General features: G+C 39.0%; 54 protein-coding genes and 3 pseudogenes (1 of these 57 only partly in view). 42 read left to right on the top strand and 15 right to left on the bottom strand.

What is annotated here, in order from left to right:
* The 28 genes from lpxK to pyrF all read left to right on the top strand — a co-directional run.
* Window positions 1-60: the final stretch of a tetraacyldisaccharide 4'-kinase gene (lpxK, locus tag F967_RS07845; protein ID WP_004682236.1), read on the top strand. Its footprint begins 948 nt before the window's first position; only the last 60 of its 1,008 coding nucleotides appear in the window; the start codon falls outside the window, past its left edge; the stop codon is at window positions 58-60.
* Window positions 61-69: 9 nt separating this feature from the next.
* Entirely contained in the window at window positions 70-831 is a 762-nt protein-coding gene (kdsB, locus tag F967_RS07840) for a 3-deoxy-manno-octulosonate cytidylyltransferase (RefSeq protein ID WP_004799217.1), read from the top strand.
* A 338-nt stretch (window positions 832-1,169) separates the two neighbouring features.
* Window positions 1,170-2,141, top strand: a complete 972-nt coding sequence (locus F967_RS07835; protein ID WP_004799214.1) for a DNA polymerase III, delta' subunit — start codon at window positions 1,170-1,172, stop codon at window positions 2,139-2,141.
* Window positions 2,142-2,506: 365 nt separating this feature from the next.
* Complete coding sequence (locus F967_RS07830; protein WP_004682232.1) at window positions 2,507-2,851, top strand: PilZ domain-containing protein; 345 nt, start codon at window positions 2,507-2,509, stop codon at window positions 2,849-2,851.
* 22 nt (window positions 2,852-2,873) lie between these two features.
* On the top strand, window positions 2,874-3,647 hold the full coding sequence (locus tag F967_RS07825) for a TatD family hydrolase (RefSeq protein WP_004682231.1): 774 nt from the start codon (window positions 2,874-2,876) through the stop codon (window positions 3,645-3,647).
* A 37-nt stretch (window positions 3,648-3,684) separates the two neighbouring features.
* Window positions 3,685-4,296 carry a TetR/AcrR family transcriptional regulator gene (locus F967_RS07820; RefSeq protein WP_004679489.1) on the top strand — a complete coding sequence of 204 codons (612 nt, stop codon included), beginning with the start codon at window positions 3,685-3,687 and terminating at the stop codon, window positions 4,294-4,296.
* Window positions 4,297-4,308: 12 nt separating this feature from the next.
* Window positions 4,309-4,860, top strand: a complete 552-nt coding sequence (locus F967_RS07815) for a pilus assembly FimT family protein (RefSeq protein ID WP_004682228.1) — start codon at window positions 4,309-4,311, stop codon at window positions 4,858-4,860.
* Complete coding sequence (gene gspI / locus F967_RS07810) at window positions 4,847-5,236, top strand: type II secretion system minor pseudopilin GspI (protein WP_004799212.1); 390 nt, start codon at window positions 4,847-4,849, stop codon at window positions 5,234-5,236. The genes F967_RS07815 and gspI overlap by 14 nt, the downstream gene beginning before the upstream one ends.
* On the top strand, window positions 5,233-5,862 hold the full coding sequence (gene gspJ, locus F967_RS07805; protein ID WP_004799211.1) for a type II secretion system minor pseudopilin GspJ: 630 nt from the start codon (window positions 5,233-5,235) through the stop codon (window positions 5,860-5,862). Before gspI ends, gspJ begins: the two co-directional genes overlap by 4 nt.
* 5 nt (window positions 5,863-5,867) lie before the next feature.
* Window positions 5,868-6,824 (top strand): type II secretion system minor pseudopilin GspK, encoded by a 957-nt coding sequence (gene gspK, locus F967_RS07800; RefSeq protein WP_004799209.1) that lies wholly within the window; start codon window positions 5,868-5,870, stop codon window positions 6,822-6,824.
* Between the two features lie 323 nt (window positions 6,825-7,147).
* Window positions 7,148-7,687, top strand: coding sequence for a hypothetical protein (locus F967_RS07795; protein WP_004799206.1), 540 nt, complete (start codon window positions 7,148-7,150; stop codon window positions 7,685-7,687).
* A gap of 42 nt (window positions 7,688-7,729) precedes the next feature.
* On the top strand, window positions 7,730-12,673 hold the full coding sequence (locus tag F967_RS07790; RefSeq protein ID WP_004799204.1) for a hypothetical protein: 4,944 nt from the start codon (window positions 7,730-7,732) through the stop codon (window positions 12,671-12,673).
* 92 nt (window positions 12,674-12,765) lie between these two features.
* A complete protein-coding gene (locus tag F967_RS07785; protein WP_004799202.1) occupies window positions 12,766-13,551 on the top strand; it encodes a hypothetical protein in 786 nt (261 codons plus the stop codon).
* A gap of 1 nt (window position 13,552) precedes the next feature.
* On the top strand, window positions 13,553-15,070 hold the full coding sequence (locus F967_RS07780; RefSeq protein WP_004799201.1) for a hypothetical protein: 1,518 nt from the start codon (window positions 13,553-13,555) through the stop codon (window positions 15,068-15,070).
* 10 nt (window positions 15,071-15,080) lie between these two features.
* Window positions 15,081-16,973: an Hsp70 family protein gene (locus tag F967_RS07775; protein WP_004799199.1), complete on the top strand. Its 1,893-nt coding sequence runs from the start codon at window positions 15,081-15,083 to the stop codon at window positions 16,971-16,973.
* Between the two features lie 33 nt (window positions 16,974-17,006).
* Window positions 17,007-18,248 carry a hypothetical protein gene (locus F967_RS07770; RefSeq protein ID WP_004799197.1) on the top strand — a complete coding sequence of 414 codons (1,242 nt, stop codon included), beginning with the start codon at window positions 17,007-17,009 and terminating at the stop codon, window positions 18,246-18,248.
* A complete protein-coding gene (locus F967_RS07765; protein ID WP_004799195.1) occupies window positions 18,248-18,847 on the top strand; it encodes a hypothetical protein in 600 nt (199 codons plus the stop codon). The genes F967_RS07770 and F967_RS07765 overlap by 1 nt, the downstream gene beginning before the upstream one ends.
* Before the next feature lie 20 nt (window positions 18,848-18,867).
* On the top strand, window positions 18,868-19,173 hold the full coding sequence (locus tag F967_RS07760) for a hypothetical protein (RefSeq protein WP_004799192.1): 306 nt from the start codon (window positions 18,868-18,870) through the stop codon (window positions 19,171-19,173).
* Between the two features lie 186 nt (window positions 19,174-19,359).
* Window positions 19,360-19,956 carry a 6-pyruvoyl trahydropterin synthase family protein gene (locus F967_RS07755; protein ID WP_004799190.1) on the top strand — a complete coding sequence of 199 codons (597 nt, stop codon included), beginning with the start codon at window positions 19,360-19,362 and terminating at the stop codon, window positions 19,954-19,956.
* Window positions 19,957-20,002: 46 nt separating this feature from the next.
* Window positions 20,003-20,716 (top strand): uracil-DNA glycosylase, encoded by a 714-nt coding sequence (ung, locus tag F967_RS07750; protein WP_004799188.1) that lies wholly within the window; start codon window positions 20,003-20,005, stop codon window positions 20,714-20,716.
* Entirely contained in the window at window positions 20,713-21,837 is a 1,125-nt protein-coding gene (locus tag F967_RS07745) for an enoyl-CoA hydratase/isomerase family protein (protein ID WP_171062538.1), read from the top strand. Before ung ends, F967_RS07745 begins: the two co-directional genes overlap by 4 nt.
* A 6-nt stretch (window positions 21,838-21,843) precedes the next feature.
* On the top strand, window positions 21,844-22,356 hold the full coding sequence (gene tadA, locus F967_RS07740; RefSeq protein WP_004757940.1) for a tRNA adenosine(34) deaminase TadA: 513 nt from the start codon (window positions 21,844-21,846) through the stop codon (window positions 22,354-22,356).
* Window positions 22,357-22,420: 64 nt separating this feature from the next.
* Window positions 22,421-22,861, top strand: a complete 441-nt coding sequence (locus F967_RS07735) for an SRPBCC family protein (RefSeq protein ID WP_004799185.1) — start codon at window positions 22,421-22,423, stop codon at window positions 22,859-22,861.
* 9 nt (window positions 22,862-22,870) lie between these two features.
* The gene (gene cmk, locus F967_RS07730) at window positions 22,871-23,548 is read left to right on the top strand and encodes a (d)CMP kinase (RefSeq protein WP_004799183.1); all 678 of its coding nucleotides are present in this window, start codon (window positions 22,871-22,873) and stop codon (window positions 23,546-23,548) included.
* Window positions 23,549-23,666: 118 nt separating this feature from the next.
* Window positions 23,667-25,349 (top strand): 30S ribosomal protein S1, encoded by a 1,683-nt coding sequence (gene rpsA / locus F967_RS07725; protein WP_004679476.1) that lies wholly within the window; start codon window positions 23,667-23,669, stop codon window positions 25,347-25,349.
* Between the two features lie 157 nt (window positions 25,350-25,506).
* Window positions 25,507-25,809, top strand: a complete 303-nt coding sequence (locus tag F967_RS07720) for an integration host factor subunit beta (protein ID WP_004679473.1) — start codon at window positions 25,507-25,509, stop codon at window positions 25,807-25,809.
* A gap of 14 nt (window positions 25,810-25,823) precedes the next feature.
* The gene (locus F967_RS07715; protein WP_004679472.1) at window positions 25,824-26,183 is read left to right on the top strand and encodes a lipopolysaccharide assembly protein LapA domain-containing protein; all 360 of its coding nucleotides are present in this window, start codon (window positions 25,824-25,826) and stop codon (window positions 26,181-26,183) included.
* 33 nt (window positions 26,184-26,216) lie between these two features.
* Window positions 26,217-26,897: an orotidine-5'-phosphate decarboxylase gene (gene pyrF / locus F967_RS07710; protein ID WP_004757943.1), complete on the top strand. Its 681-nt coding sequence runs from the start codon at window positions 26,217-26,219 to the stop codon at window positions 26,895-26,897.
* 74 nt (window positions 26,898-26,971) lie between these two features.
* On the opposite strand, the pseudogene F967_RS13795 reads toward pyrF, so the two are convergent.
* A pseudogene (locus tag F967_RS13795) lies at window positions 26,972-27,110 on the bottom strand (LysO family transporter); the annotation flags it as partial.
* 95 nt (window positions 27,111-27,205) lie between these two features.
* On the opposite strand from F967_RS13795, the gene F967_RS07705 reads away from it, so the two are divergent.
* The gene (locus F967_RS07705; RefSeq protein ID WP_004761217.1) at window positions 27,206-27,973 is read left to right on the top strand and encodes an META domain-containing protein; all 768 of its coding nucleotides are present in this window, start codon (window positions 27,206-27,208) and stop codon (window positions 27,971-27,973) included.
* Between the two features lie 49 nt (window positions 27,974-28,022).
* On the opposite strand, the gene F967_RS07700 is transcribed toward F967_RS07705, so the two are convergent.
* On the bottom strand, window positions 28,023-29,540 hold the full coding sequence (locus F967_RS07700) for a flavin-containing monooxygenase (RefSeq protein ID WP_004761216.1): 1,518 nt from the start codon (window positions 29,538-29,540) through the stop codon (window positions 28,023-28,025).
* Between the two features lie 206 nt (window positions 29,541-29,746).
* Between F967_RS07700 and F967_RS07695 the strand changes: the two are divergent.
* From F967_RS07695 to F967_RS07685, 3 genes and pseudogenes are all read left to right on the top strand, one after another.
* Window positions 29,747-30,370, top strand: a pseudogene (locus F967_RS07695) (helix-turn-helix domain-containing protein); the annotation flags it as partial.
* A 118-nt stretch (window positions 30,371-30,488) separates the two neighbouring features.
* On the top strand, window positions 30,489-31,634 hold the full coding sequence (gene zapE / locus F967_RS07690; RefSeq protein WP_004799178.1) for a cell division protein ZapE: 1,146 nt from the start codon (window positions 30,489-30,491) through the stop codon (window positions 31,632-31,634).
* Window positions 31,635-31,926: 292 nt separating this feature from the next.
* On the top strand, window positions 31,927-34,089 hold the full coding sequence (locus F967_RS07685) for a malate synthase G (RefSeq protein WP_004799175.1): 2,163 nt from the start codon (window positions 31,927-31,929) through the stop codon (window positions 34,087-34,089).
* 292 nt (window positions 34,090-34,381) lie between these two features.
* Here the strand turns inward: F967_RS07685 and F967_RS07680 are convergent, their stop codons facing one another.
* Together F967_RS07680 and F967_RS07675 are read right to left on the bottom strand one after the other, a co-directional pair.
* A complete protein-coding gene (locus F967_RS07680) occupies window positions 34,382-35,296 on the bottom strand; it encodes a lyase family protein (protein ID WP_004799172.1) in 915 nt (304 codons plus the stop codon).
* The gene (locus F967_RS07675) at window positions 35,271-35,801 is read right to left on the bottom strand and encodes a TetR/AcrR family transcriptional regulator (protein WP_004799170.1); all 531 of its coding nucleotides are present in this window, start codon (window positions 35,799-35,801) and stop codon (window positions 35,271-35,273) included. Before F967_RS07675 ends, F967_RS07680 begins: the two co-directional genes overlap by 26 nt.
* Window positions 35,802-36,016: 215 nt before the next feature.
* On the opposite strand from F967_RS07675, the gene F967_RS07670 reads away from it, so the two are divergent.
* Complete coding sequence (locus F967_RS07670) at window positions 36,017-37,990, top strand: alkyl/aryl-sulfatase (RefSeq protein ID WP_004799168.1); 1,974 nt, start codon at window positions 36,017-36,019, stop codon at window positions 37,988-37,990.
* Between the two features lie 70 nt (window positions 37,991-38,060).
* Here F967_RS07670 and purB read toward each other — a convergent pair whose 3' ends face one another.
* From purB to F967_RS07650, 4 genes are read right to left on the bottom strand one after another with little or no spacing between them, the layout of a single operon-like run.
* Window positions 38,061-39,449: an adenylosuccinate lyase gene (purB, locus tag F967_RS07665; RefSeq protein ID WP_004799167.1), complete on the bottom strand. Its 1,389-nt coding sequence runs from the start codon at window positions 39,447-39,449 to the stop codon at window positions 38,061-38,063.
* Window positions 39,450-39,503: 54 nt separating this feature from the next.
* Window positions 39,504-40,235 (bottom strand): high frequency lysogenization protein HflD, encoded by a 732-nt coding sequence (hflD, locus tag F967_RS07660; protein ID WP_004761212.1) that lies wholly within the window; start codon window positions 40,233-40,235, stop codon window positions 39,504-39,506.
* A gap of 18 nt (window positions 40,236-40,253) precedes the next feature.
* Window positions 40,254-41,387 (bottom strand): tRNA 2-thiouridine(34) synthase MnmA, encoded by a 1,134-nt coding sequence (gene mnmA, locus F967_RS07655; RefSeq protein WP_004799166.1) that lies wholly within the window; start codon window positions 41,385-41,387, stop codon window positions 40,254-40,256.
* 4 nt (window positions 41,388-41,391) lie between these two features.
* The gene (locus F967_RS07650; protein WP_004799164.1) at window positions 41,392-41,880 is read right to left on the bottom strand and encodes an NUDIX hydrolase; all 489 of its coding nucleotides are present in this window, start codon (window positions 41,878-41,880) and stop codon (window positions 41,392-41,394) included.
* A gap of 607 nt (window positions 41,881-42,487) precedes the next feature.
* Here F967_RS07650 and F967_RS07645 point away from each other — a divergent pair.
* Window positions 42,488-42,970, top strand: coding sequence for a hypothetical protein (locus F967_RS07645; protein ID WP_004799161.1), 483 nt, complete (start codon window positions 42,488-42,490; stop codon window positions 42,968-42,970).
* A gap of 127 nt (window positions 42,971-43,097) precedes the next feature.
* Here the strand turns inward: F967_RS07645 and F967_RS07640 are convergent, their stop codons facing one another.
* The 4 genes from F967_RS07640 to F967_RS07625 all read right to left on the bottom strand — a co-directional run bounded on the left by F967_RS07640 (window position 43,098) and on the right by F967_RS07625 (window position 45,918).
* Entirely contained in the window at window positions 43,098-43,640 is a 543-nt protein-coding gene (locus F967_RS07640) for a gamma carbonic anhydrase family protein (RefSeq protein WP_004799159.1), read from the bottom strand.
* A 90-nt stretch (window positions 43,641-43,730) separates the two neighbouring features.
* Window positions 43,731-44,879 (bottom strand): D-alanyl-D-alanine carboxypeptidase PBP5/6, encoded by a 1,149-nt coding sequence (dacC, locus tag F967_RS07635; protein WP_004799157.1) that lies wholly within the window; start codon window positions 44,877-44,879, stop codon window positions 43,731-43,733.
* A 114-nt stretch (window positions 44,880-44,993) separates the two neighbouring features.
* Window positions 44,994-45,395, bottom strand: coding sequence for an MCR_0457 family protein (locus F967_RS07630; RefSeq protein WP_004682183.1), 402 nt, complete (start codon window positions 45,393-45,395; stop codon window positions 44,994-44,996).
* A gap of 151 nt (window positions 45,396-45,546) precedes the next feature.
* Window positions 45,547-45,918 carry an MCR_0457 family protein gene (locus F967_RS07625; protein WP_004761204.1) on the bottom strand — a complete coding sequence of 124 codons (372 nt, stop codon included), beginning with the start codon at window positions 45,916-45,918 and terminating at the stop codon, window positions 45,547-45,549.
* A gap of 103 nt (window positions 45,919-46,021) precedes the next feature.
* Here F967_RS07625 and surE point away from each other — a divergent pair, with 103 nt between their 5' ends.
* From surE to F967_RS14730, 3 genes and pseudogenes are all read left to right on the top strand, one after another.
* Window positions 46,022-46,798, top strand: coding sequence for a 5'/3'-nucleotidase SurE (gene surE, locus F967_RS07620; protein ID WP_004799154.1), 777 nt, complete (start codon window positions 46,022-46,024; stop codon window positions 46,796-46,798).
* A 110-nt stretch (window positions 46,799-46,908) separates the two neighbouring features.
* A complete protein-coding gene (locus tag F967_RS07615) occupies window positions 46,909-47,742 on the top strand; it encodes a peptidoglycan DD-metalloendopeptidase family protein (RefSeq protein WP_004682176.1) in 834 nt (277 codons plus the stop codon).
* Between the two features lie 129 nt (window positions 47,743-47,871).
* Window positions 47,872-48,439: pseudogene (locus F967_RS14730) on the top strand (LysR family transcriptional regulator).
* A gap of 55 nt (window positions 48,440-48,494) precedes the next feature.
* Here the strand turns inward: F967_RS14730 and F967_RS07605 are convergent.
* Window positions 48,495-51,122 (bottom strand): Lon protease family protein, encoded by a 2,628-nt coding sequence (locus F967_RS07605; RefSeq protein WP_004799151.1) that lies wholly within the window; start codon window positions 51,120-51,122, stop codon window positions 48,495-48,497.
* 196 nt (window positions 51,123-51,318) lie between these two features.
* Here F967_RS07605 and F967_RS07600 point away from each other — a divergent pair, with 196 nt between their 5' ends.
* From F967_RS07600 to F967_RS07590, 3 genes are all read left to right on the top strand, one after another.
* The gene (locus F967_RS07600; RefSeq protein ID WP_004761195.1) at window positions 51,319-53,493 is read left to right on the top strand and encodes an AmpG family muropeptide MFS transporter; all 2,175 of its coding nucleotides are present in this window, start codon (window positions 51,319-51,321) and stop codon (window positions 53,491-53,493) included.
* Window positions 53,494-53,495: 2 nt separating this feature from the next.
* Window positions 53,496-53,897, top strand: a complete 402-nt coding sequence (gene gloA, locus F967_RS07595; RefSeq protein WP_004799149.1) for a lactoylglutathione lyase — start codon at window positions 53,496-53,498, stop codon at window positions 53,895-53,897.
* A 229-nt stretch (window positions 53,898-54,126) separates the two neighbouring features.
* Window positions 54,127-55,185: an RNA-guided endonuclease InsQ/TnpB family protein gene (locus F967_RS07590; protein WP_034431099.1), complete on the top strand. Its 1,059-nt coding sequence runs from the start codon at window positions 54,127-54,129 to the stop codon at window positions 55,183-55,185.
* Between the two features lie 34 nt (window positions 55,186-55,219).
* Here the strand turns inward: F967_RS07590 and F967_RS07585 are convergent, their stop codons facing one another.
* A complete protein-coding gene (locus F967_RS07585) occupies window positions 55,220-55,516 on the bottom strand; it encodes a hypothetical protein (protein WP_004799147.1) in 297 nt (98 codons plus the stop codon).
* Between the two features lie 274 nt (window positions 55,517-55,790).
* On the opposite strand from F967_RS07585, the gene F967_RS07580 reads away from it, so the two are divergent.
* On the top strand, window positions 55,791-56,753 hold the full coding sequence (locus tag F967_RS07580) for an IS30 family transposase (RefSeq protein ID WP_004799146.1): 963 nt from the start codon (window positions 55,791-55,793) through the stop codon (window positions 56,751-56,753).
* Window positions 56,754-56,924: 171 nt separating this feature from the next.
* On the opposite strand, the gene F967_RS07575 is transcribed toward F967_RS07580, so the two are convergent.
* Window positions 56,925-57,158 (bottom strand): hypothetical protein, encoded by a 234-nt coding sequence (locus F967_RS07575; protein WP_004799145.1) that lies wholly within the window; start codon window positions 57,156-57,158, stop codon window positions 56,925-56,927.
* A gap of 67 nt (window positions 57,159-57,225) precedes the next feature.
* Here F967_RS07575 and F967_RS07570 point away from each other — a divergent pair.
* Window positions 57,226-57,671 (top strand): transposase (locus tag F967_RS07570; protein ID WP_171063096.1); only part of this gene is annotated, 446 nt, incomplete at its 3' end.

Below are 57,671 nucleotides of genomic sequence, written 5' to 3'. Positions count from 1 at the left end.
TCAGATTGTTATGACTTGCTGCGGCAACAGTTACAGCAAGTCGGGATTCAATTTTCTTAGAGGGCAACTATGAAACACATCGTTATTCCTGCGCGTTTTGCCAGTTCTCGTTTACCAGGCAAGCCTTTATTGCTTATTCATGGTCGCCCAATGATTTTGCGCGTAGTTGATCAAGCCAAAAAAGTACAGGACTTTGATGATTTGTGTGTGGCAACGGATGATGAGCGTATTGCCGAAGTGTGTCGAGCTGAGGGAGTGGATGTGGTCTTGACCCGTGCTGATCATCCATCAGGTACAGATCGGTTAAGTGAGGTGGCACGTCTAAAAGGCTGGTCTGCCGATGACATTATTGTCAATGTTCAGGGTGATGAGCCTTTGCTTCCAGCACAGTTGGTACAGCAGGTAACGCAACTTCTGGTTAAGCAACCACGATGTTCAATGTCTACTTTATGTGAGCCTATTCATCAGTTAGATGAGTTTCAACGTGACAGCATTGTGAAAGTGGTGATGAGCAATCGCAATGAAGCATTGTATTTTAGCCGTGCCACCATTCCGTATGATCGTGATGGGGCAAAACAGTCACAACCCACCTTGCATGATCAGGCATTCCGCCATCTGGGTTTATATGCTTATCGTGTCAAATTGCTACAAGAATATGTCACTTGGGAACAGGGAAATCTGGAAAAACTGGAAAGCCTGGAGCAATTGCGTGTATTGGAAAACGGCCACCGTATTGCGATTGCTGTTGCAGAAGCGAATTTACCTCCTGGGGTAGATACACAAACGGATTTAGACCGTTTAAATGCGATGCCTGTTAGTTTATCCGAATAGCCGTAAAACCTCGGGGTTTAGCCCGAGGATATAAGGCTGCAATCCGCTAGTCCCCCTTGTGGGGATTGGCTAGGATTGCTAAAAACATTTGAATCTAGTAATCCATGTGCTATGATAATTACGTTGTATATTTTTAGTCAGCAGACTGATACAACACGAAAAAAAACAGTTTTCCCCATTGTAATCCGTGCACTCTTTGCAATCCGAAAGGTAGGACTACATTGGAATAAGAAGCAGAGAACTATAGTATCTGTTTCGTGGCAGGACATTGCCATCTAGCAGTAGGAATCCCCGTCCTTTAGGTCGGGGAGGATGTCAATTGAGTAGTATTGAGTGATATGCAACAAACCATGATTTATCCCTGGCATGAGCAAACATGGTCTTTGCTCACCACGCGCTTTCCTGAGCTTGGTCATGGTTTGCTGTTTTATGGTAAACAAGGCTGCGCCAAGCAGGAGTTTGCCGAACGGTTTGTTGCATGGGTACTTTGTCTGAATAAACAGGCTGAGGCGGCATGTGGTGAGTGTTCTAGCTGCCAATGGCTGAAATCTGACACCCATCCCAATTATGTGCATATCACCACAGACGAAGACAATAAAAAGCAAAATGCAAAAATAAAGATTGAAAAAATCCGTGACTTATTACCTTTCGTGCAGCAGACAGGTGAAGGCTGGCGTGTGGTAATGATTGAGCCAGCGGAAGCACTTAATATTGCCTCTTCCAATGCATTGCTCAAGACCTTGGAAGAACCAGGTGAGCGTGTGGTACTGATTTTAGTTGCCGATCATTACTTGAAACTACCCGCAACCATCCGCAGTCGTCTACAACATTTCGCCTTGGATCGTCTAACCCCTCAAGAGTCACAGACTTTTGTGCAACAGCAAATTCCAGATTTAACAGCTAAGCAAACTTCCCTGTTGTTGAATCTTGGCAATGATATGCCGTTAAAGGCAATCGAGATTCAACAGAGTCACTGGCTAGAGAAACGGGCTACATTTTTAAATGACTGGTTGAAGCTGGTATCTGAAAAGAATATGCCTTTGTACTACGCCAACAAGTGGTCTAAGGAATTAAATTTTTCAGAATTTCTGATCATGTTTGAATATCTTTTAGCTGATGTCATTGCTTTAAAATTAAATCAGTCAATCAAGAATGATGATCTGGATTTTCAAAAACTTGGCCAATGCTATGATCTGGAAAGTTTGTTTGAAGTTTATTCAGATCTACAGCAGCAGAAATTGATGGTGGAGCAAAATGTTCAAACCCAACTGGTGCTTGATAAGCTGTTTATACAATTAATGAATGCTTAATTCTCGGTATTATATAGCTAAATTCTAAAAATACTAGCACAAGGAAATATCTGTAAAACCTCATTTCCTATGGTTTTAGGTGTGATGATAAATTAAGTATTCAGCTATAGATAAAAAATATAAAGAAGATTTCTTCTGTTTAAAGAACAAGCAAATTCCTTTGGTTTGAACGTTTTTATTAAACATTATTTGTTGTTTCCAGCAATGTTTCCTATAATCAAAAGTAACGATGTAAATGCTTTAACTCATTACTTATCTTTTATCTGCTAAGTCTGAGTTAGATTGATTTTTATAGATGGTTCAATTTGTTAGATTAATCAGCATGATATAAAAGTGTTCGGTTTTTATGTTAACAGGGGAATGTTATGCAACCACAAATGATGGGTGGAATTATACAGGTCAATATTCCTGATAAAGCAACGTTGCAATCAAGTTATATGCCTTTTGTTCAAGGCGGCGGTTTATTTGTTCCAACCAAGCAGGCGGTCAAGATGGGACAGGAGGTATTTGTTCTGGCAACCTTACCAGATCAGGCACAGAAGATTCCGTTGACAGGTAAAGTGATCTGGATTTCTTATAAACAAACACATTTTAAACCACAGGGTTTTGCAATCCAACTGATGGGTGAAAAAGGTGTGTATTATAAAAATGAGGCTGAAAAGTTGCTGGCAGGTTCAAAAGGCCTTGATCGCCCAAGTTACACCATGTAAGCGTTATAGATAGGAAAAAAGAGTGTTTGTTGATACGCATTGCCATTTAACCATGCTGGATTTGACACCTTATCAAGGAGATCTGGATCAGGCACTTGCACAGGCCAGACTCGCGGGTGTGTCAAAATTTATGGGAATTTCAGTTGATCTGGATGACCATATTCAATTGTCACAGATCGCGTCCAGACATGTGGATGTTGGCTATACGGTTGGTGTTCATCCATGTGAGGATGAGCAGACCATGGCACGCGCGACAACAGATTATTTGGTGGAGCTTGCCCAATCTGAAAAAGTCTGGGCTTTGGGTGAAACTGGTCTGGATTACTATCACAGCACTGATTTTATTGCAGCGCAAAAGCAGTGTTTTGCACGGCATATTCAGGCCTCAAAGATTATAAAGAAACCTGTGGTGGTACATACACGTTCGGCTAAGCATGACACGGTTGATATTATAAAGACTGAGCAGTCAACGCATGGAATATTGCATTGTTTTACCGAAGACTGGGAAACTGCGAAAGCTGTTCTGGACTGTGGCTACTACATTTCATTCTCTGGCATTATCTCATTTAAAAATGCACAGGATTTGCGAGATGTCGCTAAACAGGTTCCACTTGACCGTGTACTGATTGAAACAGATAGTCCTTATTTAGCACCTGTACCTTATCGTGGTAAAACCAACGAACCGAAATATGTGCCGTATGTAGCAAAAGCACTCAGTGATGTATATGATAAATCGGTTGAAGAAATTGGCATGATCACTGCCCAAAATTTTGAAAATCTTTTAAATTTGAAATAAACGGTTTTGTTGCGCTAGGAAAAGTTATCACGTGAAAATGGATCGCCAAGCTCAGTTTAGAGCACGAGAAGTCTTGATTTTTCAGATTGCTGAACAACTCTTATTGGAAAATGGTGAAGCAGGTATGACACTTGATGCGCTGGCTGCTGAGCTGGATCTTGCGAAAGGAACTTTATACAAACATTTTCAGAGTAAAGATGAATTGTATATGTTGCTGATTATTCGTAATGAGAAAATGTTGCTGGAAATGATTCAGGATACTGAAAAGACTTTTCCTGAACATCTGGCATTCTTTATGCTGCATCATCTCCATCATCCTGAACGTACCGCCTTATTTCACCAGATTGAAGAACGTCTCTCCACGACTGGGCAAGGGATTCAATTGCTATTCAGCGAATTGTATAGAATTCGCCGTCAACGTTTGCGGATTATTATCCGTATGACAGAAAGCTATCTGGTAGATATCCATAGCAGCATGACCACACGCGATTATTTGGCTTCCATCTGGTCTTTGACTTATGGCGCTGCGGTGATTCTCAACTCAAGTTTTTATCAGCGTTATTTGGGCTCTCGAGATACCTTGCGCGTTGCCTATATTGAGCAGGCTTTGGCGATGCCAAAACAACTTGAACAAGTGGCTGCTTCATAATTGGTCAGGCAAATGAGATCACCCCGCCGATTACAACAGGCATTCACCCTCATTGAAATTATGGTGGTGATTGTGATTATGACCATCATGGCATCCTTGGTAGTGTTAAATATTGGTGGTGTTGATCAGCGCCGTGCCATGCAGGCGAGAGAAATGTTTATTCTCGATTTGAAAAAAATCAATAAGGAAGCAACTGATCAAGCCAAGGTGCTGGCATTAAATACCCAAAATGCAACTGATGTTGCACCCTTTAGCTATAATTTATTTGAATATCATGATCAAAGCCTTGAGCAAATACAACAGGCTAATCGCACTTGGCAACCTTATCCTGAATTTAAACCACGCCAGTTACCTGATCAAGTGTCGTTTAGCATTCAAAGTTTAGATGGCGAGAATTATTCGAAAGCCAAAAATGAAGATTTATTAGGTGGTAAATCACCCCAGTTGATCTGGTTTGGCAATGGCGAGGCCAAACCTGTTCGTATTCAGTTTTATTATGAACAGCAACCCATTGGCCATGAGTTGGAACTCGATCACCTGGGTAAAATAAATGAACAAGATTAAAGCCTTTACCTTACTTGAAGTGATGGTGGCACTTGCTATCTTTGCTGTGGCAGCGATTGCATTAACTAAAATTGCCATGCAATACACGCAGTCAACCTCCAATGCGATTTTGCGGACCAAGGCACAATTTGTTGCCATGAATGAAGTGGCCATGATGGAAATGAATCAGGAATGGTTGGAAGGGACACAGTCCAAACAAGTCACCTCACAGGGAGAAACCTGGCAGATTGATAAAAATGCCCAGGCAACCATTAGTCCCAATATTCAGCGCATCGAATTGCAGGTGAGCCTGTTTAATAGCGAACAAGGTAAAGTTGAAGCAGGGGTCACCAACATGGTTTTTTTTAACTACCCAGCAAAAGCCAAGACATCATGAAATATAAACAGGCATTTACTTTAGTTGAATTGTTGGTTGCGATTGCAATTTTTGCGGTACTTTCAATGCTGGGCTGGAAAGTTTTTGATTATTTATTAAAAGTAAAAGACCGTAATGCGGAACATGAAACATACCTGTTTGAACTACAGGACGCTTATCAGCAAATTTTGAGGGATAGCCTACAAATCATTCCCTTAACGGCCAATGATGGCAGACAATTACAAGCGGCTTTATTGTTAAATGATCGAAGTTTTATGTTTAGTAAGGCTGGTGTCTCAGATCCATTAAAGCAGGGTGTGTCGCCTTATGAACGGATTGAATATCGCTATGATTCTGCACAGAAGAAAGTCTATCGTTTAAAATATGCAAATCTCAATATTCCTAATCGGGTGCAACCGATTTCCAGTACGCTGTTAGAACGGGTGGACCAGTTTAAAATTACCGTTCTCAACCCACAAGAATTGACCCAATGGCCTGAAAATATCAGTGATCCGAATAATGTAACTGAATTAAAAAAACTACCTTTAGGGTTTAAGGTACAGTTGACTGTTGCAGGCACAGATTATGAGTGGATTTATAGTCTACTGAATACCAATAAATTGTCAGAAAATAAAACAGGGCCATGATTGCTATGAAGGATGATTCATCTCAACGTGGTATCGCATTACTCACTATTTTAGTGATGGTGGCCTTAGCCACCATTCTGGCTGCAACCATTGCCAAACGACAGACCAATACCTCTGAAAATACAGGTTATTTGATGCGTCAGGATCAATCCCTGCTTTATGCTAAAAGTGCAGAGGCATTTTTCTCTGAATTGCTGATTCAGGACAGTGATAATGGTAGCAGCATTGATCATTTACAGGAAAACTGGGCGAAACCAATGCCAGCCTTTCCTGTAGAGGATGGTTTTATTTCAGGTCGTTTGCTGGATGAGTCTGGAAAATTCAATTTAAATAATTTGTTAAAAGCTGATGGCAGTGTGGATGACTCTGCAAGACGCTGGTTTGAAAAATTATTGCAACGCGTCGGGTTGCCTGCTGAATTGAGTCAGGCCGTAATTGACTGGCAAGATGCCGATGATGAAACTACGGGGGCGATGGGCGCAGAAAGTAATTATTATCAGGGTTTGGATCCATCCTATTTGGCTTCCAATACCAACTTTCATCAGGTAGAGGAGTTAAAGCTGGTCAGAGGGTTCGAGGGAAAAAATTATGACCTCATTGCTCCTTATGTCACCGCATTGCCAGAAGCCACAAAAATCAATATGAACACGGCGGCTCCCTTATTATTGGCAAGTATTGATCCCAAATTAGATGTAAAAACGCTAGAACAGGAATTGAAAGCCAAACAGGCAGAGTTGACTTATTTCAATAGTGTTGAGGATTTATGGAAACTGAATGCTTTTTCTGGAATAGAACCACAAAACAAGACCGATGCTGCGGCATGGTTAGACAGTAAATCAAATTATTTTACTGCTCAAATTGAAGTGGTTTTAAGTGAACGCAAACGACAGTTTAGCAGTGCTATGATGCGCAAAGACAAGCAGGTAACAGTCTATTCCAGAAGCCTTGCACCGTTTAAGTGATTGAATTTTTTGTAGCTAAAAATTTTAGATTGTAGTAATTTTACTGGAATAAATTTTCGTTTAAAAAGGGAGGAAGAATATAGTTATGAATAATAAGTTAATATATATTGATAAATATTTCCTGTCTATCATAAGCGCATCGCGTCATACTGATTCCTATAAAAAATTCTCTATTTTAGTCACCTTATTTCTCTTTTTTCTGTCGGCTGTATGTCGCCTACAACAGTATTTTGCCGATTTCGTACAATTTCTAAAAAGCAGTATGACTTTGTTCATTGCTGCTGATTCTACACGTCTTTACTATGCTCAAAATTAGGTTTTTTATGAATATCAATCATTTATTTAGTCGGGTAATTATTGCTTTAAGTTTATCCAGTATAACGATATTTAGTCATGCCAATGATGTAGAAATCTCAAATAATACCGTGAATTATATATTGTGGTTTGCTGTTGTATTGGGGATTGCAAGTGGTTTTGGGATGTATCACTGGTTATTTAAAAATTTTAAAACCTATGAAACATTAAAATCTTGGGCTGTGGCTGTTGTTGTAGCAATGGTGATCGCTAGTCTACCGCTCTGGTTTATAGGTGACTTTGCCAAAGTATGTATGCAAACCATTACCGATAGCAATGGATATGTACGTGAGGTTGTGACAGCAGCCGACCAATGTGTATTAAGCCGTGAGGAAGTCTCTGCATGGGGGATTTCCAGTATGATTGCAGGATTTAAAAGTGCCTTGGGATATAACGATAGTTTCTTATCTACAGGTCTAGTTTATTTCTTTTATTATTTTGCAGTTTTTTTCTGGACGAGTGTGATTTATTTGATTGCTCTTTTTACATGGAAAAAGTGGAAATCGTAACTTTTTAAAAATTGGATAAATGGAATAGATAGGATTATAGACATGGCAAGACATAGTTTGGTTGCGGTGGGTGGTAGTGGTCAAAGTGCAGCAATTGCATATTTAAGGTTAGCAACATTAAGTGGTATTCATCCAGGTGATTTACCCAATATTTATGTGGTTGATGCTGATATTAAAGACCGTACAGGTGCAGATGCCAAACCGAGTTTATATAATTCATTAAAAGATCTATTTGATAAACTGACACATGGTGCCGAAAATAAACCCGATTTTAAATTGATTTTTCCTTATGCTCATCAACATGGTGAAGTGCAGGGCGGGACGACATTTGCAGATTATGTTTTAGCTCAAGGAGGAGATAGACAAGAGACGCGTTATGTCATTGATAGTTTGTTTAGTAAAAAAACATCTTCAATGAAAAAACATGACCTGAGTGAGCAGGATGTTCCTTTGTCGAAAGGATTTATGGCTCGTCCCAATGTAGGGGCAACTACTTTTTTTGCCAAGTTACAGCAAGAACAACTAGAGCGTGATTTAGATACTTTAAAAAAGGATGTGACCAATGTCCATGGGCAGAACCATGTGATTGTGGTGATCGGTTCATCATTTGGTGGGACAGGTTCGGGCGCAGCGCCATCACTGGCACAGCAGTTGGTTGATTGGGCAAATGAAAAACAAATGACCCCGAAAGTCGGTTTGTTTATGACTTTGCCGTGGTTTAACCCCAATGCAGCACAAACCAACAGTAATGTCGCACCGACATATGGCAATAGTGAAATTCAGGAAAAAAATACCGCAGGCGGTTTACATTATTATGCAACCTCCGATAGTTTAAAAAAGATTGATGTTTTTATTGCCAATTATGCTGGGCATATTCACCGTCGTAATGATGATTCAAATTCGGAACAACCTGAATATGAGCATGTCTTTAATTTATTATTGGCTGCACAAATTCAGAATTATTTTATTAATAAAGCTCGAGGGGATGATAAGTTTAAGCAGGCTAGTACATATACTTTTTATTTACCACAAAATAGACTTATATTTAATGCGGCGGATAGTGCATTACTGGCTTTTTCGGTGAATGATGGTTTAAAGCAGGATTTAACTACATGGTTACATGAGGCACAAGCCTTACGTTTGGCGCTACGGTATAGTGCCAATTATATGACCAAGGAATTTAAACCAAGTCAGGCAGATAGGCGCAATCCGCCAAAAAGTTTAGTTGAACTTGCATTTAAAGTTGCCGAGCAAGATGGTCGTCCGCAAATGATCATTGAGAAAAAGAAAATGCTGGGATTTTCTTCTAAGAAGGAACCTAATCCTGAAATTTATAATAAAATTGCTGAACAACTACGTATTCGTGAGCAACAACTTGCAACCTCTATCGCATGGACGAATCGCCTAAAAGATAATAGCCCAGAATTGAATATTGATGATGCCAGTATTAATGAAAATAATGAGCGTTGGTTTGCTGAATATGCGGCTTTAAATCAATATCAAAAAGATGGTGTTGAAATTGCAAGTATTCGCTTATTTGAAGAAGCATTAAATGTAAATCCTAATCCTAATATTATTCAGGATTTTGAAACACGTACCAAAAATGGACAGGATGCATATACCGCAGCAGCTGTACAGATTGAAGCTGAACTACGTCGGGTTATCCGTTTACGTGGTGCAAATCCTCGTCGAGATGATGAAAATCCAGCCGCAGGTGCAGGGCAATCGGGAGATACTACAACGGTTTTTTTACCGCTCAATGTCAATGGTCAGTCGGTCAGTCGTTATTTACAACAAATTGATTTGGCTAAATTGGTTGGCGATGTCGGTAAGGATTGGCAAGGTAAAGATATTAAGGTTCAAGATAAAAATCACCCTGCTAGTTTAAGCAATTTAATCCATTCCAGCGTACCGAGTCCGTGGGGAACAGCTTTGCTGGAAGAATGGCAGCAAAAACTTGCCATGGACAGTAAGGATAAAATCCTGCTGGCACAAACAGCTCAACGTTTGGAAGCGATTTTATGGGGGATTTTTAGCAATCGTTTACGAGTGATTCGTATCCCTGCACGCCAAAATGAAAGCTTGCTGGATATGGCACTTAAAGTCCGTAGTTTTGAAGTAAAAGGCAAGGGAGTTGAAAAATATGACTGGTTTACCGTGGCAATTGACCCACAAACTCAGCAAGTCATTGCGGCAAACTATCCAACAGTGGGTTGGTTTACTGCACCAACATTAAGCAATATGGATTGGTGGGATGAACCAAATGAGTTTTTTAAAGGTCATTTTGTTTTACCAACAGAAAATGAACAAAACCTGATTGCTGAATATTATGATACCAAACTGATTAAATCATTTGGTGATTGGTTAAAATCACTCTTGAATATAGGTGATTATCGTTGTACATGGTACCCAGTCATTGAGGAAATTTGTAGAAAACTGGATGAAAAATTGCCAAACAATGCGGTTGCTTTGGCTGTTTCAAACATAGATCAGAATGAATGCTTTATTTTATTGACAACAAGTGGTTGTCAAAATATTGCAATCCAGCGTGTCGAAAAAACCAGTCAAGAGATTCTAAAAGATGCAGTAAGTGGTCATTTATTGGTCTTGGAAAATGAAATTGAAGAAGATGAAAATGGTAATAAATATCAATATCAATATCCAGATAGTCCGTTAAGCATTAAAAAACATGGTGCAACTGCAAAACGTATAGATGAAACACCATTATTATTTGCTGAAAAGCAGGACAAAATAAAATTACGTTATTTGATTACTTTAGATGGTCATCAGTTTATACAGGAAGAAATAGCAACGGTTGTACGTTTACAAGTACAAAATGTCATTTTTCCAAACTTTAAAGCAGAGGGCTGGAAACTATATTTTGCAGGGGCAACGCCAACAGAAAACTATGACCTTTATAATGTAAAATTTCCACAATATGCCTATCATTTGTATGAACATAATGGAAATAAATCGAGTCGAGTACAATATATTCAAAATGGTGAGAAGTTAGCTTTTGAAGAGCAGCAACCCTTACATTTTGATCATAATTATGAATTGTTCGGTCGTCCTGATAAATTGGTACTTTATCAGTATATCAATGGAAAATATCAGGAAGCAGGAATTTTTGATATTCAACTCAGAGATTTACCAAAAGAGTTAAATAGTTCATTTAAACTGGCATTAGATTTTGGAACATCACATTCTTGTGTATTGGCATGGGATGCCAGTAATGATGGAAGTACTGATCTCATTCGTCAAATTGATTTTACCCGTTTAAATGATGAAGATAATTTATTAAAAAAAGTCTTTACCACTGTAAAAGGTGATCAGGTTTTATTTGATGAATTTAACTTTATTGCACCATTTGCTGCAAAAACAAGTCAAGACAGCTTAGATAAAAGTGTTTTACCGACTGAGTTTCGTTATAAAAAACAATTTGAACATGAGCAGCCTGTTGAAAATATAGATCGTGGTATACGTTATCTCACTATTTTACCGATGCACTTTAAAGCTGAATCAGCGCTGAATGCGATTAAAGACAATGGGGCAATTGGTGATTTTAAATGGGGGATTCGAGCTGCAAAAAATATTCGGGAAAGAGTATATGCAGGTAGAGAAAATCTCTTGTCTGACCAGTATGTCAAACAAATACTGCGTATGGCATTGATCTTTTTAAGACATGCAGGTTATACCGACCTAAAAACCTTTAGAGCAACCTATCCAGAAGCTTTTAGCCAAGGCCAGATTCGACGTTTTGCCGAAAAACTAGAGGATATTTTCAAACAGCTTAAAGAAGAAACAGGTGTTTCGATAGGTAATGCTGAGGTGACAGAAGATGCCCTAATTATGATGAAAAATAAAATACAGGGCAAATCTACACCAGTTCGATTAACCCAACATAGTCATGGTTTAGTCAGTGAAGCAATTGCCGCTTTAGAAGCTGCTAAAGAAACGGAAAGCCATGCCTTGAAAGAAAAAGGCTTACAAATCGTTCTAGATATGGGTGGTGGTTCAACTGATGTGGCTGTCTTCCTGCAAAAAGAAAAAGCAGGATTAAGTCATGTTGATGCTGATTTACCTTGGAGAATTACTGATAGTTTACGTTATGCAGGGCATGATGTTTTACAGCTTTTAAGTACGCCAAATGTGATTGGGGAGCTAGATAAAAATAGCAATGACAGCTTGGCTTATCGTGTGGGGGTGTTAAAGCTTGCTATACGAGATAATAAAACTATTAATTCAAAATTGGTGGATGGTTTTATTGATAATAGATTTAAAGATGAAAAACAAGATGCGGAAGCATTTTTTGAAGGTTTATTTGAATATACTCGTCAATTAATTTTATCTTATCAAAATTTAGTTGCACAATATACCGAACAACCTTTGAGCGTAGGAATTGTCTTATTAGGTAATGGCTGGCGATTAGGGCGATTGATTTATACTGAAGCAGAGCAACGTAGTCCGATTGGGGCATTACGCAGCGTCATGCAAGATTATATTGTCAAAGGTCTTGATGGATTAGATGAAAAAAATATAGATATTTTATTTCCAGTGGATAAGAAAGTATCTGTTAAAGAATCTATTTGTCATGGTGCATTACATTATAATCCAAGAAATGATAATTATGTTAGTAATGCACACAATAAACGCTTTAGCTTTGTGGCAACGACACAATTGAGTTATACGCAGGATCATATTGCTGGTTTTCTGGAACAGCAGTCATCTGAGTTTCGAGATAAAAATCGAGATATAGAAATTGTGGAGTTTATAAAATTTCCTGAATATTCAAAATTTAATACTCGCCTAGAGAAAATAAAAGGTTGGGAAGGAAATATTCAGCAGTATATGAAGTCTACATTGAATGAAAGCTTTATGGATCAGTGGCGTAGTGATGAAGAAGATATATTGATTAATCCAATGCGAGATTTCTTGGAAGTGATTTGGAAAAAATATGTGCTGTTTGTAAACAGTGTAGATGAATAACTGAACATTATTGATCAATCCAGATAGCAGAGTTTTATTTTTGCTATCTGGATGTTATCTATTTTAATCAGAAAATTTCTGGAGGAAATCGAATGCTACCATCATTTGGAAATGATAAGTTAAATAAAGATCAGGAACGATATTTTGAATTGTTGAATAAACAAAATCAAATTCTTGAAGATAATGGGCGAAGTATTATTCAACTATTGACTACGCTTGTTCAAAAAATTGATAAAAAAGATCAACAGATAGATAGGTTGATACAAATGCTTGAGCAAACAAATCAGAATACTGAAAGGTTGCCATCTGCATCTCGTATAGATATAGGTCAAAAACCACAAAAAATTGTAGATAAAAATTTATCTAATCAGTCGCAATTAAAAGATGAATTTATTTTAGGGGATTTATCTCATTATGACGCTGATAATAAGAAAGAAAAACCTAAACTAAGTCGGGATGAGCTTGAAAAAGAATTACTAGATAATTTATCAGAATTTATGGGAAATAAATTAAATGATAAGGATTCAAAAAAATTTAGAGAAAGTTTTGATATATGGAATAATCAAGGCTATTTTTCACATATTTCATTACGTGATAGTCATATTGAAAAAGAAAGAGATGAGTATAGTACCGTATTACTATTTTTAAGTTCGGATTTGCAATATTTTAATAATGGAGCAAATGCTTTGCTCTATGTGCGTTCAAATATTCCATTAATAAGTAGTAAAGTAGTGAATTATTTTAGTGATGAAAATAATAACCCTATATTCCAAGATGCAAAAATTGAGCAAACGATTCAACCTGCATATTTAAAATATGAAAATAGTCAAGATATATTGATTAAAAAAGGTAAAGTAAAACTGCATCAAGGGAATTAATATGAATTTTAAACTAAGTTTAGCATTGGTCTTGGCAAGTTTAAGCGGTATCTCTTATGCTGAAAAACTTGCCATTGTCATTGATGATTCAGCAGGCATGTGTGGTTATTTGGATGCACCGATTGAAAGAAATGCCTATAAAAAATCGTTACAAGTGCTATTAAAAGCACGAGACAGTAGCCAGCTTGATGTACAAGCCTATTATTTGAGCAATCTAAATAAAACAATGTCATTGGGTACAACTTTAGATCAGATTATTCGTGCCGATAGTAAAAATTGCCCATTTACAGCGACTACTAGCCCTTTGCATCTTGGCTTAGATGAGAAAAAACTAGGTACAGATGCAATTATTATGGTAACTGATTTACTATTTGATGAGGGGACAACAGGCAGTTCAGATAGTCGTTCAGCTTTTATTAATCATTTTGATCGTCTTGCAACCCAGCAACAAAAAAATGCTCAAACTTGGTTTAATACATCGGCAGGCATTGTTGGGGTTAAATCTGATTTTAAAGGGACATATTATAGCATTCAGGGGCAAGGAAAAGTTGACTTTTCTAAACAGATGACCGAACGTCCATTTTATCTTGTATGGATGTCTAAAACCAATCAGTTTTTCCCTTATCTCAATCAAATGACGTATATATGGAAAACACCCAGTCAAGCAAATAAAAAATTAGCAGTTGAGAGTGTTGCGGCAATTCGTCTATTGCCTATTACGGAATTGGTTGCTGCAAAACAAGGTTTATTTTTAAAACCTATTCGTAATAGTTTGTTAGATAAAAGGTTAGCTACACCGAATATTTATTATGGGGCTAAAAATAATAATCCAAAGATTGAAGATAAAATTCAGTCTTTAGAACAAGGTAAATTAGATAACAGTGGAAAATATCCCATTCCATTAGAATGTTTTAAAACTACGGAACAGCCATTGCAGATTAACTTTAGTGCAAGTTGTGCCAAAGATGGTCGCAATCAATCGGCATTATTTAAGCATAAAAACTTCCCTGATTCAGTGATGTTATCTTACCCACTCGATGCTGTTCGAGGTGTAAAAAGAATATATAGTGTCACAACTTTAGGAAATGGCTTTGGTAATTCAGTCACTGCTTATTATCGTGATAAAAATATATCACAAGTATTTTCGCAGTATAAAGGTCAATATCCTGCTAGTCTGGTTTTACATATTGAGGATTTAAAAACACAGAAGTCTATTTTGTGGAATGCTAAAAATATTAAAGATAAAACTCTAAGTTTAAATGTTTTGGAAAAATATCAAGCCCATTCAACCAGTGAGGCATCTATTTTACCTGTAATTAAAAAGTATTGGTCAGATATTAAAGAACCTTGTTTAGAGAAAACAGCAGATTGTAAAAAGGCTGTATCGGCAACCTATCAATTTGAAGATTTAATTTCCAGTTTAAGAACACGTTTAAATGCGAATCAACGTGCAGCAACCTTATTGAATCAGGCAACACAACCTGTAAAGGTTAAAATTGTCTTAGATGAAAATAGGTAATTAAAACTGAATGAATTATTTTGCAATAGATCTGGGTAGTTATCAGGTCAGGTTGGCACATGACCAAATTTCACTGACAGAACCCATTGTTGTATCTCAACAGTTTTTAACATGGATCTGCTATTATCAACAACAATGGGTGATTGGTGATTGTGTTAAAGACTGTTTGAAAAGTTCTACATATATAGAAATATATTATGATTTTTTACGTGATTTAGAAGATAAAAAATCTGATTCTTTTATATCAAGCTATGAGCTTAATCAAAAAATATTTAAACATATTGTTGAAATCCAACCCTATATTAAAAAAGCAAAAATAATTATTGCGGTTGTTCCTGCCTATTTAACTGAATCAAAAAAACAAGCATTAAACTTGATTGCACAGGATACAGGCATCATTTTAGCTGGGATGATTTCATCTGCTTATGCAAAGGCGTTATATCTAGTTTCCAAAACTGATTTTAAAGTAGGTGATATTTTTGCTGTTTATGAATGGGGTACAAGTCAATTTGAGTTTGCTATTTTTACAGTCACTAAAATTGGGCACGATTGTAGAGTTAATTGTATTGCACAAACTTATTTTGATAGAGGAAGCTATCAATGGAATCAACATTTATGGAATATTGTTGCTAAAAAATATCAGGATAAACGAGGAAAAGCATTAAAAATAAATCAGTTACATATCTTGGACCCACAAATACAGGGGACAAGATTAAGGTTTAATGATTATGCTGACAGAGCAATACAGGTTTGGGGTGGTTTAGTATTTTCTGTGGCGAGAAAAGAATTTGAGCAAAGTATACAAGTTGATATAGATCGAAGTATACAATGCATTCAACAAGCATTGATCGCAGCAAATTTATCTAAACAGCAGATGAACAAGATTTATTTAACAGGTGCGAATAGTCAATCTTCTTTTGTACAAAAAGCACTACAAGCTTATTTTGAGCACCATCAAGTTGTTGCTCCATCTGAGACTGATCTTGCTGCAAAAGGTGCTGTCATTTATGCACAATATCCAGAAGTACAGAAAGAAGCTGTAAAATTAAAAGAAATTCATCAGAAAAATGAAGAAATAATTACAAAAGCAAATGATGGTATTCAAAAAACCAATACGGAAAAACCTAAAATTATTGAGAAATCATTGGTATTTATTGATGATTCCAAAAAATTTAAACCTTTAAAAATTGTTTTCTGGATTTTATGTCTTGCTATTGTCGTAGTGATAATAGGATATGGGCTGCTAAATATTAAAAATAAAAATAATCAAATTGTTTTTTTAGATCAATGTAACCATTTAGGAAATAGTACAGCATCTATTCTGATTGACCAGAATATTAACTTTTCTGCACAACAACGGAAGTATATTGTAGAGCATATATGGGGAGAAATTGATAATAATCAACCAGTAGGTGCGTTAATTGAAATTTATAAAATAAATGAAAATGTAAATCATTTAACGTCCATTAAAATTTGTAAACCTGCTCAAGATTCAATATATTATAAAAACTTTAAACAAAAAATAGAACAAGAAATAGATAAAGTTTTTATTACGCCTCAAACAGCAGAGCGAAATATTGCAGAAAATATTCAGACGATTATGAATAATCGGGAAGTGCAACGTTCGGCATATCGTACTTTAATGGTGTTTTCAGATTTAGCCCAACATTCCCAGTACGCATCTGTAAATGAATGTCAAAATCCTGAATCTACAATTCAGCAATTTAAAATGAATATACAGCGTAAAGCAGCCCGACCAAGATTGAATAATACTCGTATTGAGTTATATGTTACAGAAAATCAGGAAAAATCAATCCAGGAGCAACCTTGTTGGCATCAGTTTTGGCTTTGGTTTTTGGGTGATATTCATGGTGATTCCAAATTAGTGAAACGAAATTTTTAATATATGATTTAAATAAGTTTTTGAGGTTATGTTATGAGTAAACAAGGTTTACCAAAGATCTTTATCCCATTTTTAATTGTCGCGGCGATCATTGTCGTCTTTTGTATTAGTGGTAGTTATTATCTCAACTCCTTGCCTGAATGGATACAAAGTGCATGGTTGTTATTTGCAATCATGATTGGTTCACTTATTGGCTATTTTTTCTATGTAAAAAGCCTGCCTTCTCATGACCAAAATGCAGCCGATAGTGTGTATTATTTTGGTTTTAGTTTAACAATTATTACCTTGGCAACATCATCAATTATTCACTTTGGTGCAGGTTCAGATAATCTTGATAATTTAGGCCTGATATTTTCTCAATTTGGAATTGGCTTGATTGCAACCTGTATTGGTTTAATTTTACGTTTATGGTTAATTGCTGATTTGGAACAACAGGATGATTCATATGATGAAGATGCAGAAGAAAAAGCTCGTTATCAATTGGTTTCTGATTTAAGTAATTTTTCTGGGAAGCTTGAGCAACTTCATACAGATTTATATCAAGATTTACAACAGCAGCAAGCCCAATTTTATCAAAAAACTGTGGATGATTTAAAACGATTGGGTCAGGATGTTATACAAGAAATTCGGGATTGTAGTATTGAGTCAATGAAAATGATTCAGGACCATAAATTGCTCTTGGAGCAGGCACAAATTCATATTGTTGAAGAGGCACTGAATAATTTTAAAAATAGAATAAAAATCGCAGGACAAGAAATGGGAGAAATTCATCAACAGATGAGTCAGCTTGATTTTAAAGTCATTAGCCAAGATACCCAGCAATCTTTAGGCCAATTAAATCATTCAATCCATCAATTTTCGGCAAATACATTACAAAATACGCAAAGACTTGAGCAATCTATGCAGCATTTTGTGGCAGCTACGGATGGGTCAACGATATATTTAAATAAAACACAACAAGATTTTTCAGAGTTTTCACGAATGATGAATCAATATCGTGGTGAAGTCGATGTATTAACACAAGGACTAAAGTTAACTAATTCTGAACTGATTAATCATCATCAGTATTTAGAGCAACATATTCAAGATTTAAATCAGAATCTTAGTCAATATAGTGTTGTATATCAACAATACCATCAGGTATCAACAGACAGTATTCAAAAAGCTCAACAAGCGGTAGATAAAGTTGCACAGGCATTAACTGAAGTTGCTAATAAAGCAGTTGCGACAAAAACTGAAAATCCTAAATCTAAAATAGATAAAGGGATGATGTAATGAAAAAGAGAAAAAATCATAAACGTGAGGATGTTTTATATTTAACTTTAGTAGATTTTTTTCTACAAATGTTATTTTTAATTATGATTGCATTATTGTTTTATATTGCATTTTATAAAAAAGTCACAGCACCTTTACCTCGACCAATTGAAATCCCTGAAAATGCAACTCTCATTGATACAGCATTGAGAGATAAGGCTCTAGATGCACTTGATTTTATTCAAAAAATGGGAGGAAAAAAAGAAATTGAACTTGCTATCCAAAAAATGAAAAAAGGGCAGGGTTTACCCTCTTGTGCTTGGCAAAGTGATACCAATGGGGAACGTATTGCAAAATCAATTGCGACATTTACTGCAACTGATTCAACCATCACTTTACTGAGTTGGACGCCAGAACTTGCTGAATTGCATCGAAATTTAGGTAAAGGTGAACTGAAAGCCAATATGCAATGGAATCTGAAAGGTTTTGTTTGGGCGTGGAATGGTGTATTGGCAAAATACCCAAAATGCCGTTACACCGTGACCTTAATTGAGCGTACAGGTTTGGTTCGACCACGTGACCACGTACAGTCTGTGTTTTATGCACGAATTCGTCGTTGATTAAACTTTGGGGAATAAAGGTGAATTCATCAGAAAAGACTTGGCAGGCATTGGATAGTGCATTAGCCAATTATGAAAAGGTCAGTGTCCAACAAATTATGTTGCGTATTGAGGAAAAACGGGATTTAGATGCTGAAACATCCATGGCTATTGTTGCTGTAAATTCAGCTTTCGTTAAAAATGATGATATTGTTCCTCCATTGATCAAAGATGAAGAAAAAGGTACTCCATCTCCGTCCAAAGCTGGCAAAACAGGCTTAAGTCGGCAGATCATTTATGTGGTTTTAGGTTTGCTACTCTGTTTGATGCCCATCATGTCCAGATAATGTCGTTGATCAACTTTGTCTGATGGGTACTTATTGATTGACATCTTAACCAATGATTCGATGCTATGTAAGTTTTTTGAACAGGATTTATTTTAGCTGGCATGACAAATTTTAAGATCCTCTCACAATGCTTGGTTTTTTGCTTTATAATAAAATCCGTTTTGCAGAATAAGATCAGCTTGGTGCATGTTAATTCGTAAATTATTTAAGTTTGAAAATGCTCATATTGTGCGTAACTGTACATCGGACCGTTGTAAGCGTTCGATTCATGGGCACAGCTATAAAGTTGAATTACTGTTAAAAGCCTCAAAGCTGGATCATGGACAAATGGTTTATGATTTTGGGTTGTTAAAAGGTATGATTAAGGAGCTTTTTGACAGTTTTGATCATGCCATTTGCTATTGGCAAAAAGATGACCCTGAATATATCGCCGCATGTCAAACATTTAGTGCGCGGTGGATTGCGTTACCTGTTTCGCCATCTGCTGAGCAATTTTCACGGATTTTCTTTTATCTGGCACAGCAGGTGCTTCATTCAACCACTACCCAAAATGGTGAGGGTGATGTAGAGGTTTATTCGGTGATTGTGCATGAAACGGATACAGGTTATGCACAAAGTTTCATAGAAGATATTGAAAACGAACAAATGGGTATCTTAAATTTAGACCAGATTATTTTTTCAGAACAGGTACAGGCGGAATGGAGTGATCCTCAAATGTATGAGAATCTGAAAAAAGGAATAAGATTCCAGAATCCAAACGTAGAACTACAAGTCAATATTTGAGTGGTCTGTTACTTTACAACAAATAAATTTATTGCAGGGAATGTTGATGCAATTTACTGAACAACAGCAGGAAAAACTTAATAAAGTTCAGTTGGATGAGTCATGGAAAATCTCTTTGTCAGAATTTCTACTCAGTCAGAAGATGGATCATTTAAGAGAGTTTCTACAGCAACAGATCCTTGCTCAGAAAACAATTTATCCGCCTAGCAAGCAAATTTTCAATGCATTAAATACAACCCCGTTACAGGATGTAAAGGTCGTGATATTGGGTCAAGATCCATATCATGGCCCAAATCAAGCCAATGGTCTAAGCTTTTCTGTACAAAGAGGGGTTGCATTACCTCCATCTTTGCGTAATATTTTTCATGAATTACATACTGATCTCACAGTGCCGATTTCCCGTCATGGGGATTTAAGTAAATGGGCTGCTCAAGGGGTATTGCTATTAAACAGTGTACTTACCGTCGCGGCAGGGCAACCGACATCGCACCAGAAACAGGGATGGGAAGAGTTTACCGATGCTGTCATTGATGTGTTGAATGAACAGCGGGAGCATGTGGTCTTTATTTTGTGGGGTGCGTATGCACAACGTAAAGGACAGCGCATTGATCGAAATAAACATCTAGTGTTAACAGCTGCACATCCCTCACCTTTGTCTGCAAACCGAGGTGGTTTTTTTGGCTGTAAAGTATTTTCTAAAACAAATCATTATTTGAAACAACATGGCATTGAGCCAATAGACTGGCAACTGGACGCATAATGACTTCTCCCGATTTAAATAGTTATCACCCAGATTTAATTATCGAAAACGCTAAAAATGGTTGGCGTATTGTTCGTTTAAACCGACCAAAATCTTTACATGCACTTGATGAGTCAATTGTGAGTGCTTTATTGAAAGTATTTGAATATTTTCATGAAGATGACAGTGTTAAAGCAATCTGGTTTGATTCAACCACACCAAAAGCCTTTTGCGCGGGTGGTGATGTTCGTAAACTCCGTCAACTTGTCATTAATAATGAAGTAGATACGGCAAATAAATTTTTTGAACAAGAATATGCGCTTGATTTATTGCTTCATAACTATGCTAAGCCAATCGTAGTTTGGGGTGAAGGTTATGTCATGGGTGGTGGTTTAGGACTATTCATGGCCGCGCCTTTCCGTCTAGTCACACCTTATTCACGTCTTGCAATGCCTGAAATCAATATTGGTCTCTATCCTGATGTAGGGGGAAGTCGTTTTCTTGCAGATCGTGGTCAAATTGGGCTGTTTACAGGTTTAACGGGTTCAATTATGACTGCAGCTGGTGCTTTTAGCATTGGTTGGGCAACTCATATTTGTGAAGCACAGCGAGATAATGTTCTTCAAAAAGTTTTGAATGTGGATTGGAATCACTATCCTGCGGGTGCTTTCCGTGCCATTGATGATACTTTAAATAGTCTACATCGTCCTGTAGCGGCAGGTCCTCTGCAAAACTCAATCGATGTGATTCATAGTGTTTGCCGTGGTCAAAGTTTTGAGTATGACTATCAAGCGATTATTGGTCTGAGTGATGCAAGTAGTGACTGGTTACGTCAGGCAAGTGAGAATCTGCAAAAAGGTTCTCCAAGTACTGCTGCGATTACATGGTTGCTATGGCAATGGGGCAAGCAAGGGCATGCCTGGGATGAAGTTTTTGCATTAGAATCACAAATCTCTGACTGGAAAATTCGGCATCCCGATTTTGTCGAGGGTGTCCGTGCACGTTTAGTTGATAAGGACTTATCACCAGAATGGAAAGCAGCCGAGAAAATCACATTACAAGATATTTTATCTCACTGCCCTCCAGTGACCACGATTGATAGCTGGAATACATTATTAAGACAATATGGTGTGATTGTTTAACCCTATATGAGTTCAACTGAAACGAATGATGAATACTGGATGCAGTTTGCTTATGAGCAGGCTAACCTAGCCGCATCACAGGACGAAATTCCAGTTGGGGCTGTAATTGTAAGCCAGAATAAGGTGATTGGTTCGGGTTATAATGCACCAATCAAGCTTTCTGATCCAACTGCACATGCTGAAATCCAGGCACTTCGTTCCGCCTGTCAGGCTATAGATAATTACCGTTTGCCAGATGATGCCACACTTTATGTGACGCTTGAACCTTGTACGATGTGTGTTGGTGCACTCATTCATGCCCGTATCAAAAAAGTAGTGTTTGCTACAACAGAGCCTAAAGCTGGTTCGTTGGTCAGTGCAAGACAGCTACTTGAAAGCGGCTATTACAATCATAAATTTACTTTTGAACAGGGATGCATGCAGGCACAGTGTTCATCCCAGTTAAGTGAGTTTTTTAAGCGTAGACGTGATGAAAAGAGAAAAATCCATTCGTCAAAAACGTCCTTAAATGATTCATAATGCTCTTGTAGTTGTGGCAAACTAGGCCCTCCCATGATTTTGGTTAGATCAAAAAGGCGAAGCTATGCGTAATGCAATCACCATACAAAAAGAATTCAATGCACCCATCTCTGATGTTTTTGATTTATTGTCAAAACATGCAACCTACAACAAGGCGTTTGCACCTTTACAGGTGGTGCGGGTAAAGGATTCTGCTGACCCTCAACGTCCTGATGGCATCGGCTCAATTCGTCGTATGGGTTTTGGACCAGTGAAGCCTCTTCAAGAAGAAATTACTTTGTTGGAAGAGAATAAGCGTATTGAATACAAGTTAATTAATAATCCACTAGTAAAACATCATTTGGGACAAATTGATTTTAGGGAAATTACACCCTACATCACTTTGGTGACCTATAAGATCGAATTTACCGCAAAAGCACCTTTTGTAAGTAAATTAGTTCTTGCACAACTCAAGGCAGCGATTACACTAGGTTTTTCAAAATTAGCAAAATCAGTTGCTTCATAAGAGACAGGAATGACAGTTCAAATTATTACGATTGATGGTCCAAGCGGATCTGGTAAGGGAACATTAGCCGCGAAAATAGCGGCTCATTATCATTTTAATTTATTGGATTCTGGTGCGCTTTATCGTTTACTTGGGCTGTCATTGTTTCAAAAGGGCTTGTTGAACCAAATTGAAGCAAAGCTAGATCAATGCATTGATTATGCAATTCATTTGGATATTGAATTTAAATCAAATGAGACCGCTACGCAGGTGTTGCTTGAGGGGAGAGATGTCACCAATACCATTCGAACAGAGCAGGTCGGTGAGTATGCTTCTAAAGTGGCAACTGTGCCAGAATTAAGAAAGGCATTATTTGAACGTCAACGTGCATTTATCCAGCATCCAGGACTGGTTGCTGATGGTCGTGACATGGCAACCTCCATTTTTCCTGAAGCGCAAGCCAAGTTATACCTTACAGCATCAGCTGAATCGCGTGCTGAGCGACGTGTAAAACAGTTGCAGGGTATGGGGCTTGATGCTAAAATAAGCGACATTTTATCTAACATACAGGCTAGAGATAAAAGAGATATGGAGCGTGAAGTCGCTCCGCTCAAGCCAGCGGAAGACGCCTATATCATTGATAGCTCTACAATAGGCATTGATGAGGTCTTTAAGCTCATGGTTGATTATATCGATAGTCGTATATAAATAGATATTCAATGAATTTTCAGTTGAAGCATGGTCTGGTCAGATTTTTATGGCTATGTAACAACTTAACTAAACCGATCTTGTCTGATCCAAGACCGTTGAATTTTTTAGGTATATCATGACCGAATCTTTTGCAGCCCTCTTTGAAGAAAGCGAATCAACCCTTAATATTGACAAAGGTGCCGTAATTAAAGGTATCGTTGTTAGTATCGACTCTGACTGGGTAACTGTTGACACTGGCCTTAAATCTGAAGGTGTTGTTGACCGTGCTGAGTTTTTAAATGAACAACGTGAACTTGAAGTTCAGGTTGGTGATGAAGTTGATGTTGTTGTTGAAGCGCTTGACAACGGTATGGGTCAAACAGTTTTATCACGTGAAAAAGCGAAACGTGCTGAAACCTGGACTAAACTTGAAAAAATCTTTGAAGATGGCGAAATCGTTACTGGTGTTATCTCTGGTAAGGTTAAAGGTGGTTTCACTGTTGACATCGGTCCTGTACGTGCATTCCTGCCAGGTTCTTTGGTTGACACTCGTCCGATTCGCGACACAACTCACCTTGAAGGTAAAGAGTTGGAGTTCAAGGTTATCAAGCTTGATGCCAAACGCAATAACGTTGTGGTTTCTCGTCGTGCCGTAATGGAAGCTGAATCTTCAGCTGACCGTGAAGCATTGCTTGCTCAGCTTGAAGAAGGTCAAACTGTTACTGGTACAATCAAGAACCTTACAGATTACGGTGCATTCGTTGATCTTGGTGGTATTGATGGTCTTCTGCATATCACAGATATGGCTTGGAAACGTATCAAGCATCCATCAGAAGTGGTTGAAGTGGGTCAGGAAGTTACTGTTAAAGTACTTAAGTTTGACAAAGAGCGTAACCGCGTATCTTTAGGTCTTAAGCAATTAGGCGAAGATCCATGGTTGGCGATCATGAACCGTTATCCTAAAGGTTCTATCGTTAAAGCTCGCGTAACGAACTTAACTGACTACGGCTGTTTCGCAGAAATCGCTGAAGGCGTTGAAGGTTTAGTACACGTTTCTGAAATGGACCACACTAACAAAAACATCCACCCATCTAAAGTTGTTCAGATTGGTGATGAAGTTGACGTTATGGTTCTTGAAGTTGACGAAGAGCGTCGTCGTATTTCTCTTGGTATCAAACAAACTCGTGCTAACCCATGGGAAGAGTTTGCTAAGAACCACGACAAAGGTGAAAAAGTTTCAGGTACAATTAAGTCAATCACTGACTTCGGTATCTTCATCGGTTTACCAGGCGGTATCGATGGTCTAGTTCACTTGTCTGACATTTCTTGGAACGAGCAAGGCGAAGAAGCAATTCGTCGTTACAAGAAAGGTGACACAGTTGAAGCGGTTATCTTGTCTGTTGACGCTGAAGGCAACCGTATCAGCCTTGGTATCAAGCAATTGAACAGCGACCCATTCAATGACTTCTTGGCTGCGAATGAGCGCGGTGCCTTGGTTAAAGGTACTGTAACTGCTGTTGATGCGAAAGGTGCTACAGTTAAATTGGCTGATGACATCGAAGCAACACTTAAAGCTTCTGAAATCAACCGTGACCGCGTTGAAGATGCAACCAAGTTCCTAGAAGTTGGTCAGGAAGTTGAAGCGAAGATCATCAACGTTGATCGCAAGTCTCGTTCAATCAACTTGTCTATCAAAGCGAAAGACGAAGCTGAAGAGAAAGAAGCTGTAAACAATGCTCGTCAAGCTGCTGCTACACAAGTTGCTGACAGCAATGGTCCTAAGACTATTGGTGACTTAATTAAAGCTCAAATGAAGTAATTTGTTAAAAAGTACGTTTCTTGTAACAGAGAAGTACTTTTTTATACAAAAATACTGTAAACGGTAGCGTAGTATTGATGTACTGCGCTACCGTTTTGTATTTAAACAGGTTATTATTAAAAACATTAAAAAGTAGCAATAATTAAAGAGGTCATCAATGACTACTGAAGCACTTAATAAATCTGATTTGATTGAACGGATTGCACTTAAAAACCCACACTTGGCTGAACCTTTAGTTGAAGATGCAGTTAAGATCATGATTGACCAAATGATTGAAGCGCTTTCAAATGGTGATCGTATCGAAATTCGTGGTTTTGGCAGTTTTGCATTGCATCATCGTGAACCACGTTTAGGACGTAACCCTAAAACAGGTAAGGCTGTTGATGTTGCGGCGAAAGCCGTTCCTCACTTTAAACCAGGTAAAGCACTTCGTGATGCGGTAAACGAATCTGCTGAATAATATTCGAGGTGTGTATGCGTTATATATTAATTGCATTACTTATTGCTATATTTGGTTATTCGCTTGCCTTGGTTTTGCAGAACCCAGCAGAGTTGGAGGTAAACTTATTGTTTACCCAAGTCCCTGCGATGCGTTTAGGTCTATTGCTTCTATTAACATTGGCATTAGGCATTGTTGTTGGTCTACTTCTTGGTGTCCAGGTATTTAGGGTTTTCCAAACCAATTGGGAAATTAAACGTTTACGTAAAGACATTGATCATCTGAGAAAAGAACAAATTCAGGTGGCTCAACAAGCTGCTGCTCAGGCTGCTGCAAGTACAAGACATGAAAAAACTGTGCTGGATATTCACACAGAAAATAAAAGCCCATTATAATATGGGCTTTATTTTTATTGGGAAGAAAAGCTCTTGAGTATCATTGTTGCCTTGGATGCAAAAAGCGAATACGACGCTCTGACAATTGTGGAACAACTTGATCCTACTCTATGTCGTGTCAAAGTAGGCAAAGAGCTTTTTACTCATGAAGGTCCATCTGTTGTTAAAAACTTAAAGAACAAGGGTTTTGAAGTTTTTTTGGATTTAAAATTCCATGATATTCCGAATACCACCGCTCAGGCGGTTTGTGCGGCGGCTGATCTAGGTGTTTGGATGGTCAATGTACATGCATCTGGTGGTCGCAAGATGATGGAAACCTGTGTTGAGCGTTTGCAAGCAGGAAATTATCAAACACAATTGATTGCAGTGACTGTTTTAACGTCAATGGGACGTGAAGATTTGCGTGATATTGGTTTGGATATCGAACCTGTAGAGCAAGTTAAACGCTTGGCCAAGCTCACTCAAGAGAGTGGCCTGGATGGTGTAGTATGTTCGGCACAGGAAGCAAAAATTCTTCGTGAAATGTTAGGGGCAGATTTTGCATTGGTAACACCTGGTATTCGTCCTGAGGGTTCGAATGCAGATGACCAGAAACGTATTGTGACACCTAAACAGGCAATGCAAGATGGTTCAACCCATTTGGTCATTGGCCGTCCAATTACCAAGGCAGAAAACCCAACTGAGATGCTCAAGTCTATTTTAGCTTCGATTTGAATCAATAGATCTTCATGTAAGGGCGAACTTGTGTTTGCCTTTTATATTGATTTGATCAATTCAACTGACATTCATTAGAATTTCAGATTTAAAAACAGAGTTATCAATAGGGGGGAGTAGCGAAAGAATTAATCCGCTCATCATGGCATGAGGTACATAATACGTACCACATGATTGCTTCACCATTGCCAGGGTAACATCCATTGAAGTTGCTTAATTTTTTATTTTATCCCAGTATATGATTCATCCATTATGCCCAGAAAAGTGCTATACAAAATATCAGCAGATAGATATGGAGGAGGGACTAAATGCAAGTTAAATCTATATTTTTCTTTTTATGCTGTAGTGTGGGTTCACTTGCTTGTACCCCAGTTGTACAGGAGCCAAAAAAGATTTCAGTAGATCCAGAGAAAATATTAACTTCATATTTTTGGCAATATCAACCCCCGAATGAGAATCCTCCAATTAAATTAAACTTTGAAAATAATAGTGTTGGGGTGAATACAGGGTGTAATGCTGGTGGTGCGCCTTATAAAATTCAGGGGAAAAAATTAATTGCGACAGAAAGTTTTGTGCTAACCGCTAGGGGATGTCCTGATGAATTAGCAAAACAAGAAGTATTAGCGACAAATTTATTTGATCAAGACAAGCAGGCTATATTTACCTTGGATTCAACCAATATTGCTCAACCAACCTTAACATTTAAAATGTTAGATAGTCAGCAGTATTCATTTGTAGGAAAAATGACACCTGAAACAAAATATCAGTCTAAACCTGAAATTTTAACATTTGAGGTTTTTCCTCATTTCGTATCTTGTGAAAATAACAGTGCAGCTTCCGAACGACCACAATGCTTAAAGATTCGTGAAATTAAAGAGGTCGGATTATGGGAGAATCGGGAAAAAGGACAGTGGCAAATTATTAAACAAGATCAAATTGAAGATTATCAGCATATTGAAAATACGTATGCCATGATTTTAGTGAAACGTTTTCCACTAAAAGATCACAAGCGTCCGTATGTGGATGTTTATTACACCACACCAATGTCAGGTAATGGCGATTATTACGAACCTTAAAACAATAAACGAGAGGATCATAAATTATCCTCTCGTTTATCATTACAATTTAAGCGACTTGTTTTTTTGATTGCTTAGCGTCATTACTCATAAAATTATAATCAGCAACATTCGCTTTACGCGTTTCTAACCAGTATTTCCAGGTATAAGTTGGCCATAGAGAGAAGTTCTTGCCATCAGCCGCCTGATACCAACTGCTACAGCCACCTGCTTGCCATACCGTACCTTTAAGCTGTTCCTGTACACGTTCGTTGAACTGATCTTGTGCATCATGCTTGATTTCAATCGCCTGAGTAGCTGTTTTATCCACGGTCTGGATCAACTGTAGAATATAGTTCACTTGTGATTCAATCATGAAAATCACAGAGTTATGCCCTAAGATTGTGTTAGGACCAAGTAGCTGGAACAGGTTCGGGAAGTTCTTGGTGACAATGCCATAATAACTCTCAGCGCCATCTTTCCATGCCTGTTTCAGCTCAATGCCATTACGACCGACACAATCAAAATGCTTTAAGTAGATACGTGGATCGGTAATAAAACCTGTACCATAAATCAGGCAGTCAATCTGACGTTCTTTACCATCTTTGGTGATGATGCCATTTGCAGTAATTTCCTGAATAGCATCTGTAACCAGTTCAACGTTTTTACGGTTAAAGGTTGGAAAGTATTTGTTGGAAATCAAAATACGCTTACAACCCATGACGAAATCAGGAGTTAGTTTCTTGGCGAGTTCTTTATCTTTCACCTGAAAACGAATAAAGGCTTCTGCAAGCTTTTGACCATATTTCATGATCTGAGGTTGTACAATCGGCACGACACGAGACTCATTGGTCCAGTACAAGCGGGTACGATGGATTTGGCGATAAATATTCGATGCCTTGAACAAAGTCTTGCTGAGTTGTGAATATTTACGTTCATCACGTGGGATGACCCATGCTGCAGTACGCTGAAACACATAAAGCTGTTTTACTTCGGGTGCAATTTCAGGAATATACTGAATGGCACTGCCACCTGTACCAATAGAGGCAACAGATTTACCACTTAAATCATAATCGTGTTCCCATTTTGAAGAATGGAAGACTTTGCCTTTGAATTTCTCAATCCCTTTAATGTGTGGAATTTGGGGAACATGCAGTGGACCAGAAGCAAAAATAACAAATTGTGCTTCAAGTGTTGGCTGGTCTTTAAATTCTACAGTCCAGACATTGCGGTTTTCATCAAACTGAGCATGAGTCACTTCATGATTAAATTTACAATAATCTTTTAATTTATATTGTTCAGTAATGTCCTGAATATAAGTAAAAATTTCATCTGCTTCTGCGTAACGTTTGGACCAGTCGGTTTTAGGTGCAAATGAAAGGGAATACATATGCGATTGAACGTCACATGCTGCGCCTGGATACTGGTTTTCTCGCCATGTGCCACCCACATCATTGGTCTTTTCCAAAATCACAAAATCATTGATTTGACTTTGTAATAGTCGAATAGCCATTGCCAAACCACCAAAACCTGCACCAATAATGGCAACTTTGGTTTTTTGAATTGCATCCTTGTTCGCATTACGCATAGCCCATCCCCTACACAGCTAAATTTTGTGCAAGTTTAAAGGTTTTATCGAGATTAAATATGATTGTATAGACGCAGAACTTGATCATTTCGGCAATTCATTTACATGCTTTTTTATAGTACAACATTAAAGTCTTGAGAATTGCATTTGGAATTATGAAGAGATCTATCCTCGGATTAATGTATTTGATTCAAGGCATGCGTCATCTCCGAGCACAATGTGAAATCTCAGGTACCTATAAGTTTTTACAAGATATTTTTAAAATGATGGGGCTGGAAATTCCTCACATTCAAATTGAATTACCATTTAAAAGGCCAAAAGACTTGGCATTGATGGCTGCCTATCAGGACTATTATGGGCAGGATGTCAAATTTGATTGTGATCAGGCGGCATTCATTCTGGACGATATTCAAATCCTGCAAATTAAAGTCCCCTCCGCAGATACATTGATCTATCGGGTGTATGAGGAAAAATGCCTACAGGATTTAGCAAAGCTGGAGAAGAATGAAAGCCTCAAGCTGACCGTTGTCGAATATGTTGAAGATTATCTGGAACTGCAGAATGGCGTGATTCCAACCATGACGGAAACAGCCTGTGCATTGAACATGCCTGAACGAACTTTAAGGCACCAATTACAGCAAATGCAGACCAGCTATAAGGAAATTCGGGAAAGGCTCATCAAGCAAAAGACATTAAAATTCATTGAAAACAGTTCGTATTCGATTGAGCAAGTGGCCGAAATGTTGGGATATTCTGAACCTGCAGCATTTAATCATGCCTTTAAAAGATGGTTTGGACAAAGCCCTAGACAATATCATCGAAATAGCTAAATAATTAAAAATGGTAGATTATGATGTTTAAACAGCATGATAATTAAGCCTAAAATCTAATGCCTTTGAACTCAATGTTCGATATAATTTTCACCAATTAAAATTGCAATAAGTCCTTATGTCAAATTCTAAACCAGACTCACATAGCACTGCATTTATTCCTACATCACCTGCCGAGCGTTATAGTCAAGCACTTGAGTCAGGTCAGTTTATGCCTGATGAAGCTCAGGCTCAGGCAGTGCAAGAGTTAGATCGAGTATGGAAAGAATTACTCACGCGTTATAAAGCTTCCAAGAAAGCATTTCGACGTTTCCGTCGTCAGACCTATCCAAAAGGGGTTTATATGTGGGGCGGTGTAGGCCGTGGCAAGACTTGGTTAATGGACCAGTTTTATGATGCTGTCCCGTTCCGCCGCAAGACCCGTATGCATTTTCATCACTTTATGCAGCACGTCCATAAAGAATTAAACAAGCTTTCAGGCCAGCGTAATCCTCTGGATGCAGTGGCCGATCAAATTTATAAAAATGCAGTTGTGATTTGTTTTGACGAGTTCTTTGTGTCGAACGTGACAGATGCAATGATTCTTAGTGATTTATTCCAGAAACTATTTGAGCGTGGCATTACCCTGATTGCAACATCAAACATTGCGCCAGAGGGTTTATATAAAAACGGGATTCACCGTGACCGTTTTATGCCCACGATTACACTGGTACAGAAAAACTGTGTGGTTTTAAATGTTGATGCAGGCATTGATTACCGTTTACGAGTTTTGAAACAGGCACAGTTGTTTAAATATCCATTAAGCAGTGATGCCCAGTCATGGATGCTTGAACGTTTCCAATCGCTTACACATACTCAAACCAAGTCGAATACACCCATCATGATTAACAATCGTGTGGTAGAGACGCTGGGGCATACCGAAGATGTATTGTGGTGTGAATTCTCTGAATTATGCTTTAAGCCACGTAGTCCAGCAGACTTTATTGAAATTGCCAATATTTACAATACTGTATTGGTCAGCAATATTCCGAATTTGACCGATTTCCTGTCAGAAGGAACCCGACGTTTTATTTATCTGGTCGATGAGTTCTATGACCGTGGTGTCAAGCTGTTGCTGACTTCTGAAGACTCGATTATTGAGCTGTATGAAGGTCAGAAACTGGCATTTGAAATTGAACGGACACGTTCACGCTTGCTGGAAATGCAGTCGGATGACTATCTGCATTCCGAACATCGACAGATACAGGTTGCAAAAACCTCATAAATTTACAAAGGCATTCTTCGGAATGTCTTTTTTATAAATTTAGAGGGAGAAAGCTTTATTCTTGTTTGAATTTTGCTATAAATAAAGTCGTTTAAAAATGTGAGGACATTGCAGGCCTAAACTGTAAGTACCCAGGAATTTGATTTTTTGATAAAGAGATAAAATTGCGCTTGTCAATACGTCTTATAGAGAAAATGCTTACTATTTAGGAATGTGATATTACTATTCAGGCTGGTATAAATCGGTATACTAGGAATCTTGTTATAAAAAGTTAGCACCATCAGGAAAGACAATGACTGTACGTATTCAACAAGGCAAGCTAGCGATTGCTAAAGAACTTTACGATTTCATCGAAAATGAAGCTTTACCAGGATCTGGTTTAGATAGTGAAACTTACTGGAAAAACTTCGAGCAAGTCGTTGTCGATCTTAGCCCAAAAAACAAGGCATTATTGGCTAAGCGTGATGAACTACAAGCCAAGATTGATGAATGGCACCGCAATAATAAATTTGAATTGAATGCCTATAAAGCATTCCTGACTGAAATTGGTTATCTGGAACCAGAAGTTGCTGACTTTAAAGTTACAACTGAAAATGTAGATGAAGAAATTGCTTTATTGGCAGGTCCACAGCTAGTTGTACCAGTACGTAATGCACGTTATTGCTTAAACGCAGCCAATGCACGTTGGGGTTCTTTGTACGATGCACTGTATGGTACAGATGTAATTTCTGAAGAAAATGGTGCGGAAAAAGGTAAAGGCTATAACCCAGTTCGTGGTGACAAGGTTATTGCATTCGCTAAAGATTTCTTAAACCAGACTTTCCCGTTGGCACAAGGCTCACACGCTGATGCAACTCAATATGCGGTTGATCACAATCGTTTAGTTGTAACTTTAAAAGATGGTTCAACAACCTCTTTGGCTCATGAAGCTCAATTTGTTGGCTTTAATGGTGAAGCTGCAAACCCAACTGAAATCGTTTTATTAAATAACGGTCTGCACGTTATCATTGATATTGATGCAAATAGCCCAATTGGTCAAACCGATGCTGCTGGTGTAAAAGATTTAACGCTTGAAGCGGCAATCACAACCATTCAGGATTTGGAAGATTCTGTTGCGGCTGTTGACGCAGAAGAGAAAGTTGAAGGCTACCGTAACTGGTTAGGTTTAATGAAAGGTGATTTGCAGGAGTCAATCGAGAAAAATGGTAAAACCATTACTCGTTCTCTAAACAAAGATCGTACAATTCAGAACTTAATCGGTGGTACTACAACGTTACATGGTCGTTCATTGATGCTTCTTCGTAATGTTGGTCATTTGATGACTAACCCAGCGATCCTTGTAGAAGGTGAAGAAGTATTTGAAGGTATTATGGATGCATTAGTTACTCCATTACTTACAATTTCAGATATTCGTGGCGAAAACGAAAATAAGAACTCTCGTAAAGGTTCTATGTATATCGTTAAACCAAAAATGCATGGTCCAGAAGAAGTTGCATTTGCAGTTGAATTATTTGAACGTGCAGAACAGGCACTTGGCTTACCTGCGAAAACACTCAAAATCGGTATCATGGATGAAGAACGTCGTACTTCAGTTAATTTGAAAAACTGTATTGCTGCTGCAAAAGACCGTACGATTTTCATTAACACTGGTTTTATGGATCGTACGGGTGATGAAATCCATACCTCTATGGAAGCAGCGCCAATGGTCCGTAAAGAAGCGGTTAAAGCTCAGAAATGGATTGCTTCTTACGAAAATCGTAACGTTGCGATTGGTTTGGCATGTGGCCTAAAAGGTAAGGCACAAATTGGTAAAGGCATGTGGCCAAAACCAGACAGCATGAAAGATATGTTGGCGACTAAAACTGCACATCCAAATGCAGGTGCATCTTGTGCATGGGTTCCATCTCCAACAGGTGCGGTACTTCATGCATTGCATTACCATCAAATCAACGTGAAAGCACGTCAGGATGAGTTGGCTAATGAAGATATGTTGTCTCTGGATGACTTGTTAACACCTCCTTTTGCTCCAGAAACCAACTGGACTGCTGAAGAAATTAACAACGAACTTGAAAATAACTGTCAAGGTATTCTGGGTTATGTCGTTCGTTGGGTTGATCTAGGTGTAGGTTGTTCTAAGGTTCCAGACATCAACAACGTTGGTTTGATGGAAGACCGTGCAACATTACGTATTTCCTCTCAACATGTTGCGAACTGGTTACGTCACGGGATTGTAACACGCGAACAGGTTGAAGAAGTGTTGAAGCGCATGGCAGTGATTGTTGATCAGCAAAATGCCAATGATCCACTTTATACACCAATGGCACCTAAGTTTGATGGTATTGCATTCCAGGCAGCTTCTGACCTGATCTTCAAAGGCGCTGAGCAACCATCGGGTTATACAGAGCCATTGTTACATGCTGCACGTTTAAAACTTAAAGGTTATACAGGTGATTAATTTCTTCTAAACTGAAAAGCCTCCTCGGAGGCTTTTTTTATAACCTCGTTTTCTTAAAATATGTAAAATATTGCTTATCACAGTATTGTTAGTCATTTTATGTGCGTGAATTTCAAAATTTAATAAATGTTCTATCATTGAAGCTAAAAAACGTGATTTGCAATTTTTGAGTAAGCTAAATTAAACAGATTGTTGGTTTATTTTTTCAAAAATATCAATTAAAAAATATAGAAATTAAGATGTTAGCGCATAAAAAAGCAAAGCCGAGGCTTTGCTTTTTTATCAACAAAACTTAGATTTTGCTAATTAGATCATTAATTTGTTTCGCTTGTTCAGCTGCATTACCTGTATATGTAGCAGGTGTAAGCTCTGCTAAACGAGCACGTTCATCAGCTGGAACTTGAAGAAGTTCATCACCATTAACGAAGTTCACCATCATTTCACGTGTCATTGCTTGACCACGAGTCAATGCTTTTAGTTTTTCGTAAGGTTTTTCAACATTGTAACGGCGCATTACTGTTTGGATCGGTTCTGCAAGAACCTCTTGTGCTTGGTCTAAATCTTCATTTAAACGGTTCGCATTCAACTCAAGTTTACCAATACCTTTTAAGCAAGCATCAAAAGCAATCAAGCTTTGTGCAAAACCAACCCCCATGTTACGAAGAACAGTTGAGTCAGTTAAGTCTCGCTGCCAACGAGAAACAGGAAGTTTTTCACCAAGATGACCCAATACCGCATTTGCGATACCTAAGTTACCTTCAGAATTTTCGAAGTCAATTGGGTTTACTTTATGAGGCATGGGACGTAATGCATCGAACAATTCAGCCATATAGTCATGTGGCTCAATTTGTGTGGTGTATGGGTTAAATGCTAAACCTAAAGATTCAACAAATGCTTGAGCATGTGCAGCCCAGTCAATTTCTGGGTAAGCAGAAAGGTGAGCATTGTAGTTACCTACAGCACCATTGATTTTGCCAAGTAATTCGACATTTTCAAATTGCTTGATTTGGCGCGCTAAACGATAAGCAACGTTTGCCATCTCTTTACCCAAAGTAGTCGGGCTTGCAGTTTGACCATGTGTACGAGACAACATTGGTTGTTCAGCATGTGTGATTGCTGCCCAAGTAGAAGGATAATCTTTTTCAGATTCAATCAATAATTGAACCGCTCTTTCTCTGATTTCAGGGGTATATTTTAATTTTGTCATCGGGATAGTCTCTCAGAATATTGACTCTCCGACAAACCCGGTACGGTTCATCAATGGCATCTTTACTGGCTTCCGGAAATGCCTGAGACAGAAGTTGAGTTGCCTTTTTTGCAATAGGTGATAATTCTTTTGCAATCATTTTCCGTCCTTCTTCTCCAGTACTAATCATTCGAGAAAAAAACTTGAGATATTGAAGCCCGTTGTCCTGCAATAAAATATCCACCATTGGCCTGTACATAGCTTTTACAATGCTGTTAGGTTCAATATGGTCTTCTGAAATTTTATTAAGTTCCTCTAAGCTTTGTTTGGCATAGGGTGTCAATACATAGCTCAATGCTGCTTCTAACAGTCCCCATTTAGATTTAAAGTGATAATACAATGCAGATTTATTTGAAACTCCTGCTAAATCATTGATTTGTTGAACGGAAAGACGAGTTGCATCATTCTGTGAAAAGAGAAGAATGGCCGCTTCCATCAGTTTTAGTTGGGTTTCGCTATGTTGCATTTCTGATTACACTTCAGATCTAAAGTCTGTTGACAACATTAATCTAATTGGATTAATGTTGTCAACAGATCAGAATGACTTGGATTCAAAGCCAAAATTTTAATGATTTTTTTATTTTGATAATCATCACATAAGTGTTAAAAAATTATTTTTTAATTGTGAGGATGCTTGTCTTAAATATATAGATGTACTTAAATTCAACGGATGAAAAATAAATGCAAATAAAAAATTTTAATTTAAATCATAAATCGTTAGTGATTTCGATTTTATTTTCTATGTATGCACCTGTATCTTTCTCCGGCAGTATTCCTGTTGAACAGACTACTCTGAATTATCAGAAAAACTTCACACAAGCCTATGATTTAAATAATACCCAAGAAATAAAAAATGCAATGAAAGGATTTATTGCCAAACCTTCGGGAAAAATTAGTGATGATCAGGGGAATATTGTCTGGGATTTTGACAGTTTTGATTTTGTGCAAGGAAATGCACCAGATACAGTTAACCCAAGTTTATGGAAGCAGGCAATTTTAAATAACCAAATTGGGTTATTTAAAGTCAGTGATGGAATTTGGCAGCTTCGTGGTTTTGATTTAGCCAATATTACATTAATTCAGGGGAAAACAGGCTGGATTGTGGTGGATACGTTGACTTCTAAAGAAACAGCAACTGCAGCTATGCAGTTTGCTCGTCAATATTTGGGTAATCAGCCAGTATCTGCCATTATATTTACTCATAGTCATGTTGATCATTTTGGTGGAGCGCTCGGTGTTTTATCTGAACAAGAGGTTAAATCAAAAAACATTCCTGTGATTGCACCTGTGGGTTTTATGGAAGAAGCAACCAGTGAGAATTTAATGGTTGGCCCTGCAATGGGGCGCCGCGCAAACTATATGTATGGTCGTTCACTTCCTCGAAATGAAATGGGTCTAGTTGATAATGGTTTAGGAAAAGCTGTGTCATTTGGTCATATTGGTATTCTTGAACCAACTGTATTGATCACTCAGCCACGTCAACCGATGACTGTCGATGGGGTTGATTTCATTTTTTATAATGTTCCAAATTCTGAAGCACCAGCAGAATTAACGTTTTATTTACCGCAGCAAAAAGCCTATGGTGGCGCTGAAATCCTCTCACATACTTTGCATAATTTGTATACTTTAAGAGGGGCAAAAGTTCGGGATACATTAAAATGGGTGAGCTATCTCGATCAAGCACTTGATCATGCAAAAGACGCAGATGTATTCTTTGCCCAGCATCATTGGCCTGTTTGGGGAAATGATAATATCAAACAATTTATTACTGTACAGCGAGATAGTTACAAATACATCCATGATCAAACTGTACGTATGATTAATGCGGGTATGACTGGAAGTGAAATATCCGACAATATTAAATTACCACCTCAACTCGATCAGTATTTAAATGTGCACGGTTATTATGGAACGGTTAAACATAATGCACGAGCAGTGTATCAATACTACATGGGCTGGTTTGATGCTAACCCAGCAAATCTGGATAATTTACCCGTTAAGCAAGCTGCACAAGGCTATGTGGATTTGGCGGGTGGCGAAGCTAAGATGATTGCAACGGCACAACAAGCATATGATCAAGGTAATTATCGTTGGGGGGCTGAACTGCTAAAACATGTTATATATGCGAATCCAAATAATCAGCAGGCTAAGGACTTGCAGATCAAAACATTTAGCCAATTGGGCTATATGTCAGAAGCATCTACATGGCGAAATTTCTATTTAACAGGCGCTCAGGAACTAAAAAATGGTACTCCAAAAACAGGAGTGACGCCGGTTATATTATTGGATATGTTGCAACATACGCCAGTTGAGCGTTTTTTGGAGTCGATGGCAGCTAGCTTAAATGCAAATCGTGCTGAAAATGTAAATTTGACATTAAATTTAGTTTTCTCTGATTTAAATCAAATATATGAAATTAAAGTCAATAATGCGGTTATGAATTTTAACGAAGTTAAGCAACCTACAGCAGATGCTGCTGTAACTCTCACGCTGACCAAACCCTTCTTTTTGAATATGATGACAGGGCAGAGTGGCGCACTAGATCTTATGTTTTCCAAAGATACTCAAATACAAGGAAGCCGCATGAGTTTAAGAAAGTTTTTTTCTTTGTTTGATAAAGCAAATGGTACATTTCCCATTGTAACTCGAAACTAATCTTTTAATAGTACGCATTAAAAAAGCGGAATCATTCAAAATGATTCCGCTTCACTTTAATTAATATTACTTACAGCTTATTAATTAAATCATTGATTTGTTTGGCTTGCTCTGCTGCATTACCTATATATGTTGCAGGCGTAAGTTCAGCAAGACGTGACCGTTCATCAGCTGGAACTTGTGCAAGTTCATCACCATTTACGAAGTTCACCATCATGTCACGAGTCATGGCTTGTCCACGAGTCAATGCTTTTAATTTTTCGTATGGTTGTTCAACATTATAACGACGCATCACTGTTTGAATTGGTTCGGCCAGAACTTCTTGAGCTTGATTTAAATCTTCATTTAATCGATTAGCATTCAGTTCAAGTTTACCTACACCTTTTAAACAAGCATCAAAAGCAATTAAGCTTTGTGCAAAACCAACACCCATGTTACGAAGAACAGTTGAGTCAGTTAAGTCACGCTGCCAGCGAGAAACAGGAAGTTTTTCACCAAGATGACCCAATACCGCATTTGCGATACCTAAGTTACCTTCAGAATTTTCGAAGTCAATTGGGTTTACTTTATGAGGCATGGTTGACGAACCAACTTCACCGTCTTTTAATTTTTGCTTGAAGTAACCAAGAGAGATATAACCCCAAACATCACGGTTAAAGTCAATCAGGATGGTGTTGTAACGACGTAATGCATCAAACAATTCAGCCATATAGTCATGTGGCTCAATTTGTGTGGTGTATGGGTTAAATGCTAAACCTAAAGATTCTACAAATGCCTGTGCATGTGCAGCCCAGTCAATTTCTGGGTAAGCAGATAGGTGAGCATTGTAGTTACCGACAGCACCATTGATTTTGCCAAGTAATTCGACATTTTCAAATTGCTTGATTTGGCGCGCTAAACGATAAGCAACGTTCGCCATCTCTTTACCCAATGTAGTCGGGCTTGCAGTTTGACCATGTGTACGAGACAACATTGGTTGTTCAGCATGTGTGATAGCCAAAGCAGAAATCGCATTCAGAATTTGTTTCATACTTGAAACTAAAACTTCACGACCATTTTTAAGCATTAATGCATGAGACAAGTTGTTGATGTCCTCAGAGGTACATGCAAAGTGGATAAATTCGCCCGCATTTTGTAGCTCATCAATATTCGCAATTTTTTCTTTAAGGAAATATTCAACTGCTTTTACATCGTGGTTTGTCGTACGTTCAATTTCTTTAATACGATTCGCATCTTCTTCAGAAAAATTGGTTACGATTGCATCCAATGCTGCATTGGTTTCAGCAGAAAAAGCAGGAACTTCAATAATTTCTGCACGATTTGCAAGTGCTTGTAACCAACGCACTTCAACCGTAACACGAGCGTGGATTAAACCAAACTCAGACAAAAAAGGGCGTAACGCATCGCATTTGCTTGCATAACGTCCATCAAGTGGTGAGAGTGCGGTTAAAGCATTCATACAGATTCCTTAATTTTGGAATAAACATAAAAATAAATTCGTCTTAGCATCGGTTTATACCACCTGATACTGCAAACGAGCGAGAGCTTGAATATCTTGTAAAAGCTTACGTTTACTAAAGATCATACTCCATGAGCTACCGCCCAGTTGTCGCCACAAATGCGCAAGCTGTAGACCTGTAAAAAGGCAAGCACGGATTCGATTTGTATGATTCATATCTTTAAACGCGTCAGCATTACCACGGACAAGGATACGTGGATTAATTTGCCCAGCAGTTTCAACGTAGGTCTGAGCTAAATTGGCAATAATACTTGGATGCAAATAATTGTTATCGAAAAATGAAAGCTGTTTTAATATTTTTTGCTGAGCTGCTTCGATAATTTTGACGTATTCAGGATTGCTATACACTTTCTTTTCCAACTGCAATAATGCCATAGCATACGACATTGGAAGTTTAGCTGTCGAAAGTTTAGGGACTCTGGATTTTGGTGCAGTATTAAAGGGTTGAGTAATACAACCTTCTAATGTTTTTAAACCTAGTGAAATATCAGCCAGTTGATTAAAGAAATCTAAAGTTTGAGTGGCATTATTGGTGGCTGGACGAATATTTAAACTGGCTTTGATCAGTAGTTCAAAATAAAAATTACCACTATCTCCAATACTCTGCTGTCCCGCCATCGCAGTCATATGGGTCAGCTGAGTTGCTTGAAACACAGCAGCCAATGCTAAAGCACGGTTTTGTCTTACATTCAACGCTTGGGTGTGCTGAAAGGGTAACTCCGCCATGCTTCGATTCCAATATCCTTAAATAAAATCTGGTTGAGGGGCATCAGTATGGTGAATGACACCACCACCTAAGCACAGCTCACCCGCATAAAACACCACACTTTGACCCGGTGTCACCGCACGTTGTGGTTCGTCAAATTCAACTCGAATACCATGTTCGCTGTGTTCATTGCGATAAATTGTACACGCTTGGTCAGGCTGACGATAACGAGTTTTTGCTGTGCATCGGAAACCCGTAGGTGGGATCTCTTGTTCACCTGCAACCCAATCAATCGCTTCACTCCAAAGCTGTTTACTTTGCATAAGCGGATGATCATGCCCCTGTCCAATGACTAATCGGTTATTGGCAACATCCTTATGCAATACGAACCATGCACCTTCTTGCGCACCTTTCATACCACCAATACCGATCCCACCGCGTTGACCGAGCGTATAGTACATTAAGCCGTGATGTTCACCAACTTGTTTGCCATTATCCAAGACAATTTTTCCAGCCTGAGCAGGAAGATACTGTTTTAAGAAATCGCTAAAACGGCGTTCCCCGATAAAACAGATTCCTGTGGAGTCCTTTTTCTTAGCCGTTGCTAAATCAAGCTCTTCTGCGATTTTACGCACCTGCGGTTTTTCAATTTCACCGACAGGGAACAAAGTCTTGTTAATTTCACGACCATGAACTGCATGTAAGAAATAAGTTTGGTCTTTATTGTTGTCAACACCACGTAATAAAGGTGCGTAGGTTTCACCACGTGAGTTTTGTGTACTCGCACCACGACGTGCATAGTGGCCTGTGGCAATAAAGTCTGCACCCAAAGTCATCGCATGATCGAGGAAGGCGCGGAATTTAATTTCTTTATTGCACAGAATATCTGGGTTTGGTGTGCGACCCGCAGCGTATTCAGCCAGAAAGTGCTCAAAGACACGATCCCAATATTCCATTGCAAAGTTCGCAGTGTGCAGCTTGATACCAATTTTATCTGCAACGGCTTGCGCATCAGCTAAGTCTTCAAGTGCTGTGCAGTATTCCGTACCATCATCTTCTTCCCAGTTTTTCATGAAAAGACCTTCAACTTGATATCCTTGTTGAAGTAATAATGCGGCAGAAACAGAGGAGTCTACACCACCAGACATACCGACGATGACACGTTGTTGCATCTAATTAAGCGTCCAAATGAGAAGTGAATGAGGGAGAGAAAGGGTGCTCATAAATGAGCGATAAGGGGTATTTTTTGCCAGTAAGGGCATCTTGAACAGCTTTTAAAACCAGTGGGCTACGGGCACGGGCTGATTCTTGCAGCTCTTCTAAACTCATCCAAACTGCACCGACAATATCAGTATCTAATTGTGCATTTTCCTCAACGGAAGTGACATGGGCAAGAAAGCAGAAACGGTAATAGGTACGATCTGGAAACATGGGCGGCGTATAGGTGTAAATCCCGAGCAAGTGATCGACTTCAACATGATGACCTGTTTCTTCTAAGGTCTCACGAATCGCTGCTTCAACAATGGTTTCACCACATTCAACATGCCCAGCGGGTTGATTGAACACAGTATGGCTTACACCTTCAGTATATTCTTCTACAAAAAGAAATTTTCCATCTTTTTCTACAACTGTCGCAACAGTAACGTGGGGTGTCCAAGCGGTCATGACCAGCACCAAGGGAGATAAAGCATTATTCTACAAAATTTAGCACGTGGTGGCTATGTTCATGCGGATTTTCTTTGATCATCCTAAGCGGAGATGTATCGACAATATGCTCAAAATACTTCTGGGCAAGTTTGCTTATCTTGCATTTGGAGCTGAAACCTCAGCGCTTTAACTGATTAATCTATTATTTTATATCAGCTTGTTGTAGGTCAGAATGTTTCACATAAAAATTACTATATAAACTGATGTATTTGGCTCTATCGATCCAGCTCAATATACGACTAGAATATTCATGTGCAGATGTGTTAAGTGTTATATGCGATATGTTTGTATGATTATTGGACTTAATATCCAACACAGAATTAAATACATTCGCTATTTACAGGTGTACACCACTCAAACATAAAAGACTTTATTTGTTTGAATCTACTGTATCGTCGAATGTTTTTTGGATAGAATTAAAAGACATTGGCTATAAAAGATAGTCTAATCAAAAAAGCTTGAATTGGGGCTTGATCAAGCAACATTTTATACAGGTAAAGCCAGTTCTTGTTTTAAGATCGCTTAGCCATTCCAATTCTTGGGCATACAATAGGATTTAAAAAGTATGATAAAGAAATTATTATGTATACCTTTAGGTGTATTGCTGATCACTGGGTGTGCTTCAAATCCTAATGACGCCACTTCAAATGTAGGTACACAGGGATTATTAATTTGCCAGCCAAGTGAACTTTGTCCAATCGTCACTGTGGTGTGGAATGAGACACATAAAGACTTTTTAAAGGTAAAACTTAGCTTAAATAGCGCCTATACCAAATATAATATTGAAAAAGTTGTATTTAGTGATGGTGCAAAAAGTCACTCATTTAATGTGATTGGGCCAACTGAAATTGATTTTGCATTTAAAGCAAATCGTTCTCGTAACAGTGTGCTTATTCCAGTCAACCTAATGGGGGACTTTAAAGGCTCGCAAAATATCTTTATGGAAATACATACAGATCAAGGTGTGATTACCCGCTATATCTTAAAAGATAATGTCAAAGCACCAGTATTTGAAGAATTAACCAAATACTACAACGTTTCAAAATAGAAATTTGATCCAAAATGTAATGCCTAATTCCACTGTAGTTCAGTGGAATTAGATTTACTTGAGCAACATGTATTCAAATAACAAATACGCTTTTAAGCATGCCTAGATATTTACTTTAATCCTATGATTAATCGTTCGCTTCTAAATAATGATTTGCTACTTTGACATAGTGTCTTGCTGAATAAGGCAAAAATTCCTTTTCTTTGTCAGTTAAAGGGCGAACCTTTTGCACTGGGCTTCCCACATAGAGATAACCACTTTCTAAGCGCTTACGCGGTGGAACCAGTGAGCCTGCACCAATCATGACATCATCTTCAATCACCACATCATCTAGAACAATTGTATTAATTCCCACTAAAACGCGGTTGCCAATGGTACAACCATGCAAAGTCACATGATGCCCAACCGTGACATCTTCTCCAATGACCAGCGGAGAACCATTTGGTTTCGATTGGTTTTTATGGCTGACGTGTAACATACAATGATCCTGTACATTACTGTTTTTGCCAATCTGAATTGAGTTCACGTCACCGCGAATTACTGCGAAAGGCCATACTGAAACATTCTCTGCCAGTTTTACGTCACCAATGACCACAGACATTTCATCAATATAACAACTTGGATCAATTTTTGGATGATGGTCGAGATAAGGGCGGATATTCTTGGTCATGGTCAGTATCAAAATAAAATATGGATGAATTATAAAATAAAAAGGCACCCAGACTAAAGTGTGTGGGTGCCTGATTTGGCAATTCTAAAATTAGAACAAGTTGCTAAAGAACATCTTGATATGGTCAATCATACGGGCAAAGAAGCCAGCTTCTTCCACAGGTTTGAGTGCAACCAGTGGTTTTTCAGCAATCACTTTACCGTCAAGGCTGGCCACCAATTTACCAACGACCTGACCTTTTGCCAAAGGTGCATTCAGTTTAGGCTGTACCACAAGCTGGGTCTTGATTTTGTCAGCCTGACCTTTCGGCATGGTTACGTTGAAGTTTTCAGCTAAACCAATCTGAACATCATCTTCCTTACCAAACCAGACCTTGGCTTTGGCAAGCACCTGATTGGCTGGTTGTACATTAGCCGTTTCAAAGTTTGCAAAACCCCAAGCTAAAAGGGTACGTGTCTGGCTGGCACGCTCATTCATGCTTGGAGTACCAAAGATCACGGAAATCAAGCGCATTGGACCACGTTTGCTTGAGGTAGTGAGGCAGTAACCCGCTTCTTCGGTATGTCCTGTCTTGAGGCCATCAACGCTTGGGTCAGTGTAAAGCAGGGCATTACGGTTGCCTTGCTTGATACCATTAAAGGTAAATTCTTTTTCAGAATAGATTGGGTAGTATTTAGAGCTATCTTTGATAATGTGCTGAGCAAGAACAGCCATATCTTTAGCTGTTGAATAATGACCTTCAGCAGGCATACCTGTTGAATTGATGAAATGTGTATTCACCATACCAACACGTTTTGCTTCTTGGTTCATCATATGGGCAAATGTACCTTCATTGCCTGCAATGTGTTCAGCCATCGCTTTAGAGGCATCATTTCCTGATTGGATAATAATACCACGCAACATCTCTAATACGGTTGCTGTGCCATTTAATGGAACATACATACAGGATTCAGTGCTGCTACCACGGCACCATGCAGATTCATTCATCCGCACTTGTTCATCTTCAGTCAATTCACCCTTTAAAAGTTTCTGCTCTATGATGTAGCTTGTCATCATTTTTGTCATAGAAGCGGGTGCAAGTTTTTCATTTTCATTTTTGGCAGCGAGAATCTGTCCTGTCTCATAATCCATGAGCACATAGGATTTATTATTTAATTCTGGTGGAGCAGATAGGACAGTTGCTGCATATGAAAAGCTTGGCAAAAGTAGTAATGCAGCAAGAGCGCTTTTTTGAGTCATTCTAGGTGGTTCCAATATCTTGTATGAAGCAGAAGAGCCTAGCATTTTAGGACAAAGCAAAGCCGACTGCTATGGGCGAAGTCGGCTTTTTATCATGCTATTGTAGCAAATCGGTTACTTGGAATAATAATTACGGACATCATTACAGATTTGACGGTTATCTTCGTCCGAGGCTGCCTTGGCAATCTCACGGGCTTCTTTCAAGGGTTGCTTATATTCCTTGGTTTGCATGCGTTTGCTGAGAATCTCAACCGCATTTTTTTCATTGGATAAATAGGACTTGACCAGTGTATCGTAGGCCTTGTTGAACTTTAAATCCTTGCCAATTAGGGTTGGGCAGGTTTCAGACAATACATAAATGACCGCAAGTTCCTGTGGAGACACTTCATCAGACATTGGGGTGACTTCAATCTTTTCAGTTTCAGGCTGTTTGTCTGCTGCGAATGCGGTAGGAACAAAAGTGCTGGCAGCGATGAGGAATGATAAACCTAGTGTTTTTACAACATTTTTCTTCATAAGAAATCAAACTCAAAACAAGACTTAAAGAATTTGAAAAATTTATAGCATAAAAACAGATAAAAATTTGTATGTTTGCTGTAGGGAATATGGAGAAACTGTGGTTTTAAATATCAATATCTAAAACCATTTTAAGGTCTGAATGGCCTGTTTAGCCCTCAAAATTCAATACCTCTTCACATACCGCTTTCTGTTCAGCCTTATCAACCTCTGTGGCAGCTTGACGGGCATCTTTTAGTAAAGTGTTGAATTCAGCATCTTTTTGCAGGTTTTCAAGCGAAGCAGACTTGTCTGAGTAACTACCCAAATAAGAATCCACCATTTTTTTGATATTCTGGTCAAATTTTGCATTCTTACCGATCAGGTTAGGACACATCTCAATCAGCACTTGTGCATTGGCAATATCATCCTTAATCAATGCATCCGCTTCTTTTACTGAAGCTGCGTCAGCAAAAACTGCTGGTGCCACAAGAAATGTGAAACTAACCGCTAAAACTCGAACAAAACTGGATAAATGTCTCATGGCTGCATAAATTTCTCATACTATGAAGATATAAATATATATAATTCAATGAAAATTTCAATTGAAAAAACTGCACAGTAATTTTTGAAGAGACAGAACCTTAGTGAATATCTTAATCGCAAATGATGATGGTGTGTTTGCACCTGGACTGCAAGCCTTGGCGCAGGCGTTAAAACCTTTGGGGCGGGTGGTGGTGGTTGCCCCTGAAAGTGAGCGTAGTGGTTATTCAAGCGCCTTAACCCTGGATCGGCCCTTACGTCCCATCCCCATTTCTGAAGATGTCTGGGCTGTCAATGGCACACCTGCGGACTGTGTATACTTATCCATGAATGGCCTGTTTGATTTCGAATTTGACCTTGTGGTCAGTGGAATCAACAGTGGCGCCAATCTGGGCGATGATGTTCTATATTCAGGTACGGTTGGGGCTGCATTTGAGGGAAGATTGATGAAACATCCAGCAATTGCCGTGTCTTTGGCGGGTGTAAATGTACGTTGCTATGAACATCCGCAGCATTATGCGCAAGCGGCACAATGGGTACATGACTTCATTGCCAAAGGGCTGCCTGTGTTGCCACCGCGTCATATCTTTAATATTAACATTCCCGATGTTGAGCAGATCAAAGGGGCACAGGTGACTTATCAGGGGCGCCGTGCGCAGTCCAAGCCAATCAGCAGCCATGTTGATCCGCGTGGTCGTCAGGTGTACTGGATTGGGCTTGCTGGAGAGGCGGTGACTGATCCACAGTCGGCTTCCAGCCATATCCAGTCTGATTTTTTTGCGGTGTCGAATGGCTATGTCAGCATCACCCCAATTCAGATGGATGCGACCAATTATGCGGTACTGGACAATCTACATAGCTATGTGAATGGACCTGAATAAGCACCTAAATGTTATAACTTTGTGAATATGGAAAGTGAGAACTCGTTTTTTCTCACTTTTTTGGTACTCTTAGGCGCAAATAAGTTAAGGTTTTTTCGATGAGGGCGAAGATGCACTTAAATCATGTTTCGATTTTTCTATCACAAAAAATGATGAAAACAATCGTGCTGTCTACGGTGGTAACACTCACAGCGCTGGTTACTGGTTGTGCATCTAAACCGCAGGTGAATGGTGGCGTTCGCAATGTGCAGGCACCAAATTACTATACAGTGCGTTCAGGCGACACCTTGAGTGGAATCGCAAATCGTTATGGCCTGAATTATCTGGATATTGCCGCATTGAATGACATTGCGGCGCCGTACCGCATCTATGTCAACCAGTCTCTACGCTTAAAGGGCTCTGTAGCGCAACGTACCACCTCAACCCAGGTGTTTACCCAGGCGGCTCCAATCCAGCGTCAGAGCATTAATTTGCCAGCGCAGCAGCCAGTGGTTCCAAAACCGCAACCTGTGGTTCCTAGAACTCAGCCTGTTGTTCCAGTGGCTCCCCTAAACCCATCTTCTTCAACTCTGGCATCCAGCCTGCGTTGGGTAAAACCATCAAATGGTGCGGTCATTCAGGGTTTCAATCTCACAGGTAATGTGAAAGGCATTCGCTATGGTGGAAATGAGGGAGATCCTGTATTTGCCGCTGCAAATGGTCAGGTGGTTTATGCTGCGGATGGTCTGAAAGAATATGGAAACTTGGTGCTGATCAAGCATATTGACGGTTACATCACAGCATACGCCCATAACAGCAAGATGCTGGTGAAGAGTGGGGACAATGTCACGGCAGGACAAAAAATCGCGGAGATGGGCTCTTCTGGTGCTAACCGTGTGATGCTGGAGTTTCAGGTTCGTCTGGATGGTAAACCTGTGAATCCAGCGACTGTTTTACCGAATTAATCTATCCCCTTTAACACATTTTCAACAAATTGTTAATAATCTCTAGTTTACAAGTAGACTTCTCTGTATAATAAGCTCCTTTGCTTTTATTAGAACAATAAGCATATTAATAAATTACGAGGGAAGTCTATGTTAGATCAATTGCGTGCAATGGGGGTCTTTGCTTGCGTTGTAGAAAAAAATTCTTTTAGCGGTGCAGCGAGAGAACTGGGCATCACAACCAGTGCGGTCAGTCAACAAATCCGATCTTTAGAACAAGAAATGGATGTCACCTTACTTCATCGTTCAACCCGAAAACTCAGCCTCACCGAGGCGGGTCAGGCATTCTTTTTAAGCTGTCAGGAAATGCTGGCAGCAGCAGAACGTGGCAAAATCCGTATTAACGAATTGCGTGATGATCTGGTGGGAGATTTGCGTATTGCAACCACGCCTGAGCTGGGTGCGCTGCATGTCATTCCAGCCTTGTCACACTGGATGTCTTGGGCTGGCACGTATTTTATACATGGACATCCAGAAAGAGCTGATTAATGGCACACTGGTTGAGGTGTTGCCTGACTGGCACATGCCTGCCTATACCTTGCATGCCTTAACCTCCAAGCGTGAACAGTATCCAATGAAAGTACAGCGCTGTATTGATGCATTGAAACAATACTTTGTGCAGTTACCTGGTGGTCGCTCTTTGCAGGGCGTTGCTTGAACTGATCAATAAAACCAAAAAGCCATGCTTGAGAGAGCATGGCTTTTTTTATGGATTATTTACGTTTTTTAGCTAAGGTATTGAGAGTTTCAACTTCGACTACAGTTTCATCCGCGGCTTTGGCTTCCATTTCATCCTTTTTGCTTTTCTTACGTTTTTTCTTTTTCTTGGGCTGTTTCGTTTCAACGGCTTCACCATCCTCAATGGCTTGCCAATATTCCAACTGTTCCATCACTGCAGCATAAATGGAGTTTTTGCTGTATCGACCTTTTTTATCGAGGGTGCCAACTGGACGGGCCATCAGAATTTCCAGCGCCTGATCAATGGTGTCAATCGCATGGACATGGAACTGACCAGTTTGTACCGCTTCAATCACATCCTGACGGAGCATCAGGTGCTGCATGTTCTGGCGTGGAATAATCACCCCTTGTTTGCCTGTAAAGCCTTGCAACTTACAGGCATCGAAGAAGCCCTCAATTTTGGCATTCACTCCACCAATTGGCTGTACCTGACCCAACTGGTTCATCGAGCCTGTAATAGCCCATGATTGGTCAATTGGAATTTGACAAATGGCAGAAATTAACGCAGAAAGTTCTGCAACAGTGGCACTATCACCATCCACTTGCCCATAGCTTTGCTCAAACGCCAAGGCGGCAGAGAAGTGCAGGATTTGTTCACGGCCAAAGTGTGCTTTTAAGAAGCTCGACATGAGCAATACACCTTTGGCATGCAATGAGCCACCTAGCTCCACACTGCGTTCAATATCTAAAATATCACCGCCGCCTTGATATACAGAAGCTGTTAGACGCGACGGTAATCCAAATTCGACATCAGCATAATGAATCACTGAGAGGGCATTGATTTGACCAAGACGATGCCCAGAAGTTTCAATCAACTGCGTACCGCGAGACAGGTCTTGCCAGTAGAGCTCACGTAAATAGCCTAAGCGATATTGGCGATGGTGCAGGGCCTGGTTGACATGCTGGTCGGTGACAATCTTGTCATCCGCTTTAAAGGCATGGTGATGCGCTTCGCGGATCAGGTCACCAAGGGTTGAGGCATGTAATGATAAAGAGCTTTGATCCTCAGCCTGACGGCTGGAATCAGTAAGCAATGCGGCTAGTGCAGAACGGTCAAACGGAAGTAATTTATCTGCCTGAACATAGTCGGCAATTAACTGCATATAAGCCTGTTCGTTACTGTCATTACGTTGTAATGTATCGGTAAAGTCGGCACGGATTTTAAAGACACTGCCAAGCTCAGGTTCCACTTCCAGAATTTCATAATAAATTTCAGGTTCGGCCAGTAAAACCACTTTAATATCAAGTGGAACGGAAGCGGGTTCAATGGAGATACTGCCTGTGAGGGTGAGCATATGTTCCAGTGAAGAAAGCTTGAGTTGTCCAGATTTTAAGGCACGTTTCAGGCCTTGCCATGCATAAGGTTGCTCCAGCAATTGTTCCGCTTCCAGCATCAAAAAGCCACCATTGGCCCGATGCAGTGAACCAGAACGAATCAGGGTGAAATCAGTGGTGATCGTACCATTGTGAGTCAGTTGCTCCACATGACCCAATAAATTGTAGTGTGTTGGGAAATCTTCAAAAATAACGGGTGCGCCACTATTTGGTTTATTGGCAATAATCACATTGGCCTGATAACGAGAGGGTACGCGGTTGAACAGTGCAGGAGTAAAGTCATCTTCCTCTTGCTCTAAAATCAACTCAACGTTGTCAATAATGTCTTCGGCGTACTGCTTTAAATAGATATCGAGACCTTTAACCTCTTTGTTCTTATTTAAAATCAGTTCAATACGAGGCATCACCACCTGGGTAGCAATATCACGGTTTAAGCTGGACACCTGATCCCGCGCATCATCTTCCAGATCGCCCAGATGTAAACCCAGACGTTCAAGTTTTTTCTCCATATAACGCATATTGGAGTTGATTTCAGCACGTTCCTTGCTAGTTAATGTGTTCAGGTCATTTTGGGTGAGTTCATGATATTCATTGTCTTTCAACTGCATTGGAATAAAGACATGCTTGTCATTACGGGAAATCAATTTTAAATCGAGTTCCTCACCCTCTTTGGTCAGTTCAACTAATGCCTGTTGCTGTACATCACCCGTATCCTGACGGATACGTTCAATACGGTTGTGATAGGTTTCCGCACTAAAACGGCGTTCCAGCTGCTTTAAGATAATTTGCCATGCCTGCTGCAAGGCATTTTGAAATTTGCTGCCTTGTCCCGCTGGGAAGCGCAGAGCAATCGGTTGTCTTGGGTTCTTGAAATTATTGACATAGACCCAGTCATCAGGGGTAGCCATGGTTTTGGCGTGCTGTTGGAGCAAACGCTTGATCATGGTTCGTTTACCAAGACCAGCCGTACCCACGGCAAAAATGTTATAGCCTGAATAGGGTAAAGAAATCCCTGCCTCGACTGAGGCACGGGCGCGGTCCTGTCCTAAAAAATTATTCAGTGGTTTAATGCGTTTGGTTGAACTTGGAATTTCAGCCAAATCTGGCGTATGTGTCAGTTGGTGTGCATGTAATGCGGTTTTAAGTAGAGTTGCCTGGATGTCGGTCTGTTCAAAAGCACTTGGAAATGAATTGATTTTTGCTGTAATCGTGTTTGTTGGTGTCGAGGATAAAGTTGTTGCGGTCATTTGATCGAGTTTTTGGGTCACTATTGCTATCCAACAAAGAAACGAAAGTTAGGTAATTAAAGGTATACAGTTTTAGGTCCAAAGATCAAGCGAACTTGTGTTTTTTATCGACAAAACAAAACAATAATTTTATTTGATTGCATAAAGCAACTTGCAAGCAGGCGCAAGACGCGATTGAATAGGCACATTCACGCATGTTCATGGAAAATAATAACCAATGACAACTCAAGCCACTGGCTGGGCATCCGCATTTAAGGCATTTTGGGATCGCCGTGCCCTGATTATGTTATTTCTGGGTTTCTCGGCAGGGATTCCGATTCTACTGATTTTTTCCAGTTTATCGCTGTGGCTGGGTGAGGCTGGTATTGATAAGAGTGCGGTGACCTTTTTTAGTTGGGCGGCATTGGGTTACTCTTTTAAATTCGTTTGGGCACCATTGATTGATGAATTGCCTGTTCCATTATTAACGAAAAGTTTAGGCCGTCGCCGTGCTTGGTTGTTGATTGCACAGTCTTTGATTATATGTGCAATTTGTATCATGGCATTTTCCGACCCAGCACTTGGACAAAGCTATTTAATTCAAATGGCAGTAGGTGCCGTTTTATTAGGATTCTCGGCAGCGACTCAAGATATTGTCATCGATGCTTATCGTATTGAACTTGCTGAAAGTGAGATGCAAACGGTTTTAGCTTCAACTTACAACGCAGGTTATCGTATTGGGATGATCGTTGCAGGTGCAGGGGCTTTATTTCTTGCTGCTTATTTAGGTACAGCTAAAGGCAATTATATCTATGAAGCATGGAAATATACTTATCTAACCATGGCAGCAGTCATGGTGGTTGGTATTATTACAACTTTATGCATTCGTGAACCTCAAGTAAATCGTGTTTATAAACATTATAAAACTACAGATTACTATCGCTTAGTCTTTGTATTCTTTATTGCTGTTGCAACTTTTGTTGTCAGTTATATTTACTCTGGGAATGTAACAGATGCTACCGCTAAAGCCGCAAATATTAAAGACACCGCAGCTTTATTTGGTTTAGAAGCCCTACGCTTTTTAACTGCTACAGCCACAGCTTTATTGGTTGGTTTTGGTTTAGTTAAAATTGGCGTCGTGAATCAACAAATGGCAAAAGAAACCTGGGTTGCCCCAGTTTTAGAATTCTTCAAACGTTACGGTATTAAACTTGCCTTAGTGCTTTTGCTGCTGATTGGTTTTTTCCGCATCTCAGACATCATTGCAGGAGTGATTTCCAATGTGTTCTATCAAGATCTAAATTTCAGTAAAGAACAAATTGCTGAGGCTGTGAAAATCTATGGTGTGATCTTTAGTTTAGTTGGTGGTTTTCTCGGTGGTTTGTTAGCGCAACGCATGAACATTATGAAACTGATGTTCGTGGGCGCAGTGTTGGCCAGTTCAACCAATTTAATTTTTATCGGCTTGGTCAAATCAGGAAAACCACTTGCTCCAGTTGAGGTTCAGGTCGGAAATAAACATTATCAAGTGCAAACCGATGATGTTGGATATTGGAAATTACAAGTGCCGAATGACGTCTTGGCAAAAACAAATTCGGTACAGGTAAGTACTCAGTACCAAAATCAGAGCGATACCAATGTAACTCTTGCAATACCATATTTAGTAAATGCCCAGCACGCTCAGATTCAATTATTACCAATCAGTGGTGATGATCAATTAACGGAAAAAGAATTGAAGCAAAGTCTAGTCGTTAAAGGGCAATTAGCAGGGCTTAAAAATGAAGATTTAAATCAGGATAAGCCTGTTATTCTTAAATTAGATAATCAAGAGTTTGCTGCGAAACTGGATGATAAAGGAATATTTACTGGTGCTGTAGATGGAAAGCTATTACAAGCATCTCCCACTAAAACCATTAAAGCTTTTGTTAATTTCAAAAATAATAGTGCAAGCAAGTTATTTGCAACAAGATCATATCGTATTAATACTGCATCACATGTTGAAACCACACTCGATGTCGATATTCAGCCAATTGCTGTGGTCGATCCAAGTCAGTCAGGCACAATAGAACTTTCTGGCAAAGTGATAAAAGGTTATAGCTCATTGTGGCTGTATTTTGCCATTATTGTCGATAATTTAGCCTCAGGTTTAGCTGGTGCTGCATTTATTGCCTTTTTATCTAGCTTAACGAGTGTGTCATTTACTGCGGTTCAATATGCGATTTTTAGTTCTTTAATGACGCTCACACCCAAATTATTGGGAGGATATTCAGGAACGATTGTGAGTAATATTGGCTACCCAAATTTCTTTTTAATGACGACTTTAATTGGAATTCCAATTTTGATTCTTGTGGTTTGGGTTGCTAAACTATTACGTGACCATGAAAACCAAACAATTCAACAGACAGGTGAATAACTATGCGCATGTTACATACGATGTTACGAGTAGGTAATTTAGAACAATCTTTAAAGTTCTACACTGAGGTACTTGGTATGAAATTACTACGTCAACGTGATTATGAAGAGGGGCGTTTCACCCTGGCTTTTGTGGGCTATGGTGATGAAGAAAATAACACTGTGCTTGAGCTGACTCATAACTGGGATACAGCAAGCTATGATTTAGGCAATGCTTATGGTCATATTGCGATTGGTGTTGATGATGCCTATAAGGCATGTGAGGAGATCAAGGCACGTGGTGGTAAGGTAGTGCGTGAGGCTGGCCCGATGAAAGGTGGGGTGACCGTGATAGCTTTTGTTGAAGATCCAGATGGCTATAAAATTGAGTTGATTCAACAAGATCAAAATGCTCGTAATAATTAGTATGGTGTATATTGAGTCATATAGGGTTGATTTTTATTAAGCCTTTTACTTAAAAACTGCAATATGATGTTTTTAATCTCATATTGCAGTTTTTTTATCCATTGGAGCGTAAAACCTCGGGGTTTAGCCCGAGGATATAAGCGACTGGCGTAAGCCATACGACATGAAATGTCGTTTTAAATACTTTTGCTATAATCACTATTAAGAAAAATACGGTTAAAATAATTGTATGAAGACACTCAAATTACGAATAAAAGACAAACATTGCAAGATGCTAGACCAACTAGCGTTGGAGGTAAACTTTGTTTGGAATTATGTCAATGATTTGTGTTTCAAGCATCTACAACGCAAACAACAATTCTTTTCAGCATACGATATTGCTAAATACACAAAAGGCACATCGAAAGAATGTAATTTGCATAGCCAAACGATTCAGGCGGTCACAGAAGAATTAGTGACAAGACGCAAGCAATTCAAAAAAGCAAAACTGAAATGGCGAGTCAGCAATAAAAAATCAGCTAGGCGTTCATTGGGCTGGATACCATTCAAAAAAGTTGCAATCAAATATGCTGATGGATATGTTCAATACGGCAAGCATCAATTCAAACTATGGGACAGCTACGGACTAAGCAAATACAATGTTAAAACAGGCTCGTTTGTAGAGGATAGTCGTGGGCGTTGGTATGTCTGTCTTGTAGTTGATTCAATTAAAACAGAGAAAACCAGCGCTAAAACCTCAATTGGTATAGATTTGGGATTAAAAGACTTAGCTACTTGTTCAGATGGTATAAAGCTCAAAGCTTCTAAAATCTATCGACAATACGAACAAAAACTTGGCATTGCTCAACGTGCGAGAAATAAAAAGCGCGTCAAAGCGATTCACGCCAAGATTAAAAATATACGTCAAAACATGTTGCATCAATTCAGTCATAAACTGGTGAATGAACATGCAGCAATCTTCATTGGCAATGTGAATGCCAAAGCACTAGCACGGACTAAATTAGCTAAGTCTGTATTAGATGCCAGTTGGACAACACTAAGAACCATGCTCAAGTATAAATGCGAGAACGCAGGGGTATGTTATGAAGAAGTCAATGAATCGTATACCACCCAAACGTGTTCGTGCTGTGGCTCACGCTGTAGTAGTCCGAAAGGTAGGACAGGTCTTGGAATAAGAGAATGGCAGTGCATGGAGTGCGGTACGCTCCATGATCGGGATGTAAATTCCGCACTGAATATTCTTGCGCTCGGACATGAGCGTCTAGCAGTAGGAATCCCCGTCCTTTAGGTCGGGGAGGATGTCAATTAATCAGCAAATTAAGTTATTTTGCTAGATATTTATATTCAACATTAACTTTTTGATTCGCTTGTGGAATAGCATTACCAAAGAAGACCACAGAAGTTCCAGTATTACTATAAATTAAATCGAAGCCATTTTGATTACTTACATCACGAGCAACATTCTGTCCTTCAACGGTGACTTTCACTGATGATGGAATTGGTGTTTGTGTAAGGGTAAAACTACTGGCTAGACCAGAAGCAGATTTAATAATCTCATCAAATACAACGGACCAACTTGCTGCATCTGTACAAATAGAAGCAGAGCTGCCGCCTGTCAAACGTGAGATTTCTTTAAAGTGTGCACCACCATAGGCACTACCACCTTGACCATCACAATAAAAATTTGGATCGTCTGGTTGGGTAGTGGTGAAGTCTGGTCTAAGTAAAGTTCCTGTACCTACAATGGAGAAGTAGGTTGCACCTGTTTTGACGAAATAGTCTTTATAATCGCAGATTCAAATCCCAAGTGCAACACATTTGTAATTAGTTGAAAAAGTTAGGTGTATTCATAGAATCATTAGACTTTTTCAACTCGCAATTGGAAAGCACACAATGAAGAAATACACCCAACTTTCTCAAGATGAAAGATACGAAATTTATGCTACTTTGAAAAGTAAAAGTTCAATCGCTACCCTTGCTCGGGAGTTAGGACGTTCACGATCAACCATCTACCGTGAATTAAAAAGAAATACTGGGCAACGTGGATATAGAGCTCAACAGGCAGCTAAATTTGCAAGTCAAAGACGGTACCGTCCTTCATCATCAATGACAGCATTTGCCTTCGCTTATATTGATTATTTGATTGGTTTGGACTGGTCACCCGAACAAATTTCAGGTGCTTTAACACAACGCGGTTGGCTGGATGTACCTTCACATGAGTGGATTTACCAGTACATTTATCAAGATAAATCAAAAGGTGGTAAACTTCATCTACACTTAAGGCATCAGAAGAAATATCGAAAACGCGGTTACAAAAACACGGATTGTAGGGGTCAAATCATTGATAAAACAAGTATTCACTGCCGAGACCAGGTCATTGATCAACGACAACGTTTAGGAGATTTCGAAGGTGACACGGTGATTGGTAAACATCATAAAGGTGCTTTATTGACTCTCGTTGATCGAAAGAGCCTGTATGTACATATTGTTCATTTAGGGCCAACGAGAGCATCCTCTCAAACGATTACTTGTGCACTAGATCGTTTACAAATGAGCCATGCTTATAGTGTGACATTTGATAATGGCAAAGAATTTTCCGAACACAAAAGAATTACTGATGCTGGCATAGAGACGTATTTTGCTGATCCTTACAAGTCTATTCAGCGAGCTAGAAATGAAAATACGAATGGTTTAATCCGTCAATATCTGCCAAAATCATCATCGTTTGATGACGTGTCAAAGGAACAAATAGAGCAGATAGAATTTGCACTCAACCATCGTCCTAGAAAAACCCTAGGTTGGTATACACCGAGTGAAGTTATGGCTGGTTTTTATACTGTTGCACTTGCCGCTTGAATCCGCCATTGTTAAAAACTAGCGCAATGGCTCAAAATATAAAATTGTATAAATCATATTTTATTTATGCTAAACAAAACATTCCTCAAATGAGGAATAGACTTTAGTGACCATTTTGTGATTAGAAATTCAAAATAGTTGATTTTTCCTCTAATAAAATAAAAAGCCCCATTAAACAATGCGGCTAAATAAAGATGTGCTTAAAAAATCCCAAATATCATCCCAAGTAATGGTTTCATTGATAAACTGTTGATCATTATTTAAAGACTTATAGATCACCGTTTTTCCATCACTATTGGCACTTAAAGTGACAGAGTTACCGCTATTGGCTAGAAGAGCGCACAGTGATGATGCATTTCTAAATGGCGTATGTCGCCATGAACGCTCGATTTTATCTGCAAACATTTTTACTATATTAGGACTTACGCATTGACGGATTCAAAAAAGTATTAAAATAGTTTATAAAGTATCTGTGATCAGACGAACTAAACATGCTTCTACAGCAACTTGTACATTACCCATTTATATGGGCTTTCTCATGACAGAACCGAACTCTATTAGCTGCACACAACTTGCCGAGACTTATAATATCTCGCATGATAGTGTAAATCGCTTTCTGGAGCGTGAAGACTACACACCTCACGACCTATATCAAGAAGCAATTCAACATATTGATAATAATAAACTTATATTCAGTATTGATGATACTGTTTTAGATAAACCATATAGTCAACATATGGACTTGGTTAGCTATTTTTGGTCAGGCAAACACCACCGATCCGTCAAGGGTATTAATCTCATTACCTTGTATGCGACAGATCAGAATGGTCAAAATATTCCAATTAATTTCCGAATTTATGACAAATCTGAGGGTAAAACCAAGAATGATTACTTTATGGATATGTTAAGTGAAGTACT

Source organism: Acinetobacter sp. CIP 102637, from assembly GCF_000368425.1.
In the GTDB taxonomy this organism is placed as follows: domain Bacteria; phylum Pseudomonadota; class Gammaproteobacteria; order Pseudomonadales; family Moraxellaceae; genus Acinetobacter; species Acinetobacter parvus.
Note: the sequence above shows the minus strand (reverse complement) of the source record. Positions and strands in the feature narration are given on the sequence as shown.

What these genes read in the sequence shown, in the direction of transcription:
- gloA (WP_004799149.1), top strand. Translation starts at nt 53,496, where the DNA reads ATGCGCATGTTACATACGATGTTACGAGTAGGTAATTTAGAACAATCT.
- hflD (WP_004761212.1), bottom strand. Translation starts at nt 40,235, where the DNA reads ATGGCGGAGTTACCCTTTCAGCACACCCAAGCGTTGAATGTAAGACAA.
- F967_RS07795 (WP_004799206.1), top strand. Translation starts at nt 7,148, where the DNA reads ATGAATATCAATCATTTATTTAGTCGGGTAATTATTGCTTTAAGTTTA.
- F967_RS07670 (WP_004799168.1), top strand. Translation starts at nt 36,017, where the DNA reads ATGCAAATAAAAAATTTTAATTTAAATCATAAATCGTTAGTGATTTCG.
- F967_RS07630 (WP_004682183.1), bottom strand. Translation starts at nt 45,395, where the DNA reads ATGAAGAAAAATGTTGTAAAAACACTAGGTTTATCATTCCTCATCGCT.
- F967_RS07775 (WP_004799199.1), top strand. Translation starts at nt 15,081, where the DNA reads ATGAATTATTTTGCAATAGATCTGGGTAGTTATCAGGTCAGGTTGGCA.
- F967_RS07625 (WP_004761204.1), bottom strand. Translation starts at nt 45,918, where the DNA reads ATGAGACATTTATCCAGTTTTGTTCGAGTTTTAGCGGTTAGTTTCACA.
- cmk (WP_004799183.1), top strand. Translation starts at nt 22,871, where the DNA reads ATGACAGTTCAAATTATTACGATTGATGGTCCAAGCGGATCTGGTAAG.
- F967_RS07735 (WP_004799185.1), top strand. Translation starts at nt 22,421, where the DNA reads ATGCGTAATGCAATCACCATACAAAAAGAATTCAATGCACCCATCTCT.
- gspK (WP_004799209.1), top strand. Translation starts at nt 5,868, where the DNA reads ATGAAGGATGATTCATCTCAACGTGGTATCGCATTACTCACTATTTTA.
- dacC (WP_004799157.1), bottom strand. Translation starts at nt 44,879, where the DNA reads ATGACTCAAAAAAGCGCTCTTGCTGCATTACTACTTTTGCCAAGCTTT.
- purB (WP_004799167.1), bottom strand. Translation starts at nt 39,449, where the DNA reads ATGAATGCTTTAACCGCACTCTCACCACTTGATGGACGTTATGCAAGC.
- F967_RS07815 (WP_004682228.1), top strand. Translation starts at nt 4,309, where the DNA reads ATGAGATCACCCCGCCGATTACAACAGGCATTCACCCTCATTGAAATT.
- gspJ (WP_004799211.1), top strand. Translation starts at nt 5,233, where the DNA reads ATGAAATATAAACAGGCATTTACTTTAGTTGAATTGTTGGTTGCGATT.
- F967_RS07575 (WP_004799145.1), bottom strand. Translation starts at nt 57,158, where the DNA reads ATGTTTGCAGATAAAATCGAGCGTTCATGGCGACATACGCCATTTAGA.
- mnmA (WP_004799166.1), bottom strand. Translation starts at nt 41,387, where the DNA reads ATGCAACAACGTGTCATCGTCGGTATGTCTGGTGGTGTAGACTCCTCT.
- F967_RS07705 (WP_004761217.1), top strand. Translation starts at nt 27,206, where the DNA reads ATGCAAGTTAAATCTATATTTTTCTTTTTATGCTGTAGTGTGGGTTCA.
- F967_RS07700 (WP_004761216.1), bottom strand. Translation starts at nt 29,540, where the DNA reads ATGCGTAATGCGAACAAGGATGCAATTCAAAAAACCAAAGTTGCCATT.
- kdsB (WP_004799217.1), top strand. Translation starts at nt 70, where the DNA reads ATGAAACACATCGTTATTCCTGCGCGTTTTGCCAGTTCTCGTTTACCA.
- rpsA (WP_004679476.1), top strand. Translation starts at nt 23,667, where the DNA reads ATGACCGAATCTTTTGCAGCCCTCTTTGAAGAAAGCGAATCAACCCTT.
- F967_RS07685 (WP_004799175.1), top strand. Translation starts at nt 31,927, where the DNA reads ATGACTGTACGTATTCAACAAGGCAAGCTAGCGATTGCTAAAGAACTT.
- F967_RS07645 (WP_004799161.1), top strand. Translation starts at nt 42,488, where the DNA reads ATGATAAAGAAATTATTATGTATACCTTTAGGTGTATTGCTGATCACT.
- F967_RS07835 (WP_004799214.1), top strand. Translation starts at nt 1,170, where the DNA reads ATGCAACAAACCATGATTTATCCCTGGCATGAGCAAACATGGTCTTTG.
- F967_RS07675 (WP_004799170.1), bottom strand. Translation starts at nt 35,801, where the DNA reads ATGCAACATAGCGAAACCCAACTAAAACTGATGGAAGCGGCCATTCTT.
- F967_RS07785 (WP_004799202.1), top strand. Translation starts at nt 12,766, where the DNA reads ATGCTACCATCATTTGGAAATGATAAGTTAAATAAAGATCAGGAACGA.
- F967_RS07830 (WP_004682232.1), top strand. Translation starts at nt 2,507, where the DNA reads ATGCAACCACAAATGATGGGTGGAATTATACAGGTCAATATTCCTGAT.
- F967_RS07790 (WP_004799204.1), top strand. Translation starts at nt 7,730, where the DNA reads ATGGCAAGACATAGTTTGGTTGCGGTGGGTGGTAGTGGTCAAAGTGCA.
- F967_RS07780 (WP_004799201.1), top strand. Translation starts at nt 13,553, where the DNA reads ATGAATTTTAAACTAAGTTTAGCATTGGTCTTGGCAAGTTTAAGCGGT.
- F967_RS07615 (WP_004682176.1), top strand. Translation starts at nt 46,909, where the DNA reads ATGCACTTAAATCATGTTTCGATTTTTCTATCACAAAAAATGATGAAA.
- F967_RS07820 (WP_004679489.1), top strand. Translation starts at nt 3,685, where the DNA reads ATGGATCGCCAAGCTCAGTTTAGAGCACGAGAAGTCTTGATTTTTCAG.
- zapE (WP_004799178.1), top strand. Translation starts at nt 30,489, where the DNA reads ATGTCAAATTCTAAACCAGACTCACATAGCACTGCATTTATTCCTACA.
- F967_RS07650 (WP_004799164.1), bottom strand. Translation starts at nt 41,880, where the DNA reads ATGACCGCTTGGACACCCCACGTTACTGTTGCGACAGTTGTAGAAAAA.
- ung (WP_004799188.1), top strand. Translation starts at nt 20,003, where the DNA reads ATGCAATTTACTGAACAACAGCAGGAAAAACTTAATAAAGTTCAGTTG.
- F967_RS07600 (WP_004761195.1), top strand. Translation starts at nt 51,319, where the DNA reads ATGACAACTCAAGCCACTGGCTGGGCATCCGCATTTAAGGCATTTTGG.
- tadA (WP_004757940.1), top strand. Translation starts at nt 21,844, where the DNA reads ATGAGTTCAACTGAAACGAATGATGAATACTGGATGCAGTTTGCTTAT.
- F967_RS07590 (WP_034431099.1), top strand. Translation starts at nt 54,127, where the DNA reads ATGAAGACACTCAAATTACGAATAAAAGACAAACATTGCAAGATGCTA.
- F967_RS07765 (WP_004799195.1), top strand. Translation starts at nt 18,248, where the DNA reads ATGAAAAAGAGAAAAAATCATAAACGTGAGGATGTTTTATATTTAACT.
- F967_RS07580 (WP_004799146.1), top strand. Translation starts at nt 55,791, where the DNA reads ATGAAGAAATACACCCAACTTTCTCAAGATGAAAGATACGAAATTTAT.
- F967_RS07640 (WP_004799159.1), bottom strand. Translation starts at nt 43,640, where the DNA reads ATGACCAAGAATATCCGCCCTTATCTCGACCATCATCCAAAAATTGAT.
- F967_RS07715 (WP_004679472.1), top strand. Translation starts at nt 25,824, where the DNA reads ATGCGTTATATATTAATTGCATTACTTATTGCTATATTTGGTTATTCG.
- F967_RS07770 (WP_004799197.1), top strand. Translation starts at nt 17,007, where the DNA reads ATGAGTAAACAAGGTTTACCAAAGATCTTTATCCCATTTTTAATTGTC.
- F967_RS07720 (WP_004679473.1), top strand. Translation starts at nt 25,507, where the DNA reads ATGACTACTGAAGCACTTAATAAATCTGATTTGATTGAACGGATTGCA.
- F967_RS07755 (WP_004799190.1), top strand. Translation starts at nt 19,360, where the DNA reads ATGTTAATTCGTAAATTATTTAAGTTTGAAAATGCTCATATTGTGCGT.
- gspI (WP_004799212.1), top strand. Translation starts at nt 4,847, where the DNA reads ATGAACAAGATTAAAGCCTTTACCTTACTTGAAGTGATGGTGGCACTT.
- F967_RS07680 (WP_004799172.1), bottom strand. Translation starts at nt 35,296, where the DNA reads ATGACAAAATTAAAATATACCCCTGAAATCAGAGAAAGAGCGGTTCAA.